Consider the following 57671-nt stretch of genomic DNA (forward strand, 5'->3'; position numbering starts at 1 on the left):
TCTCTTTCGGGTACGGCGCCTGCCCGGATCTCGAGGACCGCGTCAAGATGATGGAACTCCTCGAACCAGAACGCATCGGCGTGCAGCTGTCGGAGGAACTGCAGCTGCACCCGGAGCAGTCCACCGACGCCTTCGTGTTGCATCATCCCGAGGCGAAGTACTTCAACACATAGCGTGAGTTCGGCGCGGCCTCATCGTCCTCGGTGGAGCACTGCCAGAAGATCTGCGCCGTGGATCTCGTCGACGGCGCTCTGACGCCCGGTGGTGAGCGCTGTCAGTGAATTCGCGAGCGCTGTCAGTGACCGACAGAGCGCTGTCAACGGGATTGGGCGACGACGTCGCCACCGGGTGCTGCATTCGCGTGATCGACCGTCCGGCGGATGTCGATCGCACAGGCAAAAGCGCGTCGCCGGTACCTGACAGCCGCCACCCACCGAGTTCCCAGCTTCGCGGGTCAGTCTTGATGCCATGACCTCTGTGACCCTCACGCCGGTCGGTGCCGACGGCGCCGATCACGACACCGACGATCACGGCACCGACGAGCGCACCCCGGCCTCCGTGGCGCATCCGGCTCGTTGGGTGCGCTGGAGCGTCCTCGCCGCCCTCGTGGTGGTGGCCGCGCTGGTGCGTTGGCACTTCATCGACATGGAAACCATGGACTACCGGGCGTTCCTCAGCCGGTGGTACGAGACGCTCGACACGCAGCGCTTCTCCGCGTTCAAGGAGCGCTTCGCCGATTACAACTACCCGTACCTCTACCTGATCTGGCTGCTGACCGTCGTCAAGGCGCCGTCGCTGATCGGCATCAAGGCGTTGTCGATGATCTTCGACCTCGTCCTGGCCTTCTTCGCCTACCGGATCGTCGCGCTGCGGACGCCACGATTTTGGCTGCGTGCCTTGGCCTTCGGCGTGATCCTGCTGCTGCCGTCGGTGATCGCGAACAGTGCCTACTGGGGTCAGGCCGACGCCATCTACTCGGCGTTCGCACTGGGCGGGGTGTATTTCCTGCTCCGCGCCCAACGCGAGGGGATCACCCATCGGTCCTACGTGATGAACTCGATCTGGGCCTGCGCGTTCTTCGGTCTGTCGCTCTCGTTCAAACTGCAGGCGGTCTTCGTCCTGCCGGTGCTGCTCTGGCTGCTGCTGCGACGCCGTCTGCCGTGGTACACGCTGCTGGCCATTCCGGCGGTGTTCCTAGCGCTCGACGTTCCCGCCATCATCGCGGGCGCGCCGTGGCGCGAGGCCTTGTCGGTCTATCTGGATCAGACCGACTCCTACAAGCAACTCACATTGGGCGCGGCGAACCTCTACCAGCTCATCCCCATCTCCGGGGACGCGACCTGGCTGGCACACCTCGGTATCGGGATGGCCGCCGCGGTGATCGTGGTCTTCCTCGCCTGGTCGCTGTGGAAGAAGCCGCCGGTGACCCCCGCGTCGATTCTGGTGGTGGCCACCGCCAGCGCCGTCATCGTGCCCTTCCTGCTGCCCGCGATGCACGACCGCTACTTCTATACCGCCGAGATTCTGAGCGTGGTGATGGCGTTCTACCTGCCCCTGCGATTCGTGATCATCCCGGTGCTCGTCCAGGCGGCGGCCATCGGTGTGTATCACTCGTCGCTGTCCGGTGACCAGGGTCAGGGATTCGGTGGGGGCGGGGGCCGCGGGTTCGGTGGTGGACAACAGTCCGGCGGAACCGGTGGAACAGGCGGTGCGCCGAACATGCCGGGCGGCAACGGTTCCGGCGCAACACCACCGGCCGGTGGTCCGGGTGGTGGCGCGGCCCCCGGTGGTGCGCCGGCCGGAGCCGGACAGTCCCACGGGGGCCAGGGCGGGCAGGGCGGCGCCATGGGAGGCGGTCGTGGCGGCTCGGGCGGCTACACCTCCGGTCGCGGCGACACCGAACTCGGCGTCTGCGCCACCATGATGGGTCTGGCGGCCCTCGGTCTGGTCTATGCGGTGATCGACACCTTCCGCCGTGCCTGGCCGGCTTCGACTCCGAATGCGTGATGACGGTCACGCGATTGGGTAGGTGGGCGGGTGGTCGGCGATGATGCGGTGGTGAGCAGCACCGCCTTCCGTCCCGCCGCCGTCTTCTGGGATATGGACGGCACCCTGCTCGACTCGGAAAGACTGTGGGACATCGCCGTCGCCGAGTTGTCGGAGCGGCACGGCTTCGTCATGACTCCCGAAGTACGTGAGTCGACGTTGGGCAACTCCATGGCCGACGCACTCGACAAGGTTTATGACGCGGCCGGAGTGCCGCCCGTCGCTCGTCGGCATGCGCTCGACGAGCGGTGGTTGCTCGACCGAGTCGGCGAGCTCTTCGCCGAGGACCTGCCGTGGCGGCCCGGAGCACTCGAGGCGCTCGACCTGTTGGCCGCCGCCGGAATTCCGATGGCGCTGGTGACCAACACGGTGCGGGAGCTGACCGAACAGGCCCTTGACACCCTCGGTCGCCATTTCTTCACGGCCACGGTGTGTGGTGACGAGGTGGCGGTGGGCAAGCCCGCACCCGACCCGTACCAGCGCGCTGCGACGCTGCTCGGCGTCGATCCGATGCGGTGTCGCGCCGTCGAGGATTCGCCGACCGGCACCGAGTCGGCCATCGCGGCCGGCTGCCACACCTTGGTGGTGCCGTCGACGGCCGAGGTGCCGGCCGGTCCACGTCGGTCCTTCCGCTCGACGCTGGTCGGCTTGACCCTCGCCGAACTCGAACTTGCGGACATGCGAGGATAGGAACTCGTGAAAACCTTCGAGGAGCTGTTCGCCGAGTTGAGCGACAAGGCGCAGTCCCGTCCGGTCGGCAGTGGCACCGTTGCCGCGCTGGACTCGGGGATCCACACCCTCGGCAAGAAGATCATCGAAGAGGCCGGCGAGGTCTGGCTGGCGGCCGAACACGAATCCGACGAGTCCTTGGGCGAGGAGATCTCCCAGCTCCTCTACTGGCTGCAGGTGATGATGATCAAACGGGGTCTGACACTCGCGGACGTGTACCGCCATCTCTAGGCCGCGGCCTACCCCCGGTCGCGGCCCTACGCACCCGCCGTCCCACCCGATCGATCACTGGAGTCATCCGATGCTGCGAGTTGCAGTACCCAACAAGGGCGCCCTGTCCGAATCCGCCGCCGCCATCCTGGCCGAGGCCGGCTACCGCAAACGTACCGACGCCAAGGACCTGACCGTCCTCGACAACAGCAATGACGTCGAGTTCTTCTTCCTGCGTCCCAAGGACATCGCCATCTACGTCGGGGCAGGCACCCTCGACGTCGGCATCACCGGCCGCGACCTCGCCCGCGACTCGGGCGCCGAGGTCGACGAACAGATCTCGATGGGATTCGGGTCGTCGACCTTCCGTTACGCCGCACCCGCCGACCAGTCGTGGACCGTCGAGGATCTCGCCGGCAAACGCATCGCGACGTCGTATCCGAATCTGGTCCGCGCCGACCTGGCCGCCCGCGGTATGAGCGCCGACATCATCCGGCTCGACGGTGCGGTGGAGATCTCGATCCAGCTCGGTGTCGCCGACGCCATCGCCGACGTCGTCGGGTCCGGACGCACGCTGCGCCAGCACGGTCTCGTGGCCTTCGGCGAGTCGCTGTGCGACTCCGAGGGAGTGCTGATCAGTCGCGCCGGTGCCGAGGTCGACAAGGCCGCACGACAGTTCATCAAGCGCGTGCAGGGAGTGGTGTTCGGTCAGCAGTACGTGATGATCGACTACGACTGCCCGCGGGCCATTCTCGATCAGGCCAGTGCCCTGACGCCCGGACTGGAATCACCGACCGTCGCACCGATGGCCGATCCCGACTGGGTGGCCGTCCGCGCGATGGTGCCGCGCCGCAACCACCAGAACCTGATGGACGAGCTCTCCGAACTCGGTGCCCGCGCCATTCTCGCCTCCGACATCCGGTCCTGCCGCTTCTAGGGCATGTCCTTCGAGGTCCGGGTCTCCCGGCTGCTCAGCGGCCGTCGAGCAGGACCGTCTGCGCCGACCGGCCGATGAACCCGTCGACGTCGTACAGGTCGGCGAAGGTGGCCCCGAACCCGTCCGGCCCGGCGGCCAGATGGGCGTCGATCCCCAGCCACCGACCGTGCGGGATCGCCGAGAAGTGCACGGTGGTGTCGGTGTTCATCCACGTCCACTGATCGGGCCGTAGGCGGGTCCCGACGCCGTTGGCGACGTCGACGACGGTCATCTGGGCCTCGAGGTCGGTGATCGTCTCGCCCTCCACCAGCTCGATCGCGGGGCGCAGCCACACCGCGGGAGTGTCACCGAAACGACCCGGCGCGACGGCCGTCTCGACCGTGCCGATGAAGCCGACGGTGCCCCAGTCGACCCCCAGCGAACTGTCCGAGGTGACCCCGGTTGTCGTGTCCAGTTCCTCGGGGAGCGGACGCAACTGCGCGAACGGCTGCTGACTGATCGACGACGTGTCCCCGGTGCGCAGGCGCCAGGCGACGGCGCGCGCGGCAACCCGGAAACCGCCGTCGGGCTGCTGCACCTCCAGATCGGCGCCGACCATGCTGATCCGGCGGCCCGGGCGCAGCACCCGCGCGCTGACGCGGTTGAGGCCGAGCCCGACCGCACCGACGATCTCGGTGGTCACTCGGGTGACGTGCAATGACGGGTCGGGGGACACCCGTTCCAGCGCCCGCATCAACAGTCCGGTGGGTGGCCCGCCGTGCTGGATGTCGTTCGACCACGGACTGATGGTGGCCTCGGTGGGGCGGAAGTATTCGTATCCTGCTTCGGCGTCGGTCGACGGCGCAGCGGGGATGTAGTACGCGGTATCCACCCGAGCGAGCCTATGACACTGTGCATAGCCCGCCGCGTTCGGCCGTGTCGCCCACTTCGGGGACCTGGTCATTCGATCGGGGTGACCTGTTCCTTCGTTCAGACGAAATCGCCGAATGTGCTCGTCTTTCTGTTGGTCAAACGTCCATTATGAATCAGGTTCGCCAGTGGCCATCGTTCGGTGACGATCGCACAGTCACGGCGCAGGGATCGATGACCAGCCGTCCAGGCATGCCAGAGGGAGACGTTCGTGTACGCAATACGGAGGGCCGTCGGCACCACAGCCGTCGGTTGCGCACTATGTGTGGGAGCCGTGGTACCCACGGTGTTGTCGGCGACGGTCGCCCAGGCAGGATCGATCTCGTCGGCCACGCAGCAGACGATCGACGAACTCGACGCTGCCGGGGTGTTCCGGCCGGCCGAGGACGACGACGGAACCGGTCGAGACCTGCTGGGGTCGCAGACCTACGGGGCCAGCTCCGAGGCGATCCTCGTCGTCACGCCGGGAACTGATGACGGCACCCTCTATCCCCGGATCCGGGAACTCCGGGCCGGTCGCACCACACTGATCATCGATTACCCGGAAGCGTTGGCGCCCTTGGTGTCCGGCCGCTCGGATGCGGCACTGCCGATCTTCGGCCCGTCCTACGACGAGTCCCGCGACATTGCCGTCGCCGGGAACGTGGCGGTCATGCGTGCCTTCGCCACGCAGCAAGGGGATCGGCCGTACGTCGTCTACACCGGGTACTCGCAGGGTGCCGAGGCCCTGGGCAACGCCGCCGAGCAGGCGGTCGCCCAGAACGCGGTCGATGGCACCGGAATCGACGTCGAGAACTCTCGGCTGCTGCTCATCTCCGATCCACGCAGTCCGTGGGGTCTGAAGGCCTGGGCGGCCGACTATCCGGTGATCGGCGGACTGTTCGAACTGTTCGGCGCCGAGTCGAACGATGCGCGCGACCCCGGAGCCTCCGACGGCTTGCAGGTGACCTCGGTGATCGTGGTCGGTGACCCGGTGAGCAACTTCCAGTGGGTCTGGTACCGGCCGATCAGTTCGCTACTGGTCGACGGCGCGGGCTTCATCGCCATCCATTCAGGAATGGGGGAGCAGAACTACGGCAATCTCATCGACTACGACACGCCGCCGACGTTCCTGCACAGCACCGATGGCAACACCACCTACGTCGTCTACACGCCGAAACACCATCCGCTGACGATGGTCGCGATGATGCTCAACGACGCCGTCGGCATCACCTATGACGACGACGATCTGGCCCGGTGGGACGCGGTCAACGATGCCTTCTATCCGCTGCAGGCACCCAGCGCCGACACCGCCGCGGTCCCGGTCGAGGACGGGCCGCAGCCATCGGCGCCGGCGCCGATGGTCGCGGCGCGCACCCTGTCGGTGGTGGAGACCGAGGATGGCTCGGAGGTCGGGACCGGAGACGACGGATCATCGATCGTCCCGGAGACCACGCCCGAGGGCACACCCACGGAGGTGACCGCGCAACCCGCCACCGAGGTCACACCGCAGGCCGCCGTCGAGGTCACCCCGCAATCCCCGGCACCAGTGACCACCGAAACACCGGTGACCACCGAAACACCGGAGGACGCCGAAACATCGGTGACCACCGAAACACCGGAGGGCACCGAAACACCGGAGATCACCCCGACACCGGTGACGACCGAGACCTCGACCACCACCTCGGCGCCCACCGGCGGTCGCCATCGCGCGCCGGCGACGACCGATTCCGCGGCAGACGCCGGTGCATCCGGCGCAGCCGACAGCACCGGCGGCGGCCGGCATCGGCTGCAGGGCAGCGGGCGTCACTCGACCGATCCTCAGGCGCCGTCGGCCGGCGGCGACGCGTCCGAATCGTCACAGACCCCGGCGGCGTAGCCGTCGTCAGGGCGTGAAACCTGTCGGCGGACCGGGATAGTCGGGTATCACACCACCAAACTCGGGGCAGCGTGCCTGATGTTCGCAGAAGCGGCACATCCGCGAGCGCTGCGGCCGGAAGTCCCCGGTGGCCACGGCCGCGCGGATGGCCCGCCAGATCGCGGCGAGCGTACGTCCGAATCGTTCGAGTTCGTCACGGTCGGGGGTGTAGGACAGCGTCTGACCGTCGGAGAGGTACATCAACTGCAGACGCGTCGGCATCACGCCACGAAGCCGCAAGATGGCCAGGGCGTAGAACTTCATCTGGAACAGCGCCTTGGCCTCGTAGGCCTCGCCGGGTGCGCGACCGGTTTTGTAGTCGACCACCCGGATCTCGCCGGTGGGAGCGACGTCGATCCGGTCGATGAAACCGCGCATCAACACCTCGTCGGACTCGATCTCGACGTGTTCTTCGACCGCGTCGGCGTCGAAGGCCGTCGGATTCTCCATCCGGTAGTAGTTCGCGATGAGCGTGTGGGCCTCCCGCAGGAATGCGGTGTGGTCGCCGTCGCCGATCAGGTCAGCGAGATCGGGATCGGCCTCGCACATCGCCGCCCACGCGCCGTCGACGAGGTAATCCGCCGACTCCTGGGTCCGCAGCGGGGCGGGCATGTCGAAGAGATTCTCCAACGCGGCGTGTACCACCGTGCCACGGGTCTGGGCCGGCGTCGGTGTCTCGGGGAAGCGGTCGATCGCGCGGTAGCGATAGAGCAGCGGGCACTGCTTGAAGTCGGCCGCACGCGAGGGTGACAGCGCCAGCGGTCTGCCCACCAGTCCCCGCGCGGTGCCGGCGTGTTGGTGAGCGGGGGCCGGGTCGGCTGCGTTGTCGGCCCCGGAGGAAACGGTGATCGTCACATTTGGCAGGGTAGGACCCACCAGTGACAATCCGACGCTCGACGCGGCCACTGAGCCGGGGCTGCGAATATCGCTGTCACCAGCAGATAACACCAGTCACATCAGCCCCGAGAGACTCGGGTCCAACCGGCGAGGAGACCAGCAGATGGCCGCGAGCGGCGCGTTCGAAGTGGGGGATCGGGTTCAACTCTCCGACGCCAAGGGCCGCAAGTTCACGGTCATCCTGGAACCGGGAAAGCAGTTCCACACCCATCGCGGCGCGATCGCGCACGACGACCTCATCGGTTCGCCCGAGGGCAGCATCGTCGCGGCGACCAGCGGCACCGAGTACCTGGCACTGCGTCCCCTCCTCGTCGACTACGTCCTGTCGATGCCGCGCGGCGCACAGGTCATCTACCCGAAGGATTCCGCCCAGATCGTCACCGAGGGCGATATCTTCCCGGGCGCACGGGTGCTCGAGGCCGGGGCCGGCTCGGGTGCGTTGACGTGTTCACTGCTGCGCGCGGTCGGACCCGACGGCGAGGTCGTCTCCTACGAGATTCGCGACGACCACGCCGAGCACGCCCAGCGCAACGTCGAGACATTCTTCGCCGGACACCCGGCGAACTGGTCCCTGGTCATCGACGACCTCGCCAACATCGACGCGACCGAGCGGTTCGACCGCGTCATCCTCGACATGCTCGCGCCCTGGGAGCCTCTCGACGTCGTCCGTTCGATTCTGAAACCAGGTGGGGTCTTGACGGTTTATGTGGCAACTGTCACCCAGTTGTCGCGCGTGATCGAGGCCCTGCGTGAGCAGGAGTGCTGGACCGAACCGCACGCCTGGGAATCCCTGGTCCGTGACTGGAGCGCGGTGGGTCTGGCGGTGCGGCCGGAACACAAAATGCAAGGACACACGGCCTTTCTGATCACCGCTCGACGTCTGGCCGACGGAACCACCACACTCCGGCCACAACGACGTCCGACCCGGGGGTGAGTCGGGCGTGGACATCCACGCGAAACACGGTGAATACGTAGGGAAGACGTACATTTAACACATCATCAACATCGGTGGATGCGCGGTGTGAGGCGTATCGGTCCGCGGGCCGGTAGCGTGGAGTCACGGTGCACGAACTCCAATGCGGAGTGGTTGCCGGGGAGAGGAGTCAGCAATGACCGAATCTGATCGCCATGGTGCCTCGGCGGATGACGCGGGCAGTGAGACCACGGGAGCGTCCGGTGACTCGTTCACTCCCGCCTACACGCCGCCGCTGGTGGCCCGAGCAGACCGCGAACGCCCGGCGGGTGCACGGTCGGCCGACACGGACCTGCAGGAGCGTGTCGACAACCTGACCGCACGTAACGCCAAGCTGCTCGAAACCCTCAAAGAGGCGCGGCAGCAGCTCGTCGCGCTGCGCGAGGAGGTCGACCGTCTCGGACAGCCTCCGAGTGGGTACGGCGTACTGCTCGAGGTGTTCCCCGATCAGACCGTCGACGTCTTCACCTCGGGACGCAAGATGCGCCTGACGTGCTCGCCGAACATCGACACCGAAACCCTGCACCGAGGGCAGACCCTGCGTCTCAACGAGGCACTGACCATCGTCGAGGCGTGCGAATTCGACTCGGTCGGCGAGATCAGCACACTGCGCGAGATCTTGGGCGACGGGGAACGTGCCCTGGTCGTCGGCCATGCCGACGAGGAACGGGTCGTCTGGCTCGCCGAGCCACTACTCGGTGAGGTCGACGGTGAGGACGGGCAACGCCGCAAACTGCGGCCCGGCGACTCGCTGCTCATCGACACCAAGGCCGGCTTCGCCTTCGAACGTGTCCCCAAGGCCGAGGTCGAGGACCTGGTCCTCGAGGAGGTTCCCGACGTCGGCTACGAGGACATCGGTGGTCTCGGCCGTCAGATCGAGCAGATCCGTGACGCCGTCGAACTGCCGTTCCTGCACAAGGACCTGTTCCGCGACTACGCCCTGCGTCCGCCCAAGGGTGTGCTGCTCTACGGCCCGCCCGGCTGCGGTAAGACGCTGATCGCCAAGGCCGTCGCCAACTCGCTGGCCAAGAAGATCGCCCAGGTCCGTGGCGACGACGCCAAGGAAGCCAAGTCATACTTCCTGAACATCAAGGGCCCCGAACTGCTCAACAAGTTCGTCGGCGAGACCGAGCGGCACATCCGCCTGATCTTCCAACGTGCCCGTGAGAAGGCCTCCGAAGGCACTCCGGTCATCGTGTTCTTCGACGAGATGGACTCGATCTTCCGCACCCGTGGATCCGGTGTCTCCTCCGACGTCGAGACGACCGTCGTCCCGCAGCTGCTCAGTGAGATCGACGGCGTCGAGGGCCTCGAGAACGTCATCGTCATCGGCGCGTCCAACCGCGAGGACATGATCGACCCGGCCATCCTGCGACCGGGCCGTCTGGACGTGAAGATCAAGATCGAACGTCCCGACGCCGAGTCGGCGATGGACATCTTCTCCAAGTACCTGACCGAGCAGTTGCCGGTGCACGCCGACGATCTCGGCGAGTTCGGCGGCGATCGTACGGCCTGCCTGAACGCGATGATCGAGAAGGTCGTCGAGCGGATGTACGCCGAGAGCGATGACAACCGCTTCCTGGAGGTGACCTACGCCAACGGTGACAAGGAGGTCATGTACTTCAAGGACTTCAACTCCGGCGCGATGATCCAGAACGTCGTCGACCGGGCCAAGAAGTACGCGATCAAGTCCCAGTTGGACACCGGCGCACCGGGTCTGCGGGTCCAGCACCTGTTCGATTCCATTCTCGACGAGTTCGCCGAGAACGAGGATCTGCCCAACACCACCAACCCGGACGACTGGGCGCGGATCTCGGGCAAGAAGGGCGAGCGGATCGTGTACATCCGCACGCTGGTCACCGGCAAGAGTTCCGGTGCCAGCCGCGCCATCGACACCGAGACCAACACCGGCCAGTATCTGTAACCCACCCCGGCAACCCGCGACACACCTGCTGCCCGCCCCGTACTCCGGGGCGGGCAGCGGCGCGTGTTGGGCCACCCGAGCCGCGCGAAGTTCGACTTGCGCGTCGACCGTGCGGAGGACGTGCGAGGACGCGGTCGACGCCAGGCACTAGAGTCTGTCGGTGATGAACAGCAGCGTCTCGATGATCCGTGGTCGGGTGACGGTGGCCGGGGTGAGCCATCCACTGGGCGACGCGCACCGTGTCCGACTCGGTCGCACCCCCGACAACGAAGTGGTCGTCAATCATCCACTCGTGTCACGTCATCACCTTCTGATCGAGTGGCGTGGCACCGGCTGGTGGGTGGTCGACGCGGGCAGCACAAACGGTTTCTACAGCGGTGGCGCCCGCGTGTCGGAGCTACCGCTGACCGGCTCGACCAGTTTTCGTCTCGGTGACGGTGCCACCGGCCCGGTGGTCGAGGTGGCGCTCGAGGCACCGCGTGTACCGGGCCCGGCAGGGCCGGCAGGGCCACCGGGTCCGCCGCGTGGTCCCGGTAGCGGTCCGGTCGCCGGACCGCCCCCGGCGTCGGGACGGTTTCCCGCCGGACCGCCCGGGTCGGGTCGGATGCCGATGCGGGTTCCCGCGCCCGGCAGCTACACCCCGGGTGCGGTGGCACCGATGCCCGAGGAATTGCAAAACGCCCCTCACCTGCAGGCACTGAAGCAGAATGTGTCCGCGATCTACCAGCTTCCGGGACGCCCGGAACGGGCAGGGCGCGAAACGATCTCACTCGCGGGAGCGCAGACGATCGGCCGGACGCCGGACAACGACATCGTCGTCTCCGACGTCCTTGCCTCGCGGCGGCACGCGCGCGTCCTGTCACAGCCGGACGGTCTGTACATCGAGGATCTCGGCAGCGTCAACGGCACCTACGTCAACGGCCAACGGGTCTCGCGGGCACGACTCACCGACGGCAACGTCGTCACCATCGGCAACAGCGACTTCGTGGTCTCGCGCGGCAGCCTCGTCCGCGGCCAGGCCCAGGACGTCGTCGCCGGTGGTCTGCAGGTGCACGGCGTCAGCCTCGTCGTCGACGGCGGGAAACAACTCCTGCAGAACGTCGAGTTCAGTGCCCGTCCCGGATCGCTGACCGCGGTGATCGGTCCGTCCGGCGCGGGCAAGTCCACCGTGTCGCGGATCGTCGCCGGGCTCAACTCGCCCACCAGCGGTCAGGTCACCTTCGAAAACCGCAGTGTCCATGAGGAATACGATGCGCTGCGCACCCGTATCGGAATGGTGCCGCAGAAGGACGTGCTGCACCACAAACTCACCCTCCGCCAGGCGCTGCGGTACGCCGCCGAACTCCGGCTGCCGCCGGACCTGTCGAAGGCCGACCGCGACAACGTCATCAACGGCGTACTCGCCGAGCTGCAGTTGACCGAACACGTCGACACCCGCGTCGAAAAGCTCTCCGGTGGCCAGCAGAAACGCGCATCGGTGGCGATGGAACTCCTCACCGGGCCGTCGTTGCTGATCCTCGACGAACCCACCTCGGGTCTGGATCCGGCCCTCGACCGGCAGGTGATGTCGACTCTGCGCCGGCTCGCCGACGCCGGGCGCGTCGTCCTCGTCGTCACCCACTCGCTGACCTACCTCTCGATGTGCGATCAGGTGCTGCTGCTGGCACCGGGCGGCAAGACCGCCTATTGCGGCGCGCCCGCGGACGTCGGGGCAGCGATGGGTACCGCCGACTGGGCCGAGATCTTCGCCTTCGTCGCCGCGCAGCCCGACACCGCGCACATGCGCTACCTGCAGGGCCGTGGGCAACCCGCTCCGCCGCCACCACCTCGACCGCCCGGTCCGCCGATACCGGTCCCGCAGACGAGTTTCGTCCGGCAATCGAGCACCATCGGGCGGCGGCAGGTCCGGCTGATCTTCGCCGACGTCGGTTACCTGGTCTTCCTGGTGCTGTTGCCGGTGGTGCTGGGTTTGTTGACGTTGGTCATCCCCGGCGATACCGGATTCGGAAAGGCCGAACCCCCGCTGGGCTCGCCGCCGGGCACCCCACCTAAGGACGGGGCCGAGGCGATCCAGGTGCTGGTCGTCCTGGTCGTCGGTGCCGCCTTCATGGGGGCCGCGCTCACCGTTCGCGATCTGGTGGGAGAGCGCGACATCTTCGAACGGGAACGCGCGGTCGGACTGCGCCCGGGCGCCTACCTGTGGGCCAAGATCGTGGTGTTCTTCATCGCCGCCGTCTTGCAGAGCCTGGTGATGGTGGCCATCACCTTCGCCGGTCGCGGCCTGCCCGAGATGGGTGGCGCCATTCTGCCGCCGGCCGCCGCACTGGTGCTGGCGGTCGCCGCGCTCGCGTGCGTCTCGACGCTGGTCGGGTTGGCCATCTCGGCGTCGGTGAAGTCGAACGAGCAGGTGATGCCACCCCTGGTCATCGTCGTGATGGTGCAGCTGGTGTTCTGCGGCGGACTGTTCAAGCTCGACGCCCCCGGCCTGACCCAGCTGTCGTGGATCTTCCCGTCCTTCTGGGGGTACAACGCCGCCGCCGGCGCCGTCGACCTGGTCGAGATCAACCCGATCGCGCCCCAGATGATCACACTCTGGGAGACATCGATCGTGCACTCCGCGATCGCGTACGGAGTGCTGGCACTGATGGCGATCCTGCTCGCCGGATTCACCTACTCCCGGCTGCGCCTCAAGAAGCGCTGATCGGTGTTGCCCTGATCGGTGTTGCAGCGCACGCGCGTCGCCGGTAGGTGGCACAAACAAACACGGCGCAAACAAACACGGCGCAAACGATCACGACCCGCCATCGGGACGATGGCGGGTCGTGTCATGTCGGAGGCGTCAGGACACCGGGTCGACGGGGTAGCGCACCAATCCGAGTTCCGCGTCGGTGCCGAGCAGGCTGTGGCTCGGCAGCACTCGTGCGGTGTAGCCGAGGACACCCGATCGGTAGGGGGTCACGGCGGTGGCGAATGTCAGCCGGCCGAAGGCGTCGACGTCGCCGACCGGGCTCATCGCGGTCAGGATCGGATCGTGGATGTCGCCCTCGTCGTCGACGCGGCCGAGCACCGCCTCCACCTTCACCTCTTCGGGGTCGAGCCCGCCCAGCCCGACCTGTGCGGTCAGTTGCAGGGCCTCGGCGACGGTCTCGGAGGCCTCGTCGATACCTGCGATCGTCACCGCGGGCCACGCCTTCTGCACCCGTGACCGATAGACGGCGAGATCCTTTGCCGCGGCGTGGTCGTCGGCCACGGCAGCGGCGTACGAGAGGGCGGCCGGGGAGTACAACTTCGTCGTGTAGTCACGAACCATCCGGGAGGCGAGCACCTTCGGCCCGAGGATCGACAGCGTGTGACGCACCATCTCCACCCAGCGCTGTGGTACCCCGTTCTCGTCGCGGGAATAGAACAGCGGAATGACCGTATCCTCCAGCAGCGAGTACAGTGCCTGAGCCTCGAGGTCGTCGCGACGATGCTCATCGGTGACGCCCTCCGCCGACGGGATGGCCCAGCCGTTCTCGCCGTCGGCCATCTCGTCCCACCAGCCGTCGAGGATCGACAGGTTCAGTCCGCCGTTGAGCGCCGATTTCATCCCCGAGGTGCCACATGCCTCCATCGGCCGCACCGGATTGTTCAGCCAGACATCGCAACCGGCATAGATGTAGCGGGCCATCGAGATGTCGTAATCGGGGAGGAAGACGATTCGGTCGCGGATCGCGGGATCCTCGGTGAAGCGAACCACCTGCTGGATGAGTGACTTGCCGCCGTCGTCGGCCGGATGGGCTTTACCCGCGATCACCAGCTGGACCGGCCGCTCGGGATCGGTGAGGATGCGTTTGAGCCGCTCCGGATCCCGCAGCATGAGGGTCAGGCGTTTGTAGGTGGCGGCTCGGCGGGCGAACCCGATCGTGAGTACCTGCGGGTCGAAAAGATCTGCGGTCCAAGAAAGTTCCACATCGGAGAAGCCGCGATCATGACCGCTGGCGCGTGCTCGCCGGCGCACTTCCGCGACGAGTTCGGCACGCAGATCCTGGCGTGTCCGCCACACCGCGGTGGCGCCCAGTGCGGCATAACCCGGTGCGGCCGAATCCTCGTCGTGGCCGACCAGCTTGCGCCAGGGTCGGGCGACCCAGGTGAAGCCGTGGACACCGTTGGTGATCGACCCGATCGGCACCTCGTCGGCGTCGAAGCCCGGCCACAGGCCCGCGAACATCTCGCGACTGACCTCACCGTGGAGTTCGGACACCCCGTTGGACCGCTGCCCGAGCCGGAAACCCATGTGGGCCATGTTGAATACTCCGGGGTGGCCCTCGTTGCCGAGTGCCAGCACCGTGCTCGCCGGGAGTCCGGGCAACAGTCGCGATCCGCCGTCGCTCTCGGCATCGAGATAGAACGACACCAGATCCTTGGGGAAGCGGTCGATTCCGGCGGGCACCGGGGTGTGAGTGGTGAAGATGTTCGACGCGCGCACCACCGACTCCGCCGATGCGAAGTCCAGTCCCGATTGGACGAGTTCACGCACTCGCTCGACCGCGAGGAAACCCGCATGCCCCTCGTTCATGTGGAACACCGTCGGCTCCTCGCGTCCGGTGATCGCGACGTATTCACGCAGCGCGCGCACGCCGCCGACGCCGAGCAGGATCTCCTGCTTGATGCGGTGGTCCTGGTCGCCGCCGTAGAGCCGGTCGGTGACCGAACGCAGCTCGATGTCGTTGGTGGGGATGTCGGAGTCCAGCAGCAGCAATGGGATCCGGCCGACGGTGGCGACCCACACCTGTGCGTTGAGCGTCCGGCTGCCCGGCATCGACACGGAGATCACCACCGGACGGTCGTCGCCGTCGGTGAGCAGCGTCAGTGGCAACAGGCCCGGGTCGTTGACCGGATACTTCTCGATCTGCCAGCCGTCGTGGGTCAGGCTCTGCCGGAAGTAGCCCGAACGGTAGAACAGCCCGACACCGATCAGTGGGAGACCGAGATCGGAGGCAGCCTTCAGATGGTCGCCGGCCAGGATGCCGAGGCCGCCGGAGTAGATGGGCAGCACCTCGGAGATGCCGAACTCCATCGAGAAGTAGGCGATCCCGCGCGGCATCGATGCGCCTGCCTGTTGCTGCTTGCCGAACCACTGGGGTGCTGTGCGATAGGTGTCGAGTTCGGCCCGCAGCGTGGCCAGTCGCGCCAGAAAGATGTCGTCGTGCGCCAATTCGGCCAGCCGACCGGGATCGACCTCTGCGAGCAGGCGCAGCGGGTCGCCCGAGGTGCTCCACAGGTCGTCGTCGATCGTGGCGAACAGATCCTGGGTTTCGCTGTGCCACACCCAGCGCAGGTTGTGGGCGAGGACGGCGAGGTCGTCGAGAGCGGCTGGCAAGGGTACCCGGACGGTGAACCGGCGGAAGGCTTTCACGGCGTAGACGGTACTTCGCCCGGGACCGTCGTGCACCGCGAGTTCGGCGACATTCATCACCCATTTGCCCAGGACACACCGAACGCCCGCGGGGATCGGATCCGCCGCCTCCGCAGAGTCGGATCGGTGCCGGCGGACAGGGACATCTACCCTCGAACATATGCAGCGAATCATCGGCACCGAGGTGGAATACGGCATCTCGGCCCCGGGAGACCCGACCGCGAATCCGATCATGACCTCGACCCAGGCGGTGCTGGCCTATGCGGCGGCGGCGGGCGTGCCCCGCGCCAAGCGCACCCGCTGGGACTACGAGGTGGAGTCACCGCTGCGCGACGCCCGCGGTTTCGACCTCGGGCGCGGCGCCGGTCCGGCGCCGATCATCGACGCCGACGAGATCGGTGCGGCCAACATGATCCTCACCAACGGTGCGCGCCTCTACGTCGATCACGCCCATCCGGAGTACTCCGCGCCCGAGGTCACCGATCCGCTCGACGCGGTGATCTGGGACAAGGCGGGGGAACGGGTCATGGAGGCCGCCGCCCGCTACGTCGCCAGCGTCCCCGGGGCACCGCGGTTGCAGCTCTACAAGAACAACATCGACAACAAGGGCGCCTCCTACGGCACCCACGAGAACTATCTGATGAGTCGGTCCACCCCGTTCACCGCGGTGATCGCCGGACTCACGACCTTCTTCGCGTCGCGCCAGGTGATCTGCGGGTCCGGTCGCGTCGGTATCGGGCAATCCGGCGACGAGGCCGGGTATCAGCTGTCGCAGCGTTCGGACTACATCGAGGTGGAGGTCGGGCTGGAGACCACTCTCAAGCGCGGCATCATCAACACCCGCGACGAGCCACACGCCGACCCCGAACGGTATCGACGCCTGCACGTCATCATCGGTGACGCCAACCTGGCCGAGACCGCCACCTACCTCAAGGTCGGGACCACCGCACTGGTCCTCGATCTGATCGAGGCGGGGGAGAGTTTCACCGACCTGGAGCTCGCACGGCCGGTGCAGGCGGTCCACACGATCAGTCACGATCCGACGCTGCAGGCGACCGTGGCGCTCACCGACGGTCGGGAACTGACCGGTCTGGCGTTGCAGCGCGAATATCTCGAGCGGTGTGTGGCATTCCACGAGCGTGAGCATTCCGACGACACGCGCGCCCGCCACGTCCTCGATACGTGGGCCGACGTCCTCGATCGCCTCGAACGCGATCCGATGGAGTGCGCCGACATCCTCGACTGGCCGGCGAAGCTGCGCATCCTGGAGGGATTCCGTCAGCGCGAGGGCCTGGGGTGGTCGGCGCCGCGGCTGCACCTGATCGATCTGCAGTATTCCGATGTGCGCCTGGAGAAGGGGCTCTACAACCGCCTCGTCGCTCGGGGTTCGATGAAGCGCCTCGTCGACGAGGCCGATGTTACCCGGGCCATCACCGAACCGCCGACCAACACCCGCGCCTACTTCCGCGGTGAGTGCCTGCGTCGTTTCGGTGCCGACGTCGCCGCGGCGAGCTGGGATTCGGTCATCTTCGACCTCGGCGGGGATTCGCTGGTGCGCATCCCGACCCTGGAACCGTTGCGGGGCAGTCGAGCCCACGTCGGCAAGCTCCTCGACTCGGTGACCTCGGCGGCCGATCTGGTCGATCAGCTCACCACCTGAGACACGCCCGGGTTCGCCTCGTGTTCCACCCCTCGCGATCGGCCACTCGCCGGTAGTGTGGAGAGACACCGGCGACGCGGCACAGCTCCACCACGTGTCCGACCCGGTGATGTGGCCCCGGGGTGTTCCGCGCGGCGCCGCGATGCAGGAGGAAGCGACAAGCGAGCGAAGCGAGCAACGTCGCTGACGACGAAGAGCGGTGCAGCACAGCGCGGAACACACGCGGCGGCGGAGCCGCCGCAGAATTAAGGAGTGCAGATGGCGCAGGAACAGACCAAGCGCGGCGGTGGCGGCGACGATGACGATCTCGGTGCCGACGGCAGTGCGGGCCAGGAACGTCGCGAGAAGCTGGCCGAGGACACCGATGATCTGCTCGACGAGATCGACGACGTCCTCGAGGAGAACGCCGAGGACTTCGTGCGTGCCTACGTCCAGAAGGGCGGCCAGTGAGCGATCCGTTCGGTTCACTGAGTTCCCCGTCCACAGCCCGTCCCTCCCTCTCGCTCGGCGCGGACATCTCCTCGTTCAGCGACTACCTCAGGACCCACGCCCCGGATCAGCTTCCGGCGGCGCGTGCTGAGCGCATGAGCGCGTTCGGTGGCACGGCCGACACATCCGAGATCCCGCACGGAACGACGATCGTCGCGGTGAGTTTTCCGGGTGGTGTGGTCCTCGCGGGCGATCGGCGCGCGACGATGGGCAACCTCATCGCCACCCGGGATGTGCAGAAGGTCTACATCACCGACGAGTACTCGGCCGCCGGCATTGCCGGGACGGCGGGGATCGCCATCGAGATGGTGCGCCTGTTCACGGTCGAACTCGAGCACTACGAGAAGATCGAGGGCGTCCCACTGACCCTCGACGGCAAGGTCAGCCGGCTGGCGTCGATGGTGCGCGGCAATCTCGGCGCGGCGCTGCAGGGTCTGGCGGCCATTCCGCTGCTCGTCGGCTACGACATCGATCACGACGATCCGTCCGAGCCGGGACGGATCTTCTCCTTCGATGTCGCCGGTGACCGTCACGAGGAATTCGGCGGGTACACCGCCATCGGTTCCGGTTCGGTGTTCGCGAAGTCGTCGATGAAGAAGCTCTACCGTCGTGACCTCGACGCCGATTCCGCTCTCGCGGTGGCGGTCGAGGCCCTGTACGACGCGGCCGACGACGATACCGCCACCGGTGGCCCCGACATCGTCCGCAAGATCTTCCCGCTCGCCGTGATCGTCGGTGCCGACGGCGCCCGTGAGGTCGAGTCGGAGGCCATCGAGGCGGCGGCGCGGGCGATCGTCGAACGTCGCGCGGCCGAACACGAAGGAGAGTCACGGTGACGTTCCCGTATTACGCCAGCGCCGAGCAGATCATGCGGGATCGCTCGGAGTTGGCCCGCAAGGGCATTGCGCGGGGACGCAGCGTCATCATCCTCACCTATGCCGACGGTGTGCTGTTCGTCGCGGAGAATCCGTCGAACACGCTGCGCAAGACCAGCGAGATCTACGACCGTATCGGCTTCGCGGCGGTGGGCAAGTACAACGAGTTCGAGAGCCTCCGGAAGGCGGGTATCCAGCTCGCCGACATGCGCGGGTACAGCTACGACCGCAACGACGTGTCGGCGCTGTCGCTGGCCAACACCTACGCCAACGCGTTGGGGTCGGTGTTCACCGAGCAACCGAAGCCCTACGAGGTGGAGTTGTGTGTGGCGGAGGTGTCACGTCCCGGCAAACCCAAGCCCTCGCAGCTTTTCCGGATCAGCTACGATGGTTCGATCGCCGACGAGACGCGATTCCTGGTGATGGGTGGGGCGACGGAGTCCATCGCCGCGGCGCTGAAGGAGACCTATCGCCCGGATCTCCCGCTGGCGCAGGCGTTGTCGGTGGCCGTGACCGCACTGGCCACGCCGATCGAGTCCGGCAACGGGAGCGCCGGGGCACCGCGAGACCTCGATCCCGGGGATCTCGAGGTGGCGATCCTCGACCGCAATCGGCCGCGACGCGCGTTCAAGCGGCTCTCGCGCGCCCAGGTCGAGGAGTTCCTGGGTGCCGCCGACACCGGGTCGTCACCGGCCACCGCGTCCACCGGTGAGGACACGGACCCGGACTCGGGATCGAACGCCGAATCGGGGTCGGGTGACACCGCGGGTGAGTGAGCGTCGCTGCCCGGTCAGCGGCCGGTCACACGGGTAGGGTTGATCACGTGCAGCGTCGAATCATGGGCATCGAGACGGAATTCGGTGTCACGTGCACCTTTCACGGACATCGTCGGCTCAGTCCGGACGAGGTCGCGCGGTATCTGTTCCGCCGTGTGGTCTCCTGGGGCCGGTCCTCCAACGTGTTCCTGCAGAACGGGGCCCGGCTCTACCTCGACGTGGGCTCGCATCCGGAGTACGCGACCGCCGAATGCGACAGCCTCGTCCAGCTGATCAACCACGACCGGGCCGGCGAGTTGGTGCTCGAGGACCTGTTGGTCGACGCCGAGCAGCGTCTGGCCGACGAGGGTATCGGCGGCGACATCTACCTGTTCAAGAACAACACCGACTCCGCGGGCAATTCGTACGGTTGCCACGAGAATTATCTCGTCGTGCGGGCTGGCGAGTTCTCCCGGATCTCCGATGTCCTGTTGCCGTTCCTGGTGACGCGGCAGTTGATCTGCGGGGCCGGCAAGGTCCTCGCCACACCGAAGGCGGCGACGTTCTGTCTGTCGCAGCGGGCCGAACACATCTGGGAGGGCGTGTCGTCGGCGACGACCCGCTCGCGGCCGATCATCAACACCCGCGACGAACCGCACGCCGACGCCGAGAAGTACCGCCGCCTGCACGTCATCGTCGGCGACTCGAACATGTCGGAGATGACGACCCTGCTGAAGGTGGGCTCGGCGGCGCTGGTGCTGGAGATGATCGAGGCGGGCGTCGCATTCCGCGATTTCGCGCTCGACAATCCGATCCGCGCCATCCGCGAGGTCAGTCACGACACCACCGGCACCCGGCCGGTGCGGCTGGCCGGCGGCCGGCAGGCCAGCGCCCTCGACATCCAGCGCGAATACCACGCGCGGGCCGTCGAGCACCTGGTCAACCGGCGTCCGGATCCCGAGATGGACATGGTGGTCGATCTGTGGGGCCGCATGCTCGACGCGGTCGAGAGCGGCGACTTCTCCGGCGTCGACACCGAGATCGACTGGGTGATCAAGCGCAAACTGTTCCAGCGCTATCAGGACCGGTACTCGATGGACCTGTCGGATCCGAAGATCGCGCAACTCGACCTCGCCTTCCACGACATCAAACGTGGTCGCGGCGTCTTCGACCTGCTGAGCCGGAAGGGGCTGGTCCGTCGGGTGACCACCGACGAGGCCATCAAGACCGCCGTCAACGAACCGCCGCAGACCACGCGGGCCAAGTTGCGCGGTGACTTCATCTCGGCGGCGCAGAAGGCCGGCCGTGACTTCACCGTCGACTGGGTACACCTCAAGCTCAACGATCAGGCCCAGCGCACCGTGCTGTGCAAGGACCCGTTCCGCAGTGTTGATGAGCGCGTCGATCGCCTGATCGCGTCCATGTGAGTCGTAGGCTGCTCGGGTGGCACCAACATCCAAGGTTTCCAAGGTCGAACGACTGCTCAACCTGGTGATCTGTCTGCTGTCCACACGGCAGTTCGTCACCGCCGAGTACATCCGCCGCAACGTCGTCGGCTACAACGACGACGACCAGTCGGTCGAGGCGTTCAACCGGATGTTCGAACGGGACAAGACGGAGCTCCGCGACCTCGGGATTCCGCTGGTCACCGGACCGTCGTCGATGGGTCATGGACTCGACGGTTATCGGATCAACCGGGACAGTTACGAGTTGCCCGACATCAGTTTCGAACGTGACGAGGCCGCCGCGATCGCCATGGCCGCCACCCTGTGGGACACCCCGGAGATCTCCGCGGTCTCCCAGACCGCGGTCCTGAAGCTGCGGGCCGCGGGTTTCGACGTCCGTGCCGACGACGAGATCGGCATGTCGGCGGGGGGCTCGACACGGTCGATGGGTACCGAGGCGACGCTCGGGGCGGTGCTGTCGGCCTTGCAGGCCGAGCGTGCGATCACCTTCACCTACCGCGCGGGGTCGGGGACCGCGGGGGTGCGGCGCACACTCGAACCGTGGGGCGTGGTCACCCACCGCGGCCGGTGGTATGTCGTCGGCCACGACCGCGACCGCGACGACACCCGCACATTCCGCCTCAGTCGCGTCACCGACGTCGACGCCATCGGACCGGCCGGCCGGTCGCGGCCACCCGAGGGCACGGACCTGCAACGGATCGTGTCCGCCGCGGTCGACTCGGCCGCCGGGTCGGACGGGCGGACCGCACGGATCTGGGTGGCGTCCGGCCGGGCCGCCGGGCTGCGCCGACTCGCCCAGCACAGCGAGTCCTTCGACCGTTCGGGGGAGCCGGGCGACCTGCTCGACCTTGAGATCCGTTCCCTGTCGACGTTGTCGCGGCTGGTCCTCGGGGCCGGTCCGGACGCCGTCGTTCTGTCACCACCGGAACTGCGCGAGTCGGTGGTCGCCGCACTCGATCAGTTGGCGCAGGTGAGCCGATGATGTCCGCCTCGGCACCCTCACGACTCAGCAGACTCCTCGCGCTGGTTCCGTATTTCCTTGCCCACGACGGGATTTCGGTCGCGCAGGCGGCAGCCGACCTCGGTGTCACCGTCCCCCAACTGACCAGGGACCTCGAGCAACTGTTCGTCTGCGGACTCCCCGGGTACTACCCGGATGACCTGATCGAGCTGGAGTTCAGCGAGGGACATGTCCACGTCGGATTCACCGCGGGGATGGACAGGCCGCTGCGGCTGACACCGACCGAGGCCAGCATCATGCTGATCGCCCTGCGTGCTCTCGTCGACACCCCGGGCGTCGTCGACAGCGAGGCCGCCACCCGGGCCATCGCCAAGATCGAGCAGGCCGTGGGCCTGACCATCCCGGGAGTCGCGGGCACATCCGGCGATGCGGGCGCCCACACCGAATCCGCGCAGTACCGCACGGTCCGGGAGGCGGTCCGCACCGGTCGCGCGCTGTCGGTCAATTACTACTCGGCCACCCGCGACATCGTCACCCGACGCGTGGTCGACCCGATGGGCATCCAGGCCGTCGACGGTCACACCTACCTGGAAGCGTGGTGCCGCGACAGCGAAGGCGTTCGGTTGTTCCGTTTCGACCGGATCGACGACGCGACATTGCTCGACGAACCGTCCATGCCGCCGGAGCAGGCCGCCGTCTCGTCGCAGTCGCCGATCCTGTCGGAGAACCCGGATCTCCCGACCGCGTTGATCGAGATCGATCCGGGGGAGTTGTGGATCCTCGACTACTACACGGTCGATCCGGTCGAAACGCTCGACGAACGAACGGATCCGCAGGCCCCGGTCCGCGCCCGGATCGTGTACGGATCGCCGGAATGGCTCACCCGATTCCTCCTCGGTTTCGGTGGGCACGTGCGGGTGATCGACGACGCCGACGTCGCGAACTCGGTTACCGCCGCGGCCGCGGCGGCGCGTGCACGCTATCGGTGACGGGGGCAACTCTTCGCGCCCGCAACGATCGGTGTGATCCGCGCGGTACGATGAGGACCAGACGACGGGGAAAGGGAAGTTCTTCATGGGTGCAATGTCGTGGTGGCACTGGGTCATCGTGCTGGTCGTGTTGGTTCTGCTGTTCGGGTCGAAGAAGCTCCCCGACGCCGCGCGGGGTCTGGGGCAGTCCCTGCGCATCTTCAAGAGCGAGGTCCAGGAGATGCAGAAGGACGGCGAGACCCCTGCGGCCGCCAAGCCCGAACCCGAGAAGCCACGCGAACTGCCGGCCTCGCCGGATCCGGCACCGCATGCCTCGTCGAGCACCGACGAGACCACGAAGAAGTCCGCCTGAGGTTCGTCCACGGTGCGGATCCCACTCGACCCGCGACGGCGCCAACGCAAACTGAATCCCGACGGCACGATGCCGTTGGTGGAGCATCTGCAAGAGCTGCGGTACCGACTGCTGGTCTCGATGGTGGCCATCGTGGTCACCACCATCGTCGGATTCATCTGGTATTCCCATGGGTTTCTGGGGTTGCCGTCGCTCGGTGACCTGCTGCGCGAACCCTACTGCTCCCTGCCGGCGTCGACGCGCGCCTCGCTGACCCCCGACGACAGTTGCCGCCTGCTGGCGACCGGGCCGTTCGACCAGTTCATGCTGCGGCTCAAGGTCGCGCTGACCGCCGGTCTGGTGCTGGCCTGCCCGATCTGGCTGTATCAGGTCTGGGGATTCGTCACCCCGGGCCTGCATTCCCACGAACGCAAGTACGCGATCGGATTCGTGTCCTCGGCCGCGGTGCTCTTCGTCGCCGGTGCCGTGCTGGCGTATCTGGTCGTCGCCAAGGCCTTCCACTTCCTGCTCACCGTCGGCAACGATGTGCAGGTCACCGCGCTCGCCGGCGATCAGTACTTCGGGTTCATGATCCATCTGTTGATCATCTTCGGCGTCAGCTTCGAGTTGCCGCTGCTGATCGTGGCCCTCAATCTCGTCGGTGTTCTCACCTACGCGCGTCTCAAGGCGTGGCGACGCGGCCTCATCTTCACCATGTTCGTCTTCGCCGCGATCGTGACACCCGGGCAGGACCCGTTCACCATGCTGGCGCTGGCACTGGCGTTGACCGTGCTGCAGGAGATCGCGATCCAGATCGCCCGCTTCAACGACCGGCGACGCGCGAAACGCTCGGCCGAGTGGGAATCGCTGCCCGACGATCAGGCCTCCACGATCCCGGCACCCTCACCCCGGCCGATGGCCTCGCAGGTCGGCGCACCCTCGTCGCAGGTGAGGGCCGAGGGGGCGCCCACCGCGTCATCCGCCCCTGCCGGTCCCCGGCGGTCCGCGCGGGACGGACACACCTTCGACGACGTGCTCTGATCGCGACCTGCTCCGATCGCGCCGGGCGCGCTCGGATCGCGACGTGTCGCTGCACCGCACATCGTCGACAGTGACATGCTGGAGGCGATGACTCCCACCGACCCCGCGGTCGATTCCCGGCCGGCTCCCACCCATCCGGCATTCGACCGGTTCGCCGCCCGTGTCGGCTTTCCGCTCGACGACTTCCAGATCCGTGCCTGTCACGCACTCGAGGACGGCCACGGGGTGCTCGTGTGCGCCCCGACCGGGGCGGGTAAGACCATCGTCGGCGAGTTCGCCGTACATCTCGCACTGGCGTCGGGAACCAAGTGTTTCTACACCACCCCGATCAAGGCGCTGAGCAATCAGAAGTACTCCGACCTCGTCGCCGTGCACGGCAAGGAATCGGTGGGGCTGCTCACCGGCGACACCTCGATCAACTCCGATGCGCCGGTCGTCGTGATGACCACCGAGGTCGTCCGCAACATGATCTACGCGAACTCCCCGGCGCTGACCGGGCTCTCGCATGTGGTGATGGACGAGGTGCACTTCCTCGCCGACCGCTTCCGCGGTGCGGTGTGGGAGGAGGTGATCCTGCACCTCGAACCATCCGTGCGGGTCGTCAGCCTGTCGGCGACGGTCAGCAACGCCGAGGAGTTCGGGGAGTGGATTCAGACCGTCCGCGGCGACACCACCGTCATCGTCGACGAGCATCGGCCGGTCCCGCTGACCCAGCACATGCTGGTCGGCAACCGGATGTTCGATCTCTTCGATCCGCACCACGCGCCGGGTGAACGACCGAAGGTCAATCCGGACCTCAAACGCTTCATCCGGCACCGGATCCTGCTGGCCGACGACGACAATCGGCGCGGCCATCGCGGGCGGTCCGGCCGACCGCGTCGCGGCAACACCGTGTCCCGGCCACAAGTGGTCAAACAGCTCGACCGCGAGGGCCTGCTGCCGGCCATCGGCTTCATCTTCTCCCGTGCCGGATGCGACGGGGCACTGGCACAGTGCCTGCGATCGGGTCTGAGCCTGCTCGCACCGGACGAGGTCGCCGCGGTCGACGAGGTCGTCGATCGTCACCTGATGGATCTCTCACCCGCCGACGCCGACGTTCTCGGTGTCGACGAGTGGCGTGCCGGGCTGCGACGTGGTTTCGCCGCGCACCACGCCGGGATGCTGCCGACCTTCCGCCACACCGTCGAGGAGCTCTTCGTCCGCGGGCTGGTCCGCATGGTGTTCGCGACCGAGACCCTGGCGTTGGGGATCAACATGCCGGCGCGGTCGGTCGTGCTCGAGCGGTTGGTGAAGTTCAACGGTGAGGCGCATGTCGACCTGAGTCCCGGCGAATTCACCCAGCTCACCGGGCGTGCCGGTCGTCGCGGCATCGACGTCGAGGGGCATGCGGTGATCGTGTGGTCGCCGGAGATGGTCCCCGAACAGGTCGCCGGCCTGGCCGGCGCCCGCACCTTCCCGCTGCGCAGCTCCTTCGCACCCGAATACAACATGGCGGTCAACCTCATCGGACGCCTGGGCATCGACGGCTCCCGCGATCTGCTCAACCGCTCATTCGCCCAGTTCCAGGCCGACCGTTCGGTGGTCGGACAGGCCCGCAAGGTCGACGAGATGAGACGGCAGCTCCGCAAACTCGACGTGTCTCTCGCCGAGACCGCCCGGGCCCGCGGGATCGATCCGGGACCGCTGGAACCCGGCGATCGGACCCCGGCAGACGGTGCGCATGACGGCTTCCTCGGCTACATCACCCTGCGTGAGGAGATCCGGCGAACCGAACGCGACCTCAAGTTCCGACGCCGCGTCACCACCCACGACTCGATCGCCGCCGAGTTGACCGCCCTCAAACGCGGAGCGGTGATCGGGGTGCCGAGTGGGCGGCACCGCGGCCTCGCGGTGGTCCTCGAAACCGCCACCCAGCCCGCCGACCCGAAACCCCTCGTGCTCACCGAGGATGCGTGGTGCGGCCGCGTCGGGATCGGCGATTTCATCAACCCGCCGGAGGTCCTCGGGGGCATGCGGTTGCCCCGCAACGTCGACCGCCGCACCGGCCGCGGCCGGCGGGATCTGGCCTCGGCGCTGCGATCCACCGGGATCGAGATGCCGCGCGGCCGCGGGAAGAAGCGTGCGGAGGCCACCGACGACGCCGAACTGCGCCGCCTCCGCCACGAACTGCGCGCCCATCCCGCCCACCGCATCGACGGTTCCGACGAACTGTTCCGGCTCGCCGAACGCCGCAACCGGTTACTCCGGGACGTTGTCAGCGCCGAGCAACGGATCGGGGAGCGCACCTCCACGCTCGGTGTCACCTTCGACCACATCGTCGGCGTACTCACCGAACTCGGCTACCTCGAGTACGTCCACGGCACCGTACGCGTCACACCCACCGGCGAGGTGCTCGGCCGCATCTACAGCGAGAGCGACCTCGTGGTCACCGAATGCATCCGGGCGGGCATCTGGGACTCGCTCTCGCCCCCCGACCTCGCCGCGGTGGTCGCGTCGATGGTGTTCGAGTCGCGGCGTGACAGCTATTCGGGGGTGGACGCCCTGCCCGGGAATCCGGCGCTGCGCACGGCGATGATGGACACCGTCGACATCTGGCGACAGGTGAGCACCCTCGAGACCCGTCACCGGGTCCCGCCGACCCGCGAACCCGATACCGGGTTCTCGGTGGCGGTGTCCCTGTGGGTGAGCGGCCGATCGTTGACCGAGTGTCTCGCCGCCGCCGGAGAACGCGGCCACATGCTCTCGCCGGGCGACTTCGTCCGGTGGAACCGGCAGGTCGTCGACCTCCTCGAACAGATCCGACTCTGCGTCGGAGACGATTCCCCGCTGGCGCGTCCGGCCCGGTCGGCGGTGGGTTCCATCCGACGTGGCGTCGTCGCGGCCGAGTTGGGGTGACCTCGCACGTTCGGTCGTCTGACCGACACTTGTGCGCATCGGGCGTGAGTAAGTGATTGTGTGTGGTGCCTGAGGTAACGTTTCGGACAGCATCGGGCGGTGTCGCAGTGTCTGCCGACCCGGTTGAGCGAGCAGCACATCCGGTGGCCACGGCGACCGAGAAGAGGGCGGGAGACACCACACATGAGCTACCCCAACGACCCGAACGGACCGGCGGGTCAGCCACCCCACGGAGCGGGCGGTGGCCACGAGGACGGTAAGACCGAGGTCGTCCGTATCCCCGGTCAAGGACAGCCACCCGCACCGGGTGATCCCACCACCGTGCCACCGGCGACACCCGGATACGGTCAACCACCGACATACGGGCAACCCGGTTTCGGACAGACCGGCCAACCGGCACCGCCGACGACCGCGACACCCACGCCGGGGCAGACGCCGCCGCCCGGATACGGCTCCGGCGGGTTCGGTACACCGCCGGGTGCGCCCGGACAGTACAACCCGACACAGATGGCTCCGACGACACCCCAGCAGCCGGGCGGATACGGTGCCGATCCCACCCAGCAGGCGGGCGGTCAGTACGGGCAACCCGGCACCACGCCGTACGGGACACCGGCCCAACCGGGAGCGGCGAGCAACCCGTACGGTCAGCCGGCGCAGCCGGGAACCTCCCCGTTCGGCGCGCCGGGCAGCGGTGGATTCGCCCCGGGACAGCCGAGCCAGCCGGGCACGGCAGGCTTCGGTCAGTTCGGTCAGCCGGGTCAGTTCTCCCAGCCGGGGCAACCGGGTCAGCCGGGCCAACCGGGACAGCCCGGACCGTACGGCGCCTACGGGCAGCCCGATCAGTTCGGTGGGATGGCCACCGGCCAGAAGAAGGGTCCCTGGAAGATCCTCATCGGGGTGGGCGCCGCTCTCGTCGTCATCGCGATCGTCATCGTCGTCACCGGATGGTTGTGGTGGTGGCCGCGGTCGCTGGATCAGTCCGCCGCCGAGAGTGGCGTCAAGCAGGTCCTCACCGAGGATTACCAGGCCAGTGACGTCACCGACGTCAGTTGCCCATCCGGTCAGCGCGTCGAGAAGGGCGCATCGTTCACCTGCACGGTCAAGGTCGGCGGTCAGCAGCAGAACGTGAAGGTGACCTTCCTCAACGACGACGGCAAGTATCAGGTGGCGCGGCCGACCAGCTGACGTGCCCCGATCTCGGTGACTCCTACGGTGCCCGGGTGAGCCGGATCTGCTCACCCGGGCATCGTGGTGTCACAGCGCGTGTCACACGTCCCAGGCCAACGCCTTGGACAGCCGCGTGATCGACGCGCCGATGCCGAGTTCCTCGACGAGGTCGGCGAGGCGTCCCGGATCGGCCGGGGCCGTGGGCAGCCGGTCATTCCCGCTGTCGATCGTCTCCGCATCGGTGCGGACGAAAACGACGGTGCGGGCCACCGACAGATAGTCGGCGGCGGCGACCAGCGCCTTGCGATTGCGTGGCGGCAGATCCGATGCCGGGTCGGTGACGGCCGCCTCGAGTTCGTCGAGACCACCGAACGCCGAGATGAGCTTGGCCGCGGTCTTGTCGCCGATCCCCGACACGCCGGGGAGACCGTCGGACGGATCGCCGCGCAGGATCGCCATCTCCGCATACGCCGCGCCGGCCCGCTCCGGCGGCACGCCGTACTTCTCGGCCACCTCGCGCGGGCCCATCATCTCCGCCTTGGCCAGCCCACGTCCGACGTAGAGGACCCGCACCGGCACCGGGTCGTCGGTGACGACCTGCAGCAGATCCCGGTCCCCGCTGACCACGATCACCGGGTCCGTGGTCTCGGCGAACGCCAGTGTGCCGATGACGTCATCGGCCTCACATCCCGGCGCGCCCGAGGTCGACAGTCCCACCGCCGCAAGCACATCGGCGATCATGTCGACCTGCGGGGTGAGGGTGTCGGGTACTTCCTCGACGTCCACGTCGGTGCCGGCGGTCGCGGGTTGCGCCACCCGGTGCGCCTTGTAGGACGGAATGAGGTCGGTCCGGAACGTCGGCCGCCAGTCCAGGTCCAGGCACACCACCAGCCGCGTCGGATGCTCGCGGGTGAGCAGATTCGCGATGGTGTCGATGAACCCGCGGACGGCGTTGACCGGGCGCCCATCCGGCGCGGTCATCTTCTCGGGCAGGGCGAAGAACGATCGAAACCACAGGCTGGCCCCGTCGAGGAGCATCAGCGATCCGGTCGGGTGAGTGTCGGCCACGCTTACCACTGTGTCATCCCGGTCCGGGCCGATCCATCCCGGTGTCACGTCCACCTGCCGGCGTTCGCCGGCGTCGCGCTCGGGTGAATCCCGCGTAGGCTGCCCACATGAGCACCACCGCATCGCGTTTCGGTTCCGACGTCTATCGCGCGCGGGTGTCCCGCGCGGCCGAGCTCACCGGGAAGGCCGGTCTGGATGCATTGATCGTCTCGCCGGGTCCCGACCTCCGGTACCTGGTCGGGTCGCGCGCGAACACCTTCGAGCGTCTCACCGCGTTGGTGATCCCCGCCGACGGAACGCCCCGACTCGTGGTGGCTCGTCTGGAGACCGCATCGTTGCGTGAGTCCGCGGTGGGAGACCTCGACATCGAGGTCGCCGACTGGGTCGACGGTCAGGACGCCCACGCGTTGGCGCTCGCCGGATTGCCGTCCGCCGCCAGGATCGCGGTGTCGGACGCCATGCCGGCGCTCCACGTCATTCCGATCGCCGAACGGATTGCTGCGACACCCCAACTGGCGACCGATGTGCTGCGCGAGCTGCGAATGATCAAGGATGCCGACGAGATCGACGCCCTCCGTCGGGCCGGGGCGGCCATCGATCGTGTGCATGCGCAGATGGGGCAGTGGCTGCGGCCCGGGCGGACCGAACGCGCCATCGCCGCCGACATCGCGGCGGCCATCGTCGCCGAGGGGCATACCGGTGCCGAATTCGTCATCGTGGGGTCCGGACCGAATGGCGCCGACCCCCATCACGAACAGTCCGATCGCGTGGTGACGCCCGACGACATCGTCGTCATCGACATCGGTGGACCCGTGGAACCCGGGTACAACTCGGATTCCACACGCACCTACTGCTTTTCGGAGCCTTCATCGGAGATCGCCGATTCCTACGCCGCGCTGCAGGATGCGCAGGCACTCGCGGTGTCCGCGGTACGTCCCGGTGTCACCGCGGAATCGATCGATGCGGCCGCACGGGATCGGTTGCGGGAGAGCGGACTTGCCGAGCAGTTCATCCACCGCACCGGACACGGCATCGGACTCTCGGTGCACGAGGAGCCCTACATCGTCGGCGGCAACGACCTCGAGTTGCGACCCGGGATGGCGTTCTCCGTCGAACCCGGCGTCTACTTCGCCGGCCGTTGGGGTGCGCGCATCGAGGACATCGTGGTGGTGACCGACGACGGTCACGAGGCGCTGAACACCCGGCCCCATGAACTGCAGGTGCTCTGAGTCCTCACCCCAGGAGTCTCACCCCCGGAGTCCTCACCCCAGCAGGGTGCGCGATCCCATCACCCGCTCGACGGTCACCTCGATGACCACGCGCCGCGGGTTCGGCTTCGGTTGGCGGTACCGCGCGGCGTAGCGGTTCTCCGCCTCGGCGACGCGGTCGGGCTCGCGGCGCACCCGGGCCGGACCCTCGAGGGTCAACCACCGGGGCCCGTCGACGTGGGTGAGAGCGGCGTATCCACCGCGCTCGACGTTGCGGACCTTCTGGCTGCCGTCCACGGTGATCACCCGCGCCAGTCCCGACTCCGGGTCGTAGGTGAACCCCACCGCCACCGCATGTGGCGTGCCGTCGGCACGCAGGGTGGTGATGGCGCCCAGATGTCGTTCGGTGAGAAAGGTGAGCGCCTCGGCACCCAGGTCGGACCGCGATCGTGACATGGCCTCCACGGTAGTGGGGGACTCACCACCCTCACGCCCCCACCTCACGTCGATGAAATACTCGGAACGTGACGGATGATGGTGGGCAGAACCGGACCGGCAGCGTCGTCGTCTTCGGCGGTCGCAGCGAGATCGGGGTGGCGCTGGCGGCCGAGCTCGCCCCGGGCCATCCGATTGTGCTGGCGGCACGACGCCCCGACGACCTCGACGCCGAGACGGCGACACTTCGGGCGGCCGGGGCGACGTCGGTGTCCACGATCGCCTTCGACGCCGACGACACCGACTCCCATCCGGCACTGATCGACGCGATCGTGCGCGAGCACGGCCCCATCGAGGTCGCCATCGTCGCCTTCGGCATTCTCGGTGATCAAGCCCGCGCCGAGACCGACATCACCCACGCCCTGCAGATCGCCCACACCGACTACCTCGCACAGATCAGTGTGCTCACGCCGTTGGCCACCGCGCTACGGGCGCAACGCTCGGGCACCATCATCGTGTTCTCCTCGGTGGCCGGGATCCGGGTGCGCCGCGCCAACTACGTCTACGGCTCCACCAAGGCGGGACTCGACGGATTCGCCTCGGGCCTGGCCGATGCCCTGCACGGCAGCGGTGCCCGCCTGCTGCTCGTGCGCCCGGGCTTCGTGATCGGCAACATGACCGCGGACCTGATGGCCGCGGGCACCGCGCCGGCACCGTTGTCGGTGACCGCCGATCAGGTCGCGACCGCGGTGGCGCGGGCGTACCGCAAGGGCAAGGGCGAGGTGTGGGTTCCGTGGGCTCTGCGGCCACTGTTCGCCGGGATGCGGATGTTGCCACGAGCGATCTGGCGACGACTTCCGCGATGACCCCGACACCAGAAACCCCAGCACCCGAAGCCGCTCGCGCCGACGGACCGCATTTCGTCGTGGTCGGGATCGGCGCCGACGGGTGGGACGGTCTCACCCCGCCCGCCCGTCGCGCCTTGGAGTCGGCGACCGTCATCCACGGCTCCCGCCGTCAACTCGACATGCTCGACGGACCGGCCGGCCGACGTGTCCCGTGGACCTCGCCCATGTCCGAACACCTTGCCGCGCTCCTCGATTCGACCACCGCTTCCGCGGGGTCGTCGACGGTCCACGTCCTCGCCAGCGGTGATCCCATGTTCCACGGCATCGGATCCACCATCGTCGGTGCCGTCGGCGCCCATCGCGTCACCGTCATACCGCAGGTGTCGAGCGCGTCGTTGGCCTGCGCCCGACTCGGGTGGGATCTGGCCCGGACCGTCATCGTCAGCGCGGTCACCGCCGATCCGGAGATCGTGCTCACCGAGATCACCGACGGCCGTCGGCTGCTGGTATTGAGCCGGGACGCCGCCACCCCCGCGCGTGTCGCCGACATGCTGGCCGACAACGGATTCGGCGCCTCGGGCATGGTCGTGCTCGAACAGCTCGGCGGCCCGGCCGAACGCGTCACCTCGGGTACCGTCGACGGCTGGGACCGCGCCGCGATCGTGGACGCTCTCAACATCATTGCGCTCGCCTGTGTGGGGCCGCACCGCTCGACGCTGCCCGGTCGCGCCGACGACGCCTTCGATCACGACGGTCAGATCACCAAGTCCGCGGTCCGCGCACTCACCGTCTGCGCTCTGGCCCCCTCGGCGCGACAGGTGTTGTGGGACATCGGTTCCGGATCGGGGAGCGTCGGCATCGAATGGCTGCGGGCCGCTCCCGGGGTGCGGGTGGTGGCGTTCGAGAAGGATCCGGACCGCGCCGAACGCATCGCGGCCAACGCCCGACACCACGGCGTCGCCGAGCGGGTCGACATCCGCGGCGCCGCACCGGACGCACTGCGTACCGCCGCACCGCCGGACGCGGTGTTCATCGGCGGTGGACTCACCCGCGACATCCTCGAATCCGCTTGGGCGGCACTACCTCCGGGTGGTCGTCTGGTCGTCAACGCGGTGACCATCGAGAATCAGACCCTGATGATCGACTGGCACCGCGACCATCCCGGCGTCCTGCGCCGGATCGGCATCGAGACGGCCGCGCCGCTGGGTGGTTTCTCCGCGTGGCGCCCGGCGTTGCCGATCGTCCAGTGGTTCGGTGACACACCCGCCGGGCAGGGGAGCCGATGACCGTCTACCTCATCGGTGCCGGCCCCGGTGCCGCCGACCTGATCACCCTGCGCGGGGCGCGCATCCTCGGGCGGTGTCAGACGGCACTGGTGGCCGGGTCCCTCGTCCCGGACGAGATCCTGGGACTCTGCGCACCCGACGCCCACATCATCGACACCGCGCGTATGCCGTTGCCGAAGATCATCTCCCACATCTCCGACGCCCACGCCGCCGGACATGACGTCGCGCGTGTGCACTCCGGGGATCTGTCGCTGTACTCGGCGGTCACCGAGCAGGTCCGACACATTCGTGCGCTGGGCATCGACGTCGAGTGGGTGCCCGGCGTCCCGGCCTTCGCCGCCGCCGCCGCGGCCCTCGAGAACGAACTCACCATTCCCGGTGTCGGACAAAGCCTTTTGATCACCCGGGTGTCGACCCTGTCGACCGACATGCCCACCGGGGAGGACCTCGCCACCCTTGCCGCGACGGGCGTGACCCTGGCACTGCACCTGGCCGCGCATCAGGCCGAGCAGATCACCGCCGCATTGACACCGCATTACGGCGCCGACTGTCCCACCGCGGTGGTCGCCTTCGCCTCACGATCCGATCAGCGGATCGTCCGGTGCGCGCTGTCCGACCTGCCCGAGGCGCTGGTGAGCAGGGGGATTCGACGCACCGCCGTCATCTTCGTCGGAGCGGTCCTCGCCGCGGCCGACAGCCCTGGCCGCCTCGACAGCTACCTGTATTCGGCGGCGCGGATGACGAAGCTGCGCAGCGATGCCGACGGAGCGGATCCGCACCCATGAACGGTCGACACCGGTGACCGGGCGACGCCGGGTGCTGATTCTCGGCGGAACCGCCGAGGCCCGGGCGCTGGCGCGTGTCCTCGACGACGGCCCGTATGACGCCATCAGTTCGCTTGCCGGTCGGGTGTCCAATCCCCGCCTACCCGTCGGAGAGGTCCGCATCGGCGGCTTCGGCGGCGTGGAGGGCCTGCGGGAGTGGTTGCGCGACAACCGCATCGGTGCGGTGGTGGATGCGACTCATCCGTTCGCGGCCACCATCACCGCCAACGCCGCGACGGCCTGCGCGCAGGCGCACGTCCCGCTGCTGCGGTTGCGTCGTCCGGCGTGGGTGCCCGGGCCCGACGACGACTGGCGGACGGTTCCGACGATCGGGGCGGCCGCACGCGCCGTGGAACACGGTCCGCGCCGGATTCTGCTGACCAGCGGACGACAGGACGTCTCGGCGTTCGCCCACATCTCCTCCGCCTGGTTCGCGATCCGCGTCGTCGACCCACCGACCGGTGCGGTACCACCGCATCACGAGATCCTGCGCTCCCGTGGCCCGTATCACCTCGACGGCGAACTGGCCCTGATGCGCGAGCACCGCATCGACACGCTGGTCACCAAGAACAGCGGGGGAGAGCTCACCCGACCGAAACTCGACGCGGCGCGCATGCTGGGTGTCGGCGTGGTGATGGTGGATCGTCCCGGCGAACCGGCCGACACGCCGGTCACCGACGATGTCGCGACCGCGGGCCGATGGGTGGCCGATCAGCTGCCGGCCGATTGACTCACACCCCGATCACCGCGTCGATCCGCCGCGTGGATGGTCGCGCGGGGTGAAGACCAGATCACCGGCGGCCCGCGATGCCACCGTCGTCGCCGACGACCCGATCATCACCAGGGTGCGCATGTCGACCGACCCCGGATCGAGATCGGCCACGGTGGTCACCGTGACCGACTGCTCCGGGCCACCGACGTCACGGCCGAGGATGATCACCCGATCACCCGGGACCGATTCGGCCAGAATCTCCTTGAGTGCCGCCACCTGCCAGTGCCGGCTCGCCGAACCGGGGTTGTAGATCGCGATCACCAGATCGGCGGCCAGCGCGCCGCGGATCCGTTCGACGATCACATCCCATGGCTTGAGCCGATCCGACAGCGAGATCACCGCGAAATCGTGACCCAGGGGAGCACCCACGGCCGCGGCCACCGCCGATGCCGCCGTCACCCCGGGCACCACCCGCACCGCCACGTCCGCCCAGCGTGGCTCGGCGGCGACCTCCGCGACGGCCGTCGCCATCGCGAACACCCCGGGATCACCGGAGGACACCACCACCACCCGGGCCCCACGCGACGCGAGATCCAGTGCGAATTCCGCTCTTTCGGCTTCCACGCGATTGTCCGAGGAGTGCACGCGCTGACCGGGCCGCGTCGAGACGCGGGCGAGGTAGGTCTTGTACCCGACGAGGTCGGTGGCCGCCGCCAACTCGCGGGTGACCTCGGGGGTGGTCCAGTCGTCGGCACCCGGACCCAACCCGACGACCACCACCTCACCACGCACCGGTTCGGCGACGTCGGCGCGTGGATTGTTGGTGCGGCCGGGGACCACGATCATCGAGAAGTAGGGCACCGCAGCCGGATCCACGTCCGCGGCCGGAGCCACCTTCTGCACCGACGTCGATGCCCGTTCGACGTACCAGGCCTCGTCGAGCCGTCCGGCCGCGGCGAGGGCGTCGCGCACCCGGGTGAACGTCCGGCCCAGTTTCATCACCACGAAGGCATCGGCGCGGGAGAACAATTCGCGCATCCGCGGCACCGGCAGAGTGCCGGGCACCACGGTGAGTGTCTCCTCACCCTCGACGAGCGGGATCTCGGTGGCCGCCGACGCCGCGCTGACCGACGTGACCCCGGGGATGATCTCGGTGGGGAAGCGGTCGGCGAGCCGTTTGTGCATGTGCATGTAGGAACTGAAGAACAGCGGATCGCCCTCGGCCAGCAGCGCCACGTCACGCCCGGCACTCAGGTGTGTGGCGAGCACTTCGGCGCTCTCGCTGTAGAAGTCGTCGAGTGCGCCGCGGTACCCACGGGGATGATCGGCCGTCTCGGTGGTCACCGGATACATCAGGCGCTCTTCGATCTGCCCGTCCCGCAGGTACGGCTCGGCCACCGATCGCGCGATGCTGCGGCCGTGGCGCGCACAGTGATACGCGACGACGTCGGCGCTCTCGATGACGCGGGCGGCCTTGACCGTCACCAGGTCGCTGTCGCCGGGGCCGAGGCCCACACCCCAGAGCGTGCCGACTCCCGGCGCTGCCGACACCCTCACTCCTCCGGGGTGGCCAGGGCGTTGACGGCCGCGGCGGTGATCGCCGATCCGCCGCGGCGGCCGGTGACGGTGATGAACTCGAGGTCGGTGCGGGCGGCGAGTTCGGCGCACGATTCGGCCGCTCCGACGAAGCCCACCGGCGCCCCCACGACCGCCGCCGGCCGCGGTGCCCCGGCGTCGATCATCTCCAACAAGGCGAACAGCGCCGTCGGCGCATTCCCGATCGCCACCACCGATCCTTCGAGGCGGTCTCGCCAGAGTTCCAGCGCGGCAGCGGTTCTCGTGGTCTGCATCCGTTCGGCGAGTTCGGCGACCCGGGGATCCTTCAGGTGACAGATCACCTCGTTGTCGGCCGGCAGACGCCGTCGGGTGATCCCGGAGGCGACCATCGTCGCGTCGCACAGGATCGGTGCACCCGAACGCAGCGCGCCGCGGGCGGCACTCACCACGCCCGGGGTGGCCACGACGTCACCGGCGAGGTCGGTCTGCCCGCAGGAATGGATCATCCGGACGACGACGGTCGCCACGTCCGGCGCGAACGCCGACAGGTCGGATTCCTCGCGGATCATCGCGAACGATCGCCGATAGATCGCGGCGCCGTCGCGCAGGTAGTCAGTCATGGTGGGACAAGCCTAGCGGGCGCTGCGCACGTATCCGTCCGGCCCGGCCTCCACCCGCAGATGCGGCCCGGCGGGCGACCCGCATCCACGCGCGCAGCCCACCCAGTGCTGCCGGTCGGTGATCTCGGCACCGGAGGCGATGTGCGCGATCAGGTCGGCGCGCACCGCGGCGTGGGCGTTGGCACAGCCGGGCGCCCCGACACAGCAACTCACCCGGGCCCACGGCGAGGCGGCGTCGAAGATCAATCCCATCGGTGCCAGAACCCGCACCACCGTCTCGGCGACGCCCTCGGTGAGATCGCAGATCAGGATCTCCCGGTTCGGCGTCACCACGATGGGGGCGCCGATGGCGGCCAGGAACTCCGCCAACCGCGCCGGCACTCGCGCCGCCTCGACGACGGCACCGAGCAGCACCCGATCGTCGTCCTGGGTGAACCATCCGACGATCGGCGCGATCGCCTCGGCCGGGCCGACCGGCTCGGCACCGCCGTCCGTCTCGGCCGGCGGCGTCAGCCGCGTGGCCGCCGACCTCAGCAACCGCTCGCGCGACGCCTCGTCGAGGTCACGGACACGCCACGCGCCACGCGGCCCGGCGAGTTCCACCATGTCCGTCGCCACGGCCACGAGTGCGGGCGCGACGTCGGCCGAGTCGGCCACCGACCCGACGACCGTCCCGTCGATCACGATGTCGGTGCGGCCGTCGGCGCGCGCCACGGCACACACGTCGGGACGTCGGGCGAGGATGTCACCACGCCCGTCGTCGACGCCGAAGAGGAAACGTCCCGACAGCGAGGTCAGCGCGGCCTCGGCGCGCAGCGCCAGGTCGAGCGCGACGGCCACCTCACGAACGTCGGCCCGACCACCGATCCGGCCGGTCAGGGCACTGACCTCGATGTTGCGGATCTTCTCGTGCGTGGTGCTGGGGACGAGGTCGGCGGCGATCAGCGCGTCGGCGACTGCCGCCACGTCGGTGATCCCGCGCAACTGGACGTTGGCGCGGCCGGTCAACTCGATGAAACCGTCGCCGTGGTCGGCGGCGACCCGGGCGAGGGTCTCCATCGCCGACGACCGCAGCGATCCGCCGACCAGCCGGATGCGCGCCAGCGCACCGTCGGCCGCGGGATGGGGGTCGAAGACACCCGGGCAGCGGTCGTGGGCGGGGCGTTGGACGTGGCCGGTCACACCGTCGAGGGTAGTCGCCGACACGAGTGTGTCCCCTCGCCGCCGACACGAGTGTGTCCCCTCGCCGCCGACACGAGTGTGTCCCCTCGCCGCCGACACGAGTGTGTCCCTTCGCCGCCGACACGAGTGTGTCCCCTCGCCGCCGCGTCGACGTGGGTGTTCCGGCGACGGTGGGCTCGACTAGGCTTTCGGGCACACCCAGTGCGGCAGAAGCCGGTGCGATTCCGGCGCGGTCGCGCCACTGTGTCGGGCCGACGACGCCCGCGAGCCAGACCTGCGACTGGGTACCCCGACCATCGTGACCGGGCGCGCAACCCCGGTGAGGAGTGCACCATGATCCTGCTGCTGTCGACCTCCGACACCGACCTCATCACCGCGCATGCCAGTGGAGCCGACTACCGGGTGGCCAACCCGTCGCGTCTGTTGGTCGACGAGGTCGGTGACATGGTCGCCGCCGCCGACCTCACCGTCGTCCGCATCCTCGGCGGTCGTCGGGCATGGGAGGAGGGGCTCGATGCGGTTCTCGCGGTGGGTTCCCCGGTGGTCGCGCTCTCCGGTGAGCAGCAACCCGACCCCGACCTGATGGCGCTCTCGACGGTGCCGGCCGGTGTCGCGCAGGAGGCGCACAATTACCTCGCCGCGGGCGGCGTGCCCAATCTGGTCAATCTGTACAACTTCCTGTCCGACACCGTTCTGCTCACCGGCCTCGGATTCGAACCGACGGTGCAGACCCCGCCGTGGGGTGTGCTCGAGCGCGCCGCCGCCGACAACGACGGTCCGACGATCGCGGTGCTCTACTACCGCGCGCAACACCTCGCCGGCAACACCCGCTACATCGACGCACTGTGCCGGGCGATCGAGGCCAAGGGCGCACGCGCACTGCCGGTCTTCTGCGCGTCGCTGCGCACCGCACCCGACGACCTCATCGACCTCCTCGGCACCGCCGACGCCCTGGTGGTGACGGTCCTCGCGGCCGGCGGGGCCACCCCGGCGACCGCCTCGGCCGGCGGCGACGACGAGGCGTGGAATATCGAACGCCTTGCGGCACTGGATATCCCGATTCTGCAGGGCCTGTGTCTGACCGGTCCGCGGGCGGACTGGGAGGCCAACGACGACGGGTTGTCACCACTGGATGTGGCCACCCAGGTGGCGGTTCCCGAGTTCGACGGACGCATCATCACGGTTCCCTTCTCGTTCAAGGAGTTCGACGAGAACGGGCTGCCCACCTACGCGCCCGACGACGAACGGTGCGCGCGGGTCGCCGGAATCGCCGTGGCGCACGCCCGGTTACGGCACACCGCCCCCGCACAGCGTCGTATCGCGATCATGCTGTCGGCGTATCCCACCAAGCACGCCCGCATCGGCAACGCCGTGGGGCTCGACACCCCGCGCAGCCTGCTGCGCCTGCTGTCGGCGATGCGCACCGCCGGTTACGACATCGGACCGGAGACCGGTGACGGCGCGATTCCCGGTCTCGCCGAGGACGATTCCGATGCACTGATCCACGCGATCATCGCCGCCGGCGGGCAGGATCCGGATTGGCTGACCGAGGAAGCCTTGTCCGCCAATCCGATTCGGGTGTCGGCGGCCGATTACACGCGGTGGTTCGCCACCCTTCCCGACGGTTTGCGGGAGTCGGTGATCGCCCACTGGGGACCTCCGCCGGGTGACCTGTTCGTCGACCGCGCGACCAACCCCGACGGTGACATCGTCGTGGCCGCACTGTGTTTCGGCAACATCGCGATCCTGGTACAGCCGCCGCGCGGGTTCGGCGAGAACCCGGTGGCCATCTACCATGATCCGGATCTCCCGCCGTCACATCACTACCTGGCCTCCTATCGCTGGGTCGCCGGCCGGGGCGAGAATCCCTCGGACATCCCGGGTTTCGGTGCGGACGCGGTCGTCCACGTCGGTAAGCACGGCAACCTCGAATGGCTGCCCGGCAAGACGCTCGGCATGTCGGCGGACTGCGGCACCGACGCGGCCCTCGGTGATCTGCCGCTGGTGTACCCGTTCCTGGTCAACGATCCGGGGGAGGGGACGCAGGCCAAACGCCGCGCCCACGCGGTTCTCGTCGATCACCTCATCCCGCCGATGGCGCGCGCCGAATCCTACGGCGACATCGCCCGGCTCGAGCAACTCCTCGACGAGCACGCCAACATCTCCACCCTCGACCCGGCGAAGCTGCCCGCGATCCGCCAGCAGATCTGGACGCTGCTGACCGCGGCCAAGATGGATCACGATCTCGGTCTGTCCGAACGCCCCGACGAGGACGTCTTCGACGACATGCTGTTGCACGTCGACGGCTGGCTGTGCGAGATCAAGGACGTGCAGATCCGCGACGGCCTGCACGTCCTCGGCGAGCCGCCCGTCGACGACGCCGAGGTCGATCTCGTCCTGGCGATGCTGCGGGCCCGGCAACTGTGGGGCGGCAGCGCCGCGCTGCCCGGCCTCCGCGAGGCACTCGGCCTCACCGAGGGCAGCGGAGAGGCCGCCCGCGGCGAGGTCGACGAGATCGAACACCTCGCCCGCGGGCTGGTGCAGACGTGCGCGAAGGACGACTGGTCGGCCGCTGCCGTGGCGGCCGCGGCCGACGGTCACCCGCAGGCCGTCGCCGACATCCTCACCTTCGCCGCCACCGAGGTGGTGCCCCGCCTACGCCAGACCACCCGCGAGATCCCCCGGGTCCTGCACGCCCTCGACGGCGGTTTCATCCCGGCCGGACCCAGTGGATCCCCGCTGCGCGGACTGATCAACGTGCTGCCCACCGGCCGCAACTTCTACTCGGTCGACCCGAAGGCGGTGCCGTCGCGACTGGCGTGGGAGACCGGCCGGGCGATGGCCGACTCACTGCTCGAGCGCTATCGCACCGACCACGGTGAATTCCCGGCATCCGTCGGATTGTCGGCGTGGGGGACCAGCGCGATGCGCACCTCCGGCGACGACATCGCCGAGATCCTCGCCCTGCTCGGGGTGATGCCGGTCTGGGATGACGCCTCCCGACGGGTGTCGACACTCGAACTCATCCCCCTCGCCGAACTCGGCCGACCCCGCATCGACGTCACCGTGCGGATCTCCGGATTCTTCCGCGATGCCTTCCCGCACGTCGTGACGATGCTCGACGACGCGGTCGCCCTCGCCGCCGGCGCCGACGAATCCGACGAGGACAACTTCGTCGCCGCCCACGCGCGTGCCGCGCTCGCCGAACACGGCGACCGACGTCGGGCCACCACGCGCATCTTCGGCTCCAAACCGGGCACCTACGGCGCCGGCCTGTTGCAGCTCATCGATTCCCGCGACTGGCGCACCGACGAGGACCTGGCCCGCGTCTACACCGAGTGGGGCGGCTACGCCTATGGCCGTGACCTCGACGGTGTCGCCGCCGTCGAGGACATGCGCGGCGCGTATCGACGGATCGCGGTGGCCGCGAAGAACACCGACACCCGCGAGCACGACATCGCCGACTCCGACGACTACTTCCAGTATCACGGCGGCATGGTCGCCACGGTGCGCGCGCTCACCGGACGCTCACCGGAGGCCTACATCGGCGACTCCACCCGACCCGACGCCGTGCGCACCCGCACGCTGTCGGAGGAGACCAGCCGCGTGTTCCGTGCCCGCGTGGTCAATCCGCGGTGGATCTCGGCGATGCAGCGGCACGGATACAAGGGCGCCTTCGAGATGGCCGCCACCGTCGACTACCTCTTCGGGTACGACGCCACCACCGACGTCGTCGCCGACTGGATGTACGAGAAGCTCACCGAGTCCTACGTCCTCGACGAGACCAATCAGCAGTTCATGCAGGAGTCGAACCCGTGGGCCCTGCACGGCATCGCCGAACGACTCCTCGAGGCGGTGGAACGCCGGATGTGGCAGGAGCCGCCCGCCGAGATGCTCGCCGATCTGCGCGCGGTGTACCTGCAGACCGAGGGGGACATCGAGGGACGCGGGGACGACTGACGCGGGGACGACTGGGCCGGCGGCGCGAGTCGGCGGTGACGACAGGGCCGGCAGGTCTCAGCGACTTCCCAGGGACCGCTGCGGTCAGCGCGGAGCAAAATCGGACGCTCGTTCGTTGCATCGGGTAGACCGTCACCGAAAGGCCGTCACCGAAAGGCACCGCCATGCGACTCGCATACGTACTCATCTACCTCGCCGTGGAGATCGGCGTCTTCGTCGCGTTGACGATGACCCTGGGCTTCGGCTGGGCGGTGCTGATCACGATCGCCGCGGCCGTCCTGGGATTCGTGATGCTGCGGTGGCAGGGCGCCAAGGTGTTCGGCGAGTTGCGCCGCGCATCCCGCAACGAGGTCGACGCGCGCGCCCCGCTGGCCGACACCGCGATGCTCGCCGGATCCACATTCCTGCTGGTCATCCCCGGCGTGGTGTCCACGCTGCTCGGCATGCTGCTGCTGGCACCGCCGACTCGACGCCTGATCCGGCCCGCGGTGACCGCCTTCGGTGCCCGCCGCATGGTCGTCGCGATGGACCGCGCGGGGGTGTATGCCACCACCGGCTTCCGGCGCGGCACGGTCATCGACGGAACCGTCGTCGACGGTGACGTGGTCTCGGCCGACACCGGCGCGTGGACCCCGGGTGAACGTCAGTTGCCGCGGGGCCACTGACGGACCGGACACGCGCTCAGGGCACACTGGACCACCGTGTCTACCGAACTGTTGCTGGGCGGGGCCGTCTACTCCTCGAGCGTCCCGGACGCGACGGCACTCGCCGTCACCGACGGGATCGTCACCTGGGTCGGATCCGACGCCGTCGGCCGTTCGCTGCATCCCGACGCACACGTCACCGACCTGCGCGGCCGCTTCGTCGCGCCGGCGTTCGTCGACTCCCATGTGCATCTGACCTCCACCGGCCTGGCCCTCGACGGTCTGACACTCGGCGAGGCCACTCACCGCTCCGACGCACTCGCCCGCATCCGCGCCGCCGCCACCGACACCGCCGAGGGAGACCTCATCTGGGGTCTGGGCTGGGATGACTCCGGCTGGACCGGCACCGACCCCGACGAACGCCGGGTACCCACCACCGCGGAGATCGACGCGGTCGTCGGGCACCGACCGTGTTACCTCGCGCGGGTCGACGAACACTCGGCCGTCGCGTCGACGGCACTGCGCCGACTCGTCCCGGACCTGGCCGCCGCCGACGGGTTCCATCCCGATGAGCCTCTGGTCGCACACGCCCATCACCTGGTGCGGGCCGCCGCACGCACCCTGATCACACCCGAGATGCGCGCACGACTGCAGCGCCGGGCGCTCGACGAGGCCGCCGCGGCGGGGGTCGTGTCGGTGCACGAGAACGGCGGCCCGGAGATCGCCGGACTCGATGATTTCCTGGCGCTCGGCGAACTCGACCATCCCGTCGACGTGCGCCGGTACTGGGGCCAGGCGGCCGAGAGTGCCGAGCACGCCACCGAACTGATGTCCATCACCCGGGCACACGGTCTCGGCGGTGATCTGTTCGTCGACGGAGCCCTCGGCTCGCATACCGCGTGGCTGTCCGCGCCGTACGCCGACGCACCCGAACTCGGCGGCATCGCCTACCTCGACCCCGAGGTGGTCCGCGCCCACATCCACTCCTGCACCGTCGCCCGGGTTCAGGCCGGTTTCCACGTCATCGGTGACGCGGCCGCCAAGGCGGTGGTGGCGGGGTTCGCCGCGGTCGCCGACGACCTCGGCACCCCGGCGGTGGCGCGGTGCGCGCACCGCATCGAACACGCCGAGATGCTCGACGCCGACGACGCCGCGGTGCTGGCCCGGTGCGGGGTGGTGGCCGGCATGCAACCCCTGTTCGACGCCGAATGGGCGGGGCCCGGACAGTTGTACGCCCAACGTCTCGGCGACGCACGTGCCGCGACCCTCAACGATTTCGCGATGCTCGCCAAGACCGGTGTCGCCCTGTCATTTTCGTCGGACAGCCCGGTCACCCCGATCACCCCGTGGGCGACGGTGCGGGCCGCGGTCCATCCGCATCGCGCCGAGCATGCGGTGTCCGCGCGCGCGGCCTTCGCCGCCGCGACGCGGGGTGGCTGGCGGGCCGGGGGCACCCATGACGGCCTGACCGGCACCCTGGAACCGGGCGCCCCGGCACATTACGCGATCTGGGACGTCGACGAGCTCGTGGTGGTCGGTTCGCACGCCGGCGTCCAGCGCTGGTCGACCGACCCGCGATCCCGGGTCCCGGCACTGCCCGATGTGTCCGCCGATGCGCGACTGCCACATTGCGTGCGCACCGTCCGCGACGGCCACGACGTCTACGTCGGGGACGATTGGTGACGCCGGGGCCCGGTTCCGCACCCGAGGACACCGCCGCACACGATGCACGGGTGGCGGGCGACTCCGGGGACGACAACTCCGGCCACGACGGCTCCCACCACGACAACTCCGGCCACGACGACGTCGTCACCGCCGCCGGAACCGGCCGGATCCGATGGTGGCCGCGCAGTGAGCGATGGTCGCCGCGCACCCGCCGATGGGTCACCTGGGGTGCGCGGACCGCCGGGGCCGCGGTTGCGGGCCTCGCCATGGCGGCGGCATTCCCGCCCCGCGACTGGTGGTTCATGGCGGTCCTCTCGCTCGGACTGCTGTATGCGCTCCTCACCGAAGGGCCGGCCGCCGGGAGCGAGGTGCGGGTGCGGGTACGTACCGGCGCATGGATCGGATTCGTGTTCGGCCTGGGTTTCTTCGTCCCCCTCTTGCCCTGGATCGGGGTGTATGTCGGCCCGGTGCCGTGGCTCGCCCTGGCGGCCGCCCTGGCCGGTTATCTCGCGGTCTTCGGTGTGTGTGCCACGCTGACCACCCGTCTGCCGGTCCCGCCGATCTGGTTCGCACTGTCCTGGGTGCTCGTCGAGTTCTTGCGTTCGTCCTTTCCCTTCGGCGGATTTCCCTGGGGCCGAGCCGCTTTCAGTCAGGTCGACGGCCCACTGCTGCCGCTCGCCTCGGTGCTCGGCGCCCCCGGCGTGTCCGGGGCGGTGGCCCTGTTCGGCGCGAGCGTCGCCTGGGTGGTGCAGCTGACCATCCGGCAGGGCCGGGCCCCGGGCGCATGCCCCGACTCGGTGTTGCGCACGGCGGTGCTGGCGGTGGTACTGGCACTGCTGGCACCGGTGTCGGCGATCGCCCTGACTCCCGACACCGTCGATCGCAATGTCGCCGGGTCGTCGGCGCAGATCGCCGCCATCCAGGGCAACGTCCCCCGCCTGGGTCTGGATTTCAATGCCCAGCGACGCGCCGTCCTGGACAACCATGTCCGCGAGACGTACGCCCTGGCCGCGGCCATCCGGACCGGACACGCCGAACAACCCGCATTCGTGGCCTGGCCGGAGAACGCCTCCGACATCGATCCGCTCGCCAACCCCGATGCCGCCGCCGAGATCACCGCGGCGTCGGAGGCGGTGGGTGCGCCCATCCTGGTCGGCACACTGATCCGGGGCGAGGACGGCCGACCCACCAACACCGTCCTGGTGTGGGACGGGGCGCGGGGACCCGTCGACCGCTACGACAAGCACATCATCCAGCCGTTCGGCGAGTACCTCCCGTGGCGCCCGTTCTTCCGGAAGTTCTCGTCCTATGCCGACATGGCGGGCAATTTCCGGGCCGGGTCGGGCCCGTCGGTGGTGTCGGTTCCGGTGCAGTCGGGTCAGGTGACCGTCGGGATCGCGACCTGCTGGGAGGTGGCCTTCGACCGCGCCGCACGTCATGCGGTCCGCGACGGCGCGCAGATCCTCTACGTCCCCACCAACAACGCGACCTTCGGACGCACCGACATGACGTATCAGCAGTTGGCGATGTCGCAGTTCCGTGCGGTCGAACACGGACGGGCCGTGATCGTCGCCGCGACCAGCGGCGTCAGCGCGTTGATCGAACCGGATGGGACGATCACCGCCGAATCCGGCATCTTCGAGGCCGCGATCCTGCAGAATCGCATGCCGTTGAGTTCCGACGAGACGATCGCGACTCGCCTGGGACCATGGCCGGAACGGCTCGCGGTGATCATCGCCGTGGTGTCGCTTTTGGCCGCGCTGGCTTTGCGTACTAGGTTCACACAGAGATTTTCCGCCGCCGCACGTGGCGGGGAGCACCGACCACTCGGAGGAGTTCGCCGTTGACGAACAGTGACCCATCACCTGTTGGGGGAGTCGGGCGTACCCCACTCGTGGCCGCCGACGGCGGTGGCGCACTGGTGGTGATCCCGACCTACAACGAGCGCGACAACCTGCCGATCATCGTCGGCCGGCTGCAATCCACGCTGAGCGGCGTCCACATCCTCGTCGTCGACGATTCCAGCCCGGATGGCACCGGCGAGGTGGCCGACGAGCTCGCCGCCGCAGACGATGCCGGACGCATCCACGTGATGCACCGCGTCGACAAGGACGGCCTCGGAAAGGCCTACCTGGCCGGATTCGCGTGGGGCCTGGCACGTGACTACGAGGTCATCATCGAGATGGACGCCGACGGCAGCCACGCACCCGAACAGCTGCCCGCGCTCCTCGCCGCCATCAACGACGGCGCCGACCTGGTGATCGGCTCGCGGTACGTACGCGGTGGCAAGCTGGTCAACTGGCCCCGGCGACGTGAGATCCTCTCCCGCGGCGCCAACACCTACGCCCGTCTGGCGCTGGGCGCCGGCATCCACGACATCACCGCCGGATATCGCGCCTATCGTCGTGCCGCACTCGAGAAGATCAGCCTCGACACCGTCGAATCGGCGGGCTACTGCTTCCAGATCGACCTGGCCTGGCGGACCATCCAGGCGGGATTCGACGTGCGTGAGGTACCCATCACCTTCACCGAACGCGAGATCGGCCAATCCAAGATGAGTGGCGGCGTGATGTCGGAGGCGTTCATCAAGGTGCTGCGCTGGGGCGCCGAGGCCCGCATGGCCCAACTCGGTATCCGTCGCTGAGCCGACCGCACAACTGAGCCGACCCGCACATACGACACGGCCGGGGGAGTGAGAACTCCACCCGGCCGTGTCGTTCGGCGTACTCGCCGTCAGTGATTCACGCTGTCAGTGATCACGCTGTCAGTGACTCACACCGTCAGTTGGTCACACCGCGACGACGCTGCTTGAGCAGCTCCAGACGCTCATTGAGAAGCACCTCGAGCTCCTCCTCGCTGCGCCGTTCGAGCAGCATGTCCCAGTGCGTACGCGGCGGCTTGGCCTTCTTCTCCTCGGGCTCGGCGCCCTCGAGGATGGTGCCCTCCATACCGTTCTTGCACGGCCACTTCGACGGCACCTCGGCGTCGTCGGCGAAGGGGACGTCAAAGATCTCACCGTTGTCGGTGCGGTACTGAACGATACGCCGCGGCGCAAGATCGTGATCACGATCGGTTTCGTAGCTCACCGCACCGAGGCGGCTACCCCGAAGTACTCGATCTGCCATTTCCTACTGCTTTCCTCTCGGCTTCGCGTCCTGGCCGGAATGAGCCGACCACAACCAGCTGAACAGATCCATTCTACTCTTCTCGGTGGCTGTACAGATCAACCACAACTCATGTCGGCCCCGGCCGACACCGGCGCCCGCCACAGATCGTGTCCGAGGTGGGACCGATCGGGTACGGTCTGACCCGTGGATGCGACCCGGTCCCGGCGGACCTATGCCTGCGCATGGTGCGGTTCGGCGGTGGCCGATTCCGACATGGGACGTCGCCGCAAGTACTGCAAACGTTCATGCCGTCAACGCGCCTATGAACAACGCGCCCTGGTGGCCGGAACTTCCATCCCCGACGATGCGGTGATCCTCACCCCGCTCGACGTCGCCGATTTCGGCGATCGCATGTTCGCCCTGCGGTGTGCCGCCGAGGATCTGGCGACCGCGGTGGCCGAGGCGGCCGATTCCGACACACTCTCCGGGCTCGCCGAGGGTCTGCTGGAACTGGCCCGCGACGCGGAACGGCTGCGGTGAGCGACCCCGCACCGCAACACCGGGATTCCGGCCCGGATTCCGGCCCGGATTCCGACGCGCCGGCCCGTCCACCCACGCGGCGTGCCGCGGATCTGCTCGCCCGCACCGACGCCAACCCGACCGCGGTCCGCACGATCCGCGCGCTGCGCAGCCTGTTGCCCGACGCCGCGCCGACGATCTCGACGGCGCGGACCTCCGACCGGGTGGCCCGTCTCATCGGTCAGTCGCGTCCCGAGCAGCCCAGCGCCTCCCGCGAACTCGGTCTGACCGCGGTGCAGGCCTGGCAGTCGTTGACCCGACGCCGACGCACCTCCGATGGTCCGGTCACCGCCACCATCCTGTTCACCGATCTCGTCGCATTCTCCACCTGGGCACTGGCCGCGGGAGACGACGAGGTGCTGCGCCTGCTCGCCGCGGTCAACACGGCCACCGACGAGGTCATCGGCCGTCGCGGCGGGCGCATCGTGAAGAACCTCGGCGACGGTGTGATGGCGATCTTCGCCGATCCCGACGACGCCATCGCGGCCGCCCATGAGGTGATCGGGGCGGTGTCCGCGCTCACCGTCGACGGATACCGGCCGCAGTTGCGGGCCGGTCTGCACACCGGTAATCCGCGGGCGGTCGGCGACGATTTCCTCGGCGTGGACGTCAACATCGCCGCGCGGGTGGCCGCCGCGGCCGGCGCCGGGGAACTGTTGATCAGCGATGCGACGCTCGCACTCGTCGATCCCGCGCGGTACTCGGTGCGGCGTCGACGCCGGTTCAAGGCCAAGGGCGTTCCGCGGGAACTGACGGTGGTCTCGGTCGTGCCGCGCTACGACGGCTGAGCACGCCCGGTCCGGACATCGACCGGACCTCGACACCCGCCTACGGATTGTCCAGTGCGACACGGTGTCTCGTTCACCGGATTCCGGGTGCGGACACGTTAACCTCGTCGGTGCGCAAATGACTGTGCAGCGTCACCGTGGCGGTGTACAAATGACGTCAACGCGCACACCGACCCACACGTGGCCAAGCAACGGCCATCGTGGCTCGAGTGCGGTTCATGACACTTCCAGGGCTGGGCGGCACCATGACGATGAGCACCGACAAACAACAGAAGATGGTCGACTTCGAGACCAGCTGGTACTCGCTGGGCGGCGGATCGTCGCGCGAGATCAGCGAGCAGTTCGGGCTGTCGGATCGCGACTTCTTCTCCGAGGTCAACCGCCTGGTCGATGCGGCCCCGCCGGCCCAGTTGAGCACCTCCGAGCTGCGGCGCATGCGTGAGGTGATCCGTCGCCGCCTGTGGATGGCTCGCTGAGACAGCGCAGTACCGGACCTGAGTCCACGGCCATGATCGACCGATGGCGCGGACTCCGGGATCCCGGTGCACACTGATATCCGATGCCTGGTTTCTCCGACGACGATCTCGAGGAGTTCTATCGCCGGGTCGAGGCGCGCACCGATCTCACTCCGCCACGCCGACGACGAGTGGCGCGACCGCGCCCGCCGTGTCCGACCCCGGACAAGGATGCGTTCCGGTCGGAACGGGCCGCCCGGGAGGGTATCGACCGCATCACCGAGTCGGGTCGCCGCTCGCCGACGCTACGGTGCTATCGCTGCGCCTGCGGCGCCTGGCACATCACCAGCAGTCCTCCGCGCGACGAGCCGCCGCGCTCCGGCCGACGCCGTGGGACCCGCGCGCGGTGAGCGGCGAGCGGTGAGGAATCCGGGAGAGGTGAGGTGAGGTGACCGAGCCCGACGCGCCGGCGGTCGTGGTGGATCTGGTGGTCGGGGACGTGCAACGGTCCGCGCTCACCTACGCCCGCCTGGTGAACCTGGCCACGCCGACCACCGACCTGTGCGTGGGCAATGCCCGAATTCGTTTGCAGCACACGGATATCGATGACGTCCATCGTGTCCTCGTCACCGCCGACGACCCGGATGCCCGGGTGCGTCTGCTGCAGCGCCGCGGGCTCGCGTTCAGCCCGGCCCCGCACGCATCGGGCGAGTGGTATGCCGACGCGTTTCCCCTCGGCGTGATCGGTACGGGCGACGGGCCGCCCAACACCGCGCCGCCCGACACCGCCCCGGAGAACACCGACCCCGGCGACATCACCGGGATCGATCACCTCGTGTTCACCTGCGTCGGACGGGACCGTGCGGTGGCCTTGTTCGGCGCAACGCTGGGATTCGATTTCCGCCTCGACCGCCGCGTCGTCGCCGGCGTCCGTCAATTGTTCTTCCGGGTCGCCGACCTGGTGATCGAGGTGGTGGTTCCCGATGAGGACCCCGACGACGAGTCGGTGACCGCGCCCGGGGGCGCTCCGCTGACCGCGCCCGAGGACGCTCCGGTGGCGCTCTGGGGCGTCGCGTGGCGCAGCCCCGACGTGCATGCCGCCCGGCACCGGCTGATCTCGGCCGGGGTCGGGGTGTCGGAGATCCGCGACGGCCGCAAACCCGGAACCCTGATCGCCACGGTCGCCGATGACGCCCTGGCCACCCGGACCGTCATCATCGGGCCCCGGCCGTGACCGCCCGATCACACATCCCGCGACAAGGAGAACTCATCAGTGAGCGCGTTCCACACCATCGCAGCCGCCGCGAACCGGGCGGTGATCCCGTTGTTGGGGCTACCGGTGATCGGCGGCGTCCTGGCCGGCTCGATGACCGTCGTGACCTACACGGGCCGCAGGTCGGGGACCACCGTGCGATTTCCCGTCGCCTATCGGCGACGGCCGGGATCTCCCGACGAGGTGATGATCGGTGTTGCCATGGCCGATGAGAAGACCTGGTGGCGCAACTTCACCGGCGCGGGATCACCGTTGAGCCTCGCACTCGACGGCGTCGATCGGCCTGGTCACGGCACCGCGCGCCGTGATGAGCAGGGCCGCGTCACCGTCCGCGTCGTCCTGGATCCGGCACAGTAGCCGGGCTCACCACGGCGGGATACCGGTGTCGGATCATCCCGCCGTCAGCGCCGGCAGCGGCCGCAGGGCGTCGCGCAGCCAGGGGTAGATCAGCTCACTGTTGAGCAGCGTGAAGTGGTGGGCGTGACCGATGTGCATGCCGTGCTCGGCGCGGAACCCGATGTGCCGGGACCGGTGGAATCCGCGGCCGCTCGGCGTGAGCACCAGACCGTCACCGAGGTAGCGGCCCAGCAGATGGTCCGGATCGTCGAACAACGACGCCGTGACGAACAGGTGCCGCGCCGAGGCGAGCAGAGCGACGTCGGCGCCGGGTGCCTGCCAGAAGCCGTCCGGATCGTCGGCGTCGGCATTCGCGTCGGCGATCACCGTGCCGTGGAAGAGATCCCGGACACCCGCACTGCGCCGACGCAGCAACTCGCCGAACGGTCGGGTCACGCTGAGTGCCCGCAGGGCCGAGGACGCCGCGTGCACACCCCGCGCCAGAGGCGCCCCGAGATGCGGCGAGCCGAGGCTGACCGTTTCGGTCACCAGCGGGATCCACGGTGCCCGCCGGGCCGGGTCGCCGACGGCGCCGATGTGGCATGCGCTGCGGATCACCAGACCGCCCATCGAGTGCCCGATCAGTGAGATCCGGCGCACCGGGACCGGCCACTGCAGCGTCAGCGCGGTCAGCAACTCGGCCAGCGACGCGCCGTTGTCGGCGATGCCGCGTCCGGTGTTGTAGCGCACCAGGATCTCGGTCGCACCGATCTCGAGGGCCATCCGACTGCCGTAGGAGGGTCGGTGTCCCATCCGCCACGCATGCTCGGTCTCCATCAATCCGTGCAGGAACACCACGAGATGCCCGGTCGCGTCGGGAAAGGCCGCGCGCAGCGCCGACGGCGACAGGATCACCGGGACGCCGTCGACGCGGACGGCCATCTCCGGCGCCAGCGCCGGTTCGTTGTCGACCAGGGCGTCGCCGATCAGCCCGTCGAGGACGCCGATCACCGCGGCTCCCCGCACGGTGCGGCTGGGCTGACGAGCGGTTTCCGGCAGTGCGTCGGCGACGATCCGGGCGGAGTCGAGGACTCCGGTGATCGAGGTGTACACCGTCTCGCTCACGGTGTCGTGCAGCATTCGGATCGGCTCGACGCGCCGCCCGGCGGCGGCACGCAACGCTCCGAAAACCGTCGACGACACAGCCTGATGGACTCGCGCGATGCCCACCGTGGCCGCCGACAGTTCGGTCAGGCCGAGCCGGGCGAGGGCGCGGACCTCGCCGGGTTCGTCGACGGTTGGCGTGGCGATCATGTGGTTGAGTGTACATTCGTCCACTCAAATGGCGACCCTCCGGCCTGGCGCGATCTCGATTCGAACATATGATCCATACATGGGTATGGCGCGCATCGGCGGGGACAGCGGTCGACCCCACCTGCCCGCCTTCGTTCGGGTGGGGCACCGGGCCGTCCTCATCGATCTCAACGCCCTGTATCCCCAGACACCGCACCACAGCGGCACATACCACCCCGACGGTCTGCAGGTCCGCAAGGTGATCACCGGCGTGCTCACCGAATGGGGACGATCCGAGTGGGGCGAGTGGTACGGCAAGGTGACCTACGTGCTGCATGCCCGCGACCGCGAGGAGACGGTGACCCACTGGGTACCGTCGTGGGCGCTACGCCCCGCCGACGACCCCGGGGTGACGGGCCGGCGCAACCCGCGGACCTGACCCGCCCGCTGCCGGATTCAGCACCATCGGGCCGAGCAGGTCACACGCGGTCAACGCGAGGGCGAGGTCGAGTCGGTCGCGATCGGGACCCACCTCCGACAGCGCCTTGCCGACGCGGTACTTGACCGTGTTGCGGTGCAGATTGAGTCGCGTCGCGGTGTGCAGGTGGCTTTCCTTGGTCGCGAAGTATACCGACAGCGTGTCGCGGAGCACGGCCGCCGACGGGGTGTCCTCGGCCAGCGATCCCAGCACGTCATGAACCCAGGAGCGGGTGCCGTCCGGATCCTGCGCGAGCAGCGACACCACGGCGACACCACGATCGGCGAAGCCGACGACGGCGCGGTCCGCCGTTCCCGGCATGGTCGCGACCGAGTATGCCGCCGACGCCTGCTCGTGGGTACGACGGAAACCCCCGACACCGTGGCCGGGCAACCCGACGGCCAACCGCACCCCCTCGGGCAGTACCGAGGGCGACAACGACTCCTCGATGACCGTCGTGCGTGCACGCAGCGGGATCCACAACCAGATGGTCGAGCGGTCCACGGCCATCACCAGCGGGGGCCCGTCGGAACCCAGACATGCGGCCAGCTCACGGGTCACCCGGTCGAGACGGCCGAGTGTGTGGGCGTCCGCGTCGTCGGTCCACATGATCCCACCGAGGTGGGTCCGGTCGAGGCGATACCGTGTCTCGGTCTCGAACGCCGTCGGATCGACGTCGGTGCGGTCGAGGACCCGGCGGATCGCGGCCGACACCACATGCGCGTCCGCGCCCAGCCACCGACGTCGCTCGTCCTCATAGGCCTCGAACACGAACAGCGTGATCCAGTCGATGTACCCGAACATCACATCGGACACATGCCGGGTCACCGCCATCGCCTGGGTCGCGTCGAGACCCAGCTCCTCGATGATCGAGTAGCACAGCAGCATCACGCTGTTCTGACCCAGATGATAGGCCCGGACCAGGGAATTGGAGGGCACGTCGCGCTGGGCCAGCCGTCGGGCGTATTCGACTGCGGCCGTGGTGGGTTGGAGATGATCGACGGGAATGTCGTTGGCGAGGACGTGGATGATGGTGGACACGTTGCCGTGCACGCTCGCCTCGAGCATCTCCACCAACTTGGGGTCGGTGTCGAGTTGATCGATCTCCCGGGCCATCATCCCGGCGAGATCGGCGACGATCTCGGCCTCCCGCTCACGCAGTCGGCCGGCGAGCACGCCCACCACGTCGAGCAGATCGGTGGTGGCCATCGCCGGAACCCGGGCCAGTCGGGACCGGGCCTCCTCGGCGTCGGCCGGAATGTAGGTCATCGCGACACCCGATGTCCTCGACCGTTCGATCCCGCCGAGCGCGTCGGCCGCCGCCGCAGTTCGGCCAGTGCCGAACTCGCGGCGTGAAACCCGCACAATCCGTGCACACCCGCTCCGGGCGGGGTGGACTGTGAGCACAGGTACACCCCGTCGATCCCGAGCGCATACGGATTGACCGCCACGCGGGGCCGGAACAGCATCTGCAGACCGTCGTTGGCACCGCCGATGATGTCGCCGAACGCGAAATTCCGGTTGTGCCGGTGTAATTCGGCCGTACCGGTGCTGTGCACGGCGATGATCCGGTCGCGGAATCCCGGGGCGAAGCGTTCGATCTGCGCGGTCACCGCCTCGGTGGCGTCGCCATCGAAGCCGCGTGGCACGTGGGCGTAGGCGTAGATCGGGTTGACTCCGTCCCGGCTGCGCGACGGGTCGGCGACATACTGCTGACCCAGCAGCACGAACGGCCGCTGCACCATGATTCCGGCCGCCCGCCGGCGCTCGGTGTGGCAGATCTCCGTCAGGTCGCCGCCGAGGTGAACGGTGCCCGCATCGGCGCACGCGGGGTTGCGCCACGGGATGTCACCGGCGATCGCGTAGTCGACCTTGAACGCCGAGGAACCCACGCGATACCGCTTCAACGAGGTGGCCACCCGCGACGGCATCTGATCACCGTAGAGTGCCAGCGCCTGCGCGGGAGAGAGATCGAGCAACACGAGGTCGGCGGGTGGGATGTCGGTCGACCGCGTCACCGGTACACCGGTCTCGATCCTGCCGCCGTGGGCGCCCAGTGCCGCGGCGGCCGCCGCGGTGATCGCACCGGAACCACCACGGGCGACAGGCCACCCGTAGCGGTGACCGCTGGCCGCGATCATCATGCCCAGCGACGCCGTCAGCGGCCGGTCGAGTCGGGTGAAGGCATGCGCGGCGATCCCACCGAACAACGCCCGTGCGGTGTCGGTGCGAAACAGCCTGGCCATGGCGCTCGCCGGGAGCAGTGCCCGCGGGCCGAAGGCCGCCAACCGGATCGGGTGGCGCGGCACATGCACGATCGGGCGCAGCAGGTCGGCAGCCAGGTCGTCGAATCCGGCGGCGAGATCGCCGAAGGCCAGCCGCCACCGGCGGCCGTCACGGCCGAGTGCCCGTGCCGTCTCGTCGATGGACCGGTAGAGCAGCCCGGCCTCGCCGGTGTCGAGCGGGTGTGCGCAGTCCACGGGTGGCAGGCACCAGGACAGGCCGTACCGTTCGAGTCCGACCGACTGCCAGAACGGGGATCCCATTCCCAGCGGATGGAAGGCGGCGCAGTGATCGTGGATCACGCCCGGCACGGTGAGCTCACCGGAGCGCGCACCCCCTCCGACCTCGTCCGCCGCCTCCAGAACGGTCACCTCGACGCCGTTGCGGGCCAGGTGCAGGGCGGCGGCGAGCCCGTTGGGCCCGCCGCCGACGACGACCGCAGTCGTCACTGCTGCACCTGCCCAGCGGGGACATCGGGCGCCGGGCCGGCGGGGGAGCCGGAGCGCATCTTCGGTTCGGCCACGATGTCAGGATCGGTCAGGGCGCGCCGGGCGTCAACGTCGAGCGTCCAGTCGACCTGCATGTCGATCGGCCCGTTGGGGAGCCACGGTTGCTCGGCGACGGCGTCGGCCACCCGGTACGTGCCGGTCTCGATGACACCGAGAGCGGCGTCGATCACCTTGTACCGCTGCGTGCCGCGGTGGATGGGCTGCGACTCGATCCAGGCGACGGTGAACTCGCCCGGGGCGAAATCGCAGCGTCGCTGCAGCGCGGCGATCATCTTCTCGTCGTGCAGGTGACCGTCGCCGAAGTTGAACGCCACCAACGAGTTACAGGAGAACTCCGCCTCCCGCAGGGTGTAGGTGTCGATGTCGGAACCGAGGTGGCGCAGCATCAGCGAGTAGAGCGCACGGCCCTGGCTGTGCATCGACCGCCACGCCATCATCTGATGCATCACCACGTCGGCCACCTCCGGCGGATAGGAGGCCAGCAGTTGGGTGCGCGTGTTCTTCGACGACCGGACGACGTACTGATCCAGCTTCTCCTCGGCACCCGGCGCGAACGCCCAGGTCGCCGACGCCCAGTTGCCGGCGTACTGCCGCATCGACGGCAGGAAGGAGACCAGATCGGGGCGCAGATTGCCCAGGACCGGGAAGAAGCACAGCGCGGCGGCGACGGCGACGAGCACCCACGGCATCGTGGTGTCGGTGAGCGCATACCCATCCCACGCCGGGTGGCCCCAGAACAGGAAGATCGCGGCGTAGGCGAACAGGATGTTCCATTCCAGCGGCACGGCGAGCGGGAACGTCGAGAAGATGAACAGGTGGAAGCACACCATCAGCACCACCGCGGCGAGGGTGAGCCACTTGTTGGTCGAGAACAGCAGCACCAGGGGAGTGACCACCTCGACGATGGTGCCCAGCACATGCCCGATGCCGCCGGCCAGCCGGGACGGACGCATGTCGTGCGGGAAGTCGCGGTAGTGGGCACGTTTGATCGCCTTGCTCGGCAGCCACGGCGTATTCGAGATCATCGGCGGGATCACCATCGAGAAGTGGTGTCCGAGTTTGGAGATGCCCGCTCCCACCCACACGGTGACGATGAGCAGCTTGAGCGCCAGGATCATGTCGAGGTACGGCAGGGCGGCGAAGAACACGATCGCGGGGAGGTACTGCTCGGAACGTGCGGCGATGAAGATCACCTTGTCGCGCAATCCGATCACCACGAACAGGGCGATCAGCGGATAGAGGACCGCCGGGTTGACCAGGCCGTGGTTGTCGGCCACCAGCGCATCCAAAGAGGCCGACGAGATCCCCGGAAAAACCAGCGCCACAACCAGATTGATGAGGATGACGGCGTAGATCGCGACGTCGACAACGGTGCGCTCATCACCCCGGGTGAACGGGACCTTACCCGGCCACGGTGGCAGCCGGATGGTCTGCGGTCGCAGCCAGAACAGGAATCCGCCGGTCATCGGCTTGAAGTGACCGGCCAGGGGTCCCCACGATCCACCGAGGCCGAGCGTCTCGATCAGCACCGTCCACAACACGATCTTCTGATACACGATCAGCTGATCCCACCACGCCCCGACGTCGAGGACGTTGTAGCCCGAGGTGAAGGTGGCAATGCACAGTCCGGCAACGACATACAGGATCGCCACCTTCATCAGATAGATCATGTGCACCATCTTCGGTGTGCCGAAGCCGTATTCGGCCCAGTGCGCACCGAGGACGCGGAGCCGATCCAGAAAGGGCCTGTCCAGAAAGGTGTCCGGATCGACCGGCGGGAAATCGGGTTGGGTGAATCCCATGGGTACTCCTCCTCGAGTTCGGTAGAACAGTGGGTTTCGGTTTGGGGGTTTCGTTTGGGGGGCTTTGGTTTTCGGGGTTGGGTTGAGGGTTCGGTGATCGGTTCGGTCACCGCGGGTGGGCGGCACCGCTCGTCATCTCGACACAACCGGGCAGCCCTCGCCGTGAGACGGCGCGGACACGAATAATGCTGTGAAGGTAGGGTCAGGCGG

General features: G+C 68.4%; 51 protein-coding genes (2 of these 51 cut by a window edge). 37 read left to right on the forward strand and 14 right to left on the reverse strand.

All coding sequences use genetic code 11. The features are described from left to right. The 5 genes from metH to hisG all read left to right on the forward strand — a co-directional run. Positions 1-173 carry the end of a methionine synthase gene (gene metH / locus ABLE92_RS06340; protein WP_348803835.1) on the forward strand. 3439 nt of this gene lie to the left of the window's left edge, so only the last 173 of its 3612 coding nucleotides appear in the window; its start codon lies off the left edge, out of view; its stop codon occupies positions 171-173. Positions 174-468: 295 nt separating this feature from the next. Beyond that, complete coding sequence (locus ABLE92_RS06345) at positions 469-2007, forward strand: putative hexosyltransferase (protein ID WP_348803836.1); 1539 nt, start codon at positions 469-471, stop codon at positions 2005-2007. A gap of 51 nt (positions 2008-2058) precedes the next feature. Beyond that, positions 2059-2736, forward strand: a complete 678-nt coding sequence (locus ABLE92_RS06350) for an HAD family hydrolase (RefSeq protein ID WP_348803837.1) — start codon at positions 2059-2061, stop codon at positions 2734-2736. 6 nt (positions 2737-2742) lie between these two features. Continuing rightward, entirely contained in the window at positions 2743-3006 is a 264-nt protein-coding gene (locus tag ABLE92_RS06355; RefSeq protein ID WP_348803838.1) for a phosphoribosyl-ATP diphosphatase, read from the forward strand. 70 nt (positions 3007-3076) lie between these two features. Then, on the forward strand, positions 3077-3922 hold the full coding sequence (gene hisG / locus ABLE92_RS06360; RefSeq protein ID WP_348803839.1) for an ATP phosphoribosyltransferase: 846 nt from the start codon (positions 3077-3079) through the stop codon (positions 3920-3922). A gap of 34 nt (positions 3923-3956) precedes the next feature. On the opposite strand, the gene ABLE92_RS06365 is transcribed toward hisG, so the two are convergent. Beyond that, positions 3957-4793 (reverse strand): thioesterase family protein, encoded by an 837-nt coding sequence (locus tag ABLE92_RS06365; protein WP_348803840.1) that lies wholly within the window; start codon positions 4791-4793, stop codon positions 3957-3959. Positions 4794-5042: 249 nt separating this feature from the next. Here ABLE92_RS06365 and ABLE92_RS06370 point away from each other — a divergent pair, with 249 nt between their 5' ends. Then, positions 5043-6689 (forward strand): alpha/beta hydrolase family protein, encoded by a 1647-nt coding sequence (locus ABLE92_RS06370; RefSeq protein WP_348803842.1) that lies wholly within the window; start codon positions 5043-5045, stop codon positions 6687-6689. 6 nt (positions 6690-6695) lie between these two features. On the opposite strand, the gene ABLE92_RS06375 is transcribed toward ABLE92_RS06370, so the two are convergent. Continuing rightward, the gene (locus ABLE92_RS06375) at positions 6696-7583 is read right to left on the reverse strand and encodes a RecB family exonuclease (RefSeq protein ID WP_348803843.1); all 888 of its coding nucleotides are present in this window, start codon (positions 7581-7583) and stop codon (positions 6696-6698) included. 145 nt (positions 7584-7728) lie between these two features. Between ABLE92_RS06375 and ABLE92_RS06380 the strand changes: the two genes are divergently transcribed. The 3 genes from ABLE92_RS06380 (at position 7729) to ABLE92_RS06390 (ending at position 13223) form a co-directional block, all read left to right on the forward strand. Next, positions 7729-8559 carry a tRNA (adenine-N1)-methyltransferase gene (locus ABLE92_RS06380; RefSeq protein ID WP_348803844.1) on the forward strand — a complete coding sequence of 277 codons (831 nt, stop codon included), beginning with the start codon at positions 7729-7731 and terminating at the stop codon, positions 8557-8559. Between the two features lie 175 nt (positions 8560-8734). After that, positions 8735-10522 carry a proteasome ATPase gene (gene arc / locus ABLE92_RS06385; RefSeq protein ID WP_348803846.1) on the forward strand — a complete coding sequence of 596 codons (1788 nt, stop codon included), beginning with the start codon at positions 8735-8737 and terminating at the stop codon, positions 10520-10522. A gap of 181 nt (positions 10523-10703) precedes the next feature. Beyond that, entirely contained in the window at positions 10704-13223 is a 2520-nt protein-coding gene (locus ABLE92_RS06390) for an FHA domain-containing protein (protein WP_348803943.1), read from the forward strand. Between the two features lie 138 nt (positions 13224-13361). Here ABLE92_RS06390 and glgP read toward each other — a convergent pair whose 3' ends face one another. After that, positions 13362-15920, reverse strand: a complete 2559-nt coding sequence (gene glgP / locus ABLE92_RS06395) for an alpha-glucan family phosphorylase (RefSeq protein ID WP_348803848.1) — start codon at positions 15918-15920, stop codon at positions 13362-13364. Positions 15921-16080: 160 nt separating this feature from the next. On the opposite strand from glgP, the gene dop reads away from it, so the two are divergent. The 11 genes from dop to ABLE92_RS06450 all read left to right on the forward strand — a co-directional run bounded on the left by dop (position 16081) and on the right by ABLE92_RS06450 (position 28567). Beyond that, positions 16081-17580, forward strand: coding sequence for a depupylase/deamidase Dop (gene dop / locus ABLE92_RS06400; protein ID WP_348803850.1), 1500 nt, complete (start codon positions 16081-16083; stop codon positions 17578-17580). Between the two features lie 258 nt (positions 17581-17838). Continuing rightward, positions 17839-18030, forward strand: a complete 192-nt coding sequence (locus ABLE92_RS06405; RefSeq protein ID WP_348803851.1) for a ubiquitin-like protein Pup — start codon at positions 17839-17841, stop codon at positions 18028-18030. Beyond that, positions 18027-18905 carry a proteasome subunit beta gene (gene prcB / locus ABLE92_RS06410; RefSeq protein ID WP_348803852.1) on the forward strand — a complete coding sequence of 293 codons (879 nt, stop codon included), beginning with the start codon at positions 18027-18029 and terminating at the stop codon, positions 18903-18905. The genes ABLE92_RS06405 and prcB overlap by 4 nt, the downstream gene beginning before the upstream one ends. Beyond that, positions 18902-19720 (forward strand): proteasome subunit alpha, encoded by an 819-nt coding sequence (gene prcA / locus ABLE92_RS06415; RefSeq protein WP_348803853.1) that lies wholly within the window; start codon positions 18902-18904, stop codon positions 19718-19720. Before prcB ends, prcA begins: the two co-directional genes overlap by 4 nt. A 47-nt stretch (positions 19721-19767) precedes the next feature. Then, positions 19768-21126, forward strand: coding sequence for a Pup--protein ligase (pafA, locus tag ABLE92_RS06420; protein ID WP_348803854.1), 1359 nt, complete (start codon positions 19768-19770; stop codon positions 21124-21126). A gap of 16 nt (positions 21127-21142) precedes the next feature. Beyond that, positions 21143-22147, forward strand: coding sequence for a helix-turn-helix transcriptional regulator (locus tag ABLE92_RS06425; RefSeq protein ID WP_348803855.1), 1005 nt, complete (start codon positions 21143-21145; stop codon positions 22145-22147). Continuing rightward, entirely contained in the window at positions 22147-23115 is a 969-nt protein-coding gene (locus ABLE92_RS06430; RefSeq protein ID WP_348803944.1) for a helix-turn-helix transcriptional regulator, read from the forward strand. Before ABLE92_RS06425 ends, ABLE92_RS06430 begins: the two co-directional genes overlap by 1 nt. Before the next feature lie 85 nt (positions 23116-23200). Next, positions 23201-23467, forward strand: coding sequence for a Sec-independent protein translocase subunit TatA (tatA, locus tag ABLE92_RS06435; protein ID WP_348803856.1), 267 nt, complete (start codon positions 23201-23203; stop codon positions 23465-23467). A 12-nt stretch (positions 23468-23479) separates the two neighbouring features. Continuing rightward, positions 23480-24487: a twin-arginine translocase subunit TatC gene (gene tatC, locus ABLE92_RS06440; protein WP_348803857.1), complete on the forward strand. Its 1008-nt coding sequence runs from the start codon at positions 23480-23482 to the stop codon at positions 24485-24487. Between the two features lie 87 nt (positions 24488-24574). Further along, the gene (locus ABLE92_RS06445) at positions 24575-27382 is read left to right on the forward strand and encodes a DEAD/DEAH box helicase (protein WP_348803859.1); all 2808 of its coding nucleotides are present in this window, start codon (positions 24575-24577) and stop codon (positions 27380-27382) included. 183 nt (positions 27383-27565) lie between these two features. Beyond that, positions 27566-28567 (forward strand): DUF4333 domain-containing protein, encoded by a 1002-nt coding sequence (locus tag ABLE92_RS06450; protein ID WP_348803860.1) that lies wholly within the window; start codon positions 27566-27568, stop codon positions 28565-28567. Positions 28568-28648: 81 nt separating this feature from the next. Here ABLE92_RS06450 and ABLE92_RS06455 read toward each other — a convergent pair whose 3' ends face one another. Further along, positions 28649-29587, reverse strand: coding sequence for a 5'-3' exonuclease (locus ABLE92_RS06455; RefSeq protein WP_348803946.1), 939 nt, complete (start codon positions 29585-29587; stop codon positions 28649-28651). Positions 29588-29724: 137 nt separating this feature from the next. On the opposite strand from ABLE92_RS06455, the gene ABLE92_RS06460 reads away from it, so the two are divergent. Continuing rightward, positions 29725-30846 carry a M24 family metallopeptidase gene (locus ABLE92_RS06460; protein ID WP_348803861.1) on the forward strand — a complete coding sequence of 374 codons (1122 nt, stop codon included), beginning with the start codon at positions 29725-29727 and terminating at the stop codon, positions 30844-30846. Positions 30847-30879: 33 nt separating this feature from the next. On the opposite strand, the gene ABLE92_RS06465 is transcribed toward ABLE92_RS06460, so the two are convergent. Next, complete coding sequence (locus ABLE92_RS06465) at positions 30880-31281, reverse strand: pyridoxamine 5'-phosphate oxidase family protein (protein WP_348803862.1); 402 nt, start codon at positions 31279-31281, stop codon at positions 30880-30882. Between the two features lie 68 nt (positions 31282-31349). Here ABLE92_RS06465 and dprE2 point away from each other — a divergent pair, with 68 nt between their 5' ends. From dprE2 to ABLE92_RS06485, 4 genes are read left to right on the forward strand one after another with little or no spacing between them, the layout of a single operon-like run. Continuing rightward, positions 31350-32126: a decaprenylphospho-beta-D-erythro-pentofuranosid-2-ulose 2-reductase gene (gene dprE2, locus ABLE92_RS06470; RefSeq protein WP_348803863.1), complete on the forward strand. Its 777-nt coding sequence runs from the start codon at positions 31350-31352 to the stop codon at positions 32124-32126. Then, positions 32123-33394, forward strand: a complete 1272-nt coding sequence (cbiE, locus tag ABLE92_RS06475; protein WP_348803864.1) for a precorrin-6y C5,15-methyltransferase (decarboxylating) subunit CbiE — start codon at positions 32123-32125, stop codon at positions 33392-33394. Before dprE2 ends, cbiE begins: the two co-directional genes overlap by 4 nt. Continuing rightward, a complete protein-coding gene (locus ABLE92_RS06480; protein WP_348803865.1) occupies positions 33391-34179 on the forward strand; it encodes a cobalt-precorrin-4/precorrin-4 C(11)-methyltransferase in 789 nt (262 codons plus the stop codon). Before cbiE ends, ABLE92_RS06480 begins: the two co-directional genes overlap by 4 nt. Further along, positions 34151-34948, forward strand: a complete 798-nt coding sequence (locus tag ABLE92_RS06485) for a cobalt-precorrin-6A reductase (RefSeq protein ID WP_348803867.1) — start codon at positions 34151-34153, stop codon at positions 34946-34948. Before ABLE92_RS06480 ends, ABLE92_RS06485 begins: the two co-directional genes overlap by 29 nt. 12 nt (positions 34949-34960) lie before the next feature. On the opposite strand, the gene ABLE92_RS06490 is transcribed toward ABLE92_RS06485, so the two are convergent. From ABLE92_RS06490 to cobG, 3 genes are read right to left on the reverse strand one after another with little or no spacing between them, the layout of a single operon-like run. Beyond that, on the reverse strand, positions 34961-36481 hold the full coding sequence (locus ABLE92_RS06490) for a precorrin-2 C(20)-methyltransferase (RefSeq protein ID WP_348803868.1): 1521 nt from the start codon (positions 36479-36481) through the stop codon (positions 34961-34963). Between the two features lie 2 nt (positions 36482-36483). Then, positions 36484-37107, reverse strand: a complete 624-nt coding sequence (locus ABLE92_RS06495) for a precorrin-8X methylmutase (protein WP_348803870.1) — start codon at positions 37105-37107, stop codon at positions 36484-36486. Between the two features lie 12 nt (positions 37108-37119). After that, positions 37120-38289: a precorrin-3B synthase gene (gene cobG / locus ABLE92_RS06500; protein ID WP_348803871.1), complete on the reverse strand. Its 1170-nt coding sequence runs from the start codon at positions 38287-38289 to the stop codon at positions 37120-37122. A gap of 333 nt (positions 38290-38622) precedes the next feature. Between cobG and cobN the strand changes: the two genes are divergently transcribed. The 5 genes from cobN to ABLE92_RS06525 all read left to right on the forward strand — a co-directional run bounded on the left by cobN (position 38623) and on the right by ABLE92_RS06525 (position 47202). Then, positions 38623-42249, forward strand: a complete 3627-nt coding sequence (gene cobN, locus ABLE92_RS06505; RefSeq protein WP_348803872.1) for a cobaltochelatase subunit CobN — start codon at positions 38623-38625, stop codon at positions 42247-42249. A 164-nt stretch (positions 42250-42413) separates the two neighbouring features. Next, positions 42414-42914 (forward strand): FxsA family protein, encoded by a 501-nt coding sequence (locus ABLE92_RS06510; RefSeq protein ID WP_348803874.1) that lies wholly within the window; start codon positions 42414-42416, stop codon positions 42912-42914. A 36-nt stretch (positions 42915-42950) separates the two neighbouring features. Then, entirely contained in the window at positions 42951-44576 is a 1626-nt protein-coding gene (locus tag ABLE92_RS06515; RefSeq protein WP_348803875.1) for an amidohydrolase, read from the forward strand. 248 nt (positions 44577-44824) lie between these two features. Further along, positions 44825-46405: an apolipoprotein N-acyltransferase gene (lnt, locus tag ABLE92_RS06520; protein WP_348803947.1), complete on the forward strand. Its 1581-nt coding sequence runs from the start codon at positions 44825-44827 to the stop codon at positions 46403-46405. Continuing rightward, positions 46402-47202 (forward strand): polyprenol monophosphomannose synthase, encoded by an 801-nt coding sequence (locus tag ABLE92_RS06525; RefSeq protein ID WP_348803876.1) that lies wholly within the window; start codon positions 46402-46404, stop codon positions 47200-47202. The genes lnt and ABLE92_RS06525 overlap by 4 nt, the downstream gene beginning before the upstream one ends. 136 nt (positions 47203-47338) lie before the next feature. On the opposite strand, the gene ABLE92_RS06530 is transcribed toward ABLE92_RS06525, so the two are convergent. Next, entirely contained in the window at positions 47339-47683 is a 345-nt protein-coding gene (locus tag ABLE92_RS06530; protein WP_348803878.1) for an RNA polymerase-binding protein RbpA, read from the reverse strand. Between the two features lie 255 nt (positions 47684-47938). On the opposite strand from ABLE92_RS06530, the gene ABLE92_RS06535 reads away from it, so the two are divergent. The 6 genes from ABLE92_RS06535 (at position 47939) to ABLE92_RS06560 (ending at position 51117) form a co-directional block, all read left to right on the forward strand. After that, positions 47939-48205 carry a hypothetical protein gene (locus tag ABLE92_RS06535; protein WP_348803949.1) on the forward strand — a complete coding sequence of 89 codons (267 nt, stop codon included), beginning with the start codon at positions 47939-47941 and terminating at the stop codon, positions 48203-48205. Further along, a complete protein-coding gene (locus ABLE92_RS06540; protein ID WP_348803879.1) occupies positions 48202-49032 on the forward strand; it encodes an adenylate/guanylate cyclase domain-containing protein in 831 nt (276 codons plus the stop codon). Before ABLE92_RS06535 ends, ABLE92_RS06540 begins: the two co-directional genes overlap by 4 nt. 218 nt (positions 49033-49250) lie before the next feature. Next, entirely contained in the window at positions 49251-49508 is a 258-nt protein-coding gene (locus tag ABLE92_RS06545) for a DUF3263 domain-containing protein (protein WP_348803880.1), read from the forward strand. Positions 49509-49591: 83 nt separating this feature from the next. Next, entirely contained in the window at positions 49592-49897 is a 306-nt protein-coding gene (locus tag ABLE92_RS06550) for a hypothetical protein (protein WP_348803881.1), read from the forward strand. A 38-nt stretch (positions 49898-49935) separates the two neighbouring features. Beyond that, a complete protein-coding gene (locus ABLE92_RS06555) occupies positions 49936-50721 on the forward strand; it encodes a VOC family protein (protein WP_348803883.1) in 786 nt (261 codons plus the stop codon). A gap of 39 nt (positions 50722-50760) precedes the next feature. Beyond that, complete coding sequence (locus tag ABLE92_RS06560) at positions 50761-51117, forward strand: hypothetical protein (RefSeq protein WP_348803884.1); 357 nt, start codon at positions 50761-50763, stop codon at positions 51115-51117. A 33-nt stretch (positions 51118-51150) separates the two neighbouring features. Here ABLE92_RS06560 and ABLE92_RS06565 read toward each other — a convergent pair whose 3' ends face one another. After that, on the reverse strand, positions 51151-52410 hold the full coding sequence (locus ABLE92_RS06565; RefSeq protein ID WP_348803886.1) for an esterase/lipase family protein: 1260 nt from the start codon (positions 52408-52410) through the stop codon (positions 51151-51153). An 85-nt stretch (positions 52411-52495) separates the two neighbouring features. Between ABLE92_RS06565 and ABLE92_RS06570 the strand changes: the two genes are divergently transcribed. Further along, entirely contained in the window at positions 52496-52828 is a 333-nt protein-coding gene (locus ABLE92_RS06570) for a hypothetical protein (protein WP_348803950.1), read from the forward strand. Here ABLE92_RS06570 and ABLE92_RS06575 read toward each other — a convergent pair. From ABLE92_RS06575 to ABLE92_RS06590, 4 genes are all read right to left on the reverse strand, one after another. After that, a complete protein-coding gene (locus ABLE92_RS06575) occupies positions 52775-54136 on the reverse strand; it encodes a PucR family transcriptional regulator (RefSeq protein WP_348803887.1) in 1362 nt (453 codons plus the stop codon). The genes ABLE92_RS06570 and ABLE92_RS06575 overlap by 54 nt on opposite strands. After that, the gene (locus tag ABLE92_RS06580) at positions 54133-55599 is read right to left on the reverse strand and encodes a phytoene desaturase family protein (RefSeq protein ID WP_348803888.1); all 1467 of its coding nucleotides are present in this window, start codon (positions 55597-55599) and stop codon (positions 54133-54135) included. Before ABLE92_RS06580 ends, ABLE92_RS06575 begins: the two co-directional genes overlap by 4 nt. After that, positions 55596-57461: a DUF3556 domain-containing protein gene (locus ABLE92_RS06585; RefSeq protein WP_348803889.1), complete on the reverse strand. Its 1866-nt coding sequence runs from the start codon at positions 57459-57461 to the stop codon at positions 55596-55598. Before ABLE92_RS06585 ends, ABLE92_RS06580 begins: the two co-directional genes overlap by 4 nt. Before the next feature lie 202 nt (positions 57462-57663). Further along, on the reverse strand, positions 57664-57671 hold the 3' portion of the coding sequence (locus ABLE92_RS06590) for a class I adenylate-forming enzyme family protein (RefSeq protein WP_348803890.1). Its footprint extends 1480 nt past the window's final position; the window shows 8 of its 1488 coding nt (coding positions 1481-1488); the start codon falls outside the window, past its right edge; it ends in the stop codon at positions 57664-57666.

Origin of the sequence: Gordonia oleivorans (assembly GCF_040044975.1) — a bacterium.
Taxonomy (GTDB): Bacteria; Actinomycetota; Actinomycetes; order Mycobacteriales; family Mycobacteriaceae; genus Gordonia; species Gordonia oleivorans.

Coding starts and splice junctions, on each gene's coding strand:
- ABLE92_RS06545 (WP_348803880.1), top strand. CDS start 49,251: ATGACACTTCCAGGGCTGGGCGGCACCATGACGATGAGCACCGACAAA.
- ABLE92_RS06460 (WP_348803861.1), top strand. CDS start 29,725: ATGAGCACCACCGCATCGCGTTTCGGTTCCGACGTCTATCGCGCGCGG.
- ABLE92_RS06450 (WP_348803860.1), top strand. CDS start 27,566: ATGAGCTACCCCAACGACCCGAACGGACCGGCGGGTCAGCCACCCCAC.
- cobN (WP_348803872.1), top strand. CDS start 38,623: ATGATCCTGCTGCTGTCGACCTCCGACACCGACCTCATCACCGCGCAT.
- ABLE92_RS06430 (WP_348803944.1), top strand. CDS start 22,147: ATGTCCGCCTCGGCACCCTCACGACTCAGCAGACTCCTCGCGCTGGTT.
- ABLE92_RS06445 (WP_348803859.1), top strand. CDS start 24,575: ATGACTCCCACCGACCCCGCGGTCGATTCCCGGCCGGCTCCCACCCAT.
- ABLE92_RS06345 (WP_348803836.1), top strand. CDS start 469: ATGACCTCTGTGACCCTCACGCCGGTCGGTGCCGACGGCGCCGATCAC.
- ABLE92_RS06585 (WP_348803889.1), bottom strand. CDS start 57,461: ATGGGATTCACCCAACCCGATTTCCCGCCGGTCGATCCGGACACCTTT.
- ABLE92_RS06530 (WP_348803878.1), bottom strand. CDS start 47,683: ATGGCAGATCGAGTACTTCGGGGTAGCCGCCTCGGTGCGGTGAGCTAC.
- ABLE92_RS06405 (WP_348803851.1), top strand. CDS start 17,839: ATGGCGCAGGAACAGACCAAGCGCGGCGGTGGCGGCGACGATGACGAT.
- lnt (WP_348803947.1), top strand. CDS start 44,825: ATGGCGGCGGCATTCCCGCCCCGCGACTGGTGGTTCATGGCGGTCCTC.
- ABLE92_RS06570 (WP_348803950.1), top strand. CDS start 52,496: ATGGCGCGCATCGGCGGGGACAGCGGTCGACCCCACCTGCCCGCCTTC.
- tatA (WP_348803856.1), top strand. CDS start 23,201: ATGGGTGCAATGTCGTGGTGGCACTGGGTCATCGTGCTGGTCGTGTTG.
- ABLE92_RS06565 (WP_348803886.1), bottom strand. CDS start 52,410: ATGATCGCCACGCCAACCGTCGACGAACCCGGCGAGGTCCGCGCCCTC.
- dop (WP_348803850.1), top strand. CDS start 16,081: ATGCAGCGAATCATCGGCACCGAGGTGGAATACGGCATCTCGGCCCCG.
- arc (WP_348803846.1), top strand. CDS start 8,735: ATGACCGAATCTGATCGCCATGGTGCCTCGGCGGATGACGCGGGCAGT.
- ABLE92_RS06495 (WP_348803870.1), bottom strand. CDS start 37,107: ATGACTGACTACCTGCGCGACGGCGCCGCGATCTATCGGCGATCGTTC.
- ABLE92_RS06510 (WP_348803874.1), top strand. CDS start 42,414: ATGCGACTCGCATACGTACTCATCTACCTCGCCGTGGAGATCGGCGTC.
- ABLE92_RS06485 (WP_348803867.1), top strand. CDS start 34,151: ATGCCGACGGAGCGGATCCGCACCCATGAACGGTCGACACCGGTGACC.
- ABLE92_RS06390 (WP_348803943.1), top strand. CDS start 10,704: ATGATCCGTGGTCGGGTGACGGTGGCCGGGGTGAGCCATCCACTGGGC.
- ABLE92_RS06380 (WP_348803844.1), top strand. CDS start 7,729: ATGGCCGCGAGCGGCGCGTTCGAAGTGGGGGATCGGGTTCAACTCTCC.
- ABLE92_RS06465 (WP_348803862.1), bottom strand. CDS start 31,281: ATGTCACGATCGCGGTCCGACCTGGGTGCCGAGGCGCTCACCTTTCTC.
- cbiE (WP_348803864.1), top strand. CDS start 32,123: ATGACCCCGACACCAGAAACCCCAGCACCCGAAGCCGCTCGCGCCGAC.
- ABLE92_RS06575 (WP_348803887.1), bottom strand. CDS start 54,136: ATGACCTACATTCCGGCCGACGCCGAGGAGGCCCGGTCCCGACTGGCC.
- ABLE92_RS06480 (WP_348803865.1), top strand. CDS start 33,391: ATGACCGTCTACCTCATCGGTGCCGGCCCCGGTGCCGCCGACCTGATC.
- hisG (WP_348803839.1), top strand. CDS start 3,077: ATGCTGCGAGTTGCAGTACCCAACAAGGGCGCCCTGTCCGAATCCGCC.
- ABLE92_RS06535 (WP_348803949.1), top strand. CDS start 47,939: ATGGGACGTCGCCGCAAGTACTGCAAACGTTCATGCCGTCAACGCGCC.
- ABLE92_RS06455 (WP_348803946.1), bottom strand. CDS start 29,587: ATGCTCCTCGACGGGGCCAGCCTGTGGTTTCGATCGTTCTTCGCCCTG.
- ABLE92_RS06550 (WP_348803881.1), top strand. CDS start 49,592: ATGCCTGGTTTCTCCGACGACGATCTCGAGGAGTTCTATCGCCGGGTC.